Source organism: Streptomyces rugosispiralis, from assembly GCF_024505145.1.
GTDB lineage: Bacteria > Actinomycetota > Actinomycetes > Streptomycetales > Streptomycetaceae > Streptomyces > Streptomyces rugosispiralis.
Map to the genome: position 1 here is coordinate 1 of NZ_JANIAA010000050.1, position 57,671 is coordinate 57,671.

At 69.1% G+C, this 57,671-nt stretch carries 43 protein-coding genes and 1 pseudogene (1 of these 44 running past the window's edge); 11 read left to right on the top strand and 33 right to left on the bottom strand.

What is annotated here, in order from left to right:
- Nucleotides 1-250: 250 nt before the first annotated feature.
- The 3 genes from NP777_RS41400 to thyX form a co-directional block, all read right to left on the bottom strand.
- Nucleotides 251-1,936, bottom strand: coding sequence for a ribonuclease J (locus NP777_RS41400; protein ID WP_256655343.1), 1,686 nt, complete (start codon nt 1,934-1,936; stop codon nt 251-253).
- Between the two features lie 124 nt (nt 1,937-2,060).
- Nucleotides 2,061-2,960 (bottom strand): 4-hydroxy-tetrahydrodipicolinate synthase, encoded by a 900-nt coding sequence (gene dapA / locus NP777_RS41405; protein WP_256655344.1) that lies wholly within the window; start codon nt 2,958-2,960, stop codon nt 2,061-2,063.
- A gap of 206 nt (nt 2,961-3,166) precedes the next feature.
- Nucleotides 3,167-3,907 (bottom strand): FAD-dependent thymidylate synthase, encoded by a 741-nt coding sequence (thyX, locus tag NP777_RS41410; RefSeq protein ID WP_256655345.1) that lies wholly within the window; start codon nt 3,905-3,907, stop codon nt 3,167-3,169.
- 178 nt (nt 3,908-4,085) lie between these two features.
- Between thyX and NP777_RS41415 the strand changes: the two genes are divergently transcribed.
- Together NP777_RS41415 and NP777_RS41420 are read left to right on the top strand one after the other, a co-directional pair.
- Nucleotides 4,086-4,328 carry a hypothetical protein gene (locus NP777_RS41415; protein WP_216345251.1) on the top strand — a complete coding sequence of 81 codons (243 nt, stop codon included), beginning with the start codon at nt 4,086-4,088 and terminating at the stop codon, nt 4,326-4,328.
- Nucleotides 4,329-4,393: 65 nt separating this feature from the next.
- On the top strand, nt 4,394-4,945 hold the full coding sequence (locus NP777_RS41420; RefSeq protein WP_256655346.1) for a hypothetical protein: 552 nt from the start codon (nt 4,394-4,396) through the stop codon (nt 4,943-4,945).
- Nucleotides 4,946-5,038: 93 nt separating this feature from the next.
- Here the strand turns inward: NP777_RS41420 and NP777_RS41425 are convergent, their stop codons facing one another.
- From NP777_RS41425 to eccD, 10 genes are all read right to left on the bottom strand, one after another.
- Nucleotides 5,039-5,500 (bottom strand): tetratricopeptide repeat protein, encoded by a 462-nt coding sequence (locus NP777_RS41425; RefSeq protein WP_020868049.1) that lies wholly within the window; start codon nt 5,498-5,500, stop codon nt 5,039-5,041.
- 10 nt (nt 5,501-5,510) lie between these two features.
- Entirely contained in the window at nt 5,511-6,263 is a 753-nt protein-coding gene (dapB, locus tag NP777_RS41430) for a 4-hydroxy-tetrahydrodipicolinate reductase (RefSeq protein ID WP_256655347.1), read from the bottom strand.
- A 107-nt stretch (nt 6,264-6,370) separates the two neighbouring features.
- Nucleotides 6,371-7,750: a M16 family metallopeptidase gene (locus NP777_RS41435; protein ID WP_256655348.1), complete on the bottom strand. Its 1,380-nt coding sequence runs from the start codon at nt 7,748-7,750 to the stop codon at nt 6,371-6,373.
- Nucleotides 7,747-10,020, bottom strand: a complete 2,274-nt coding sequence (locus tag NP777_RS41440) for a polyribonucleotide nucleotidyltransferase (RefSeq protein WP_256655349.1) — start codon at nt 10,018-10,020, stop codon at nt 7,747-7,749. The genes NP777_RS41435 and NP777_RS41440 overlap by 4 nt, the downstream gene beginning before the upstream one ends.
- Before the next feature lie 404 nt (nt 10,021-10,424).
- Nucleotides 10,425-10,712 carry a 30S ribosomal protein S15 gene (gene rpsO, locus NP777_RS41445; protein ID WP_020868053.1) on the bottom strand — a complete coding sequence of 96 codons (288 nt, stop codon included), beginning with the start codon at nt 10,710-10,712 and terminating at the stop codon, nt 10,425-10,427.
- Between the two features lie 209 nt (nt 10,713-10,921).
- Nucleotides 10,922-12,976 carry a protein kinase domain-containing protein gene (locus tag NP777_RS41450; RefSeq protein WP_256655350.1) on the bottom strand — a complete coding sequence of 685 codons (2,055 nt, stop codon included), beginning with the start codon at nt 12,974-12,976 and terminating at the stop codon, nt 10,922-10,924.
- A gap of 69 nt (nt 12,977-13,045) precedes the next feature.
- Nucleotides 13,046-15,238 (bottom strand): protein kinase domain-containing protein, encoded by a 2,193-nt coding sequence (locus NP777_RS41455; protein ID WP_256655351.1) that lies wholly within the window; start codon nt 15,236-15,238, stop codon nt 13,046-13,048.
- 11 nt (nt 15,239-15,249) lie between these two features.
- Nucleotides 15,250-17,379 (bottom strand): outer membrane protein assembly factor BamB family protein, encoded by a 2,130-nt coding sequence (locus NP777_RS41460; protein ID WP_256655352.1) that lies wholly within the window; start codon nt 17,377-17,379, stop codon nt 15,250-15,252.
- A gap of 23 nt (nt 17,380-17,402) precedes the next feature.
- Nucleotides 17,403-19,913, bottom strand: a complete 2,511-nt coding sequence (locus NP777_RS41465) for an outer membrane protein assembly factor BamB family protein (RefSeq protein WP_256655353.1) — start codon at nt 19,911-19,913, stop codon at nt 17,403-17,405.
- A gap of 66 nt (nt 19,914-19,979) precedes the next feature.
- Nucleotides 19,980-21,437: a type VII secretion integral membrane protein EccD gene (gene eccD / locus NP777_RS41470; RefSeq protein WP_256655354.1), complete on the bottom strand. Its 1,458-nt coding sequence runs from the start codon at nt 21,435-21,437 to the stop codon at nt 19,980-19,982.
- A 174-nt stretch (nt 21,438-21,611) separates the two neighbouring features.
- On the opposite strand from eccD, the gene eccCa reads away from it, so the two are divergent.
- The 4 genes from eccCa to NP777_RS41490 all read left to right on the top strand — a co-directional run bounded on the left by eccCa (nt 21,612) and on the right by NP777_RS41490 (nt 30,144).
- Entirely contained in the window at nt 21,612-25,562 is a 3,951-nt protein-coding gene (gene eccCa, locus NP777_RS41475) for a type VII secretion protein EccCa (RefSeq protein ID WP_256655355.1), read from the top strand.
- Between the two features lie 95 nt (nt 25,563-25,657).
- Nucleotides 25,658-26,131, top strand: a complete 474-nt coding sequence (locus NP777_RS41480) for a hypothetical protein (protein WP_256655356.1) — start codon at nt 25,658-25,660, stop codon at nt 26,129-26,131.
- Between the two features lie 11 nt (nt 26,132-26,142).
- Nucleotides 26,143-28,425: a DUF6571 family protein gene (locus NP777_RS41485; RefSeq protein ID WP_256655357.1), complete on the top strand. Its 2,283-nt coding sequence runs from the start codon at nt 26,143-26,145 to the stop codon at nt 28,423-28,425.
- 1,053 nt (nt 28,426-29,478) lie between these two features.
- Nucleotides 29,479-30,144: a hypothetical protein gene (locus NP777_RS41490; protein WP_256655358.1), complete on the top strand. Its 666-nt coding sequence runs from the start codon at nt 29,479-29,481 to the stop codon at nt 30,142-30,144.
- Between the two features lie 67 nt (nt 30,145-30,211).
- Here NP777_RS41490 and NP777_RS41495 read toward each other — a convergent pair whose 3' ends face one another.
- From NP777_RS41495 to eccB, 10 genes are all read right to left on the bottom strand, one after another.
- Entirely contained in the window at nt 30,212-30,508 is a 297-nt protein-coding gene (locus NP777_RS41495; RefSeq protein ID WP_256655359.1) for a WXG100 family type VII secretion target, read from the bottom strand.
- A 113-nt stretch (nt 30,509-30,621) separates the two neighbouring features.
- Complete coding sequence (locus NP777_RS41500; RefSeq protein ID WP_256655360.1) at nt 30,622-30,996, bottom strand: WXG100 family type VII secretion target; 375 nt, start codon at nt 30,994-30,996, stop codon at nt 30,622-30,624.
- Nucleotides 30,997-31,128: 132 nt separating this feature from the next.
- Complete coding sequence (locus NP777_RS41505; protein ID WP_256655361.1) at nt 31,129-32,373, bottom strand: S8 family serine peptidase; 1,245 nt, start codon at nt 32,371-32,373, stop codon at nt 31,129-31,131.
- Nucleotides 32,374-32,414: 41 nt separating this feature from the next.
- Nucleotides 32,415-33,986 carry a WXG100 family type VII secretion target gene (locus tag NP777_RS41510; RefSeq protein WP_256655362.1) on the bottom strand — a complete coding sequence of 524 codons (1,572 nt, stop codon included), beginning with the start codon at nt 33,984-33,986 and terminating at the stop codon, nt 32,415-32,417.
- 14 nt (nt 33,987-34,000) lie between these two features.
- The gene (locus NP777_RS41515) at nt 34,001-34,459 is read right to left on the bottom strand and encodes a hypothetical protein (protein ID WP_256655363.1); all 459 of its coding nucleotides are present in this window, start codon (nt 34,457-34,459) and stop codon (nt 34,001-34,003) included.
- 691 nt (nt 34,460-35,150) lie between these two features.
- Nucleotides 35,151-35,639 carry a hypothetical protein gene (locus tag NP777_RS41520; RefSeq protein ID WP_256655364.1) on the bottom strand — a complete coding sequence of 163 codons (489 nt, stop codon included), beginning with the start codon at nt 35,637-35,639 and terminating at the stop codon, nt 35,151-35,153.
- Nucleotides 35,640-35,733: 94 nt separating this feature from the next.
- Nucleotides 35,734-37,608, bottom strand: a complete 1,875-nt coding sequence (locus NP777_RS41525) for an alpha/beta hydrolase (protein ID WP_256655365.1) — start codon at nt 37,606-37,608, stop codon at nt 35,734-35,736.
- Between the two features lie 9 nt (nt 37,609-37,617).
- Nucleotides 37,618-38,082, bottom strand: coding sequence for a hypothetical protein (locus NP777_RS41530; protein ID WP_256655366.1), 465 nt, complete (start codon nt 38,080-38,082; stop codon nt 37,618-37,620).
- A gap of 89 nt (nt 38,083-38,171) precedes the next feature.
- Nucleotides 38,172-39,431, bottom strand: coding sequence for a type VII secretion-associated serine protease mycosin (gene mycP / locus NP777_RS41535; protein ID WP_256655367.1), 1,260 nt, complete (start codon nt 39,429-39,431; stop codon nt 38,172-38,174).
- 21 nt (nt 39,432-39,452) lie between these two features.
- Nucleotides 39,453-41,015: a type VII secretion protein EccB gene (gene eccB / locus NP777_RS41540; RefSeq protein ID WP_256655368.1), complete on the bottom strand. Its 1,563-nt coding sequence runs from the start codon at nt 41,013-41,015 to the stop codon at nt 39,453-39,455.
- Between the two features lie 181 nt (nt 41,016-41,196).
- Here eccB and eccE point away from each other — a divergent pair, with 181 nt between their 5' ends.
- From eccE to NP777_RS41555, 3 genes are all read left to right on the top strand, one after another.
- Nucleotides 41,197-42,540, top strand: a complete 1,344-nt coding sequence (gene eccE, locus NP777_RS41545) for a type VII secretion protein EccE (RefSeq protein WP_256655369.1) — start codon at nt 41,197-41,199, stop codon at nt 42,538-42,540.
- The gene (locus NP777_RS41550) at nt 42,540-43,346 is read left to right on the top strand and encodes a hypothetical protein (protein ID WP_256655370.1); all 807 of its coding nucleotides are present in this window, start codon (nt 42,540-42,542) and stop codon (nt 43,344-43,346) included. Before eccE ends, NP777_RS41550 begins: the two co-directional genes overlap by 1 nt.
- Nucleotides 43,347-43,441: 95 nt before the next feature.
- Nucleotides 43,442-43,672, top strand: a complete 231-nt coding sequence (locus NP777_RS41555; RefSeq protein ID WP_037960661.1) for a DUF397 domain-containing protein — start codon at nt 43,442-43,444, stop codon at nt 43,670-43,672.
- Between the two features lie 71 nt (nt 43,673-43,743).
- Here the strand turns inward: NP777_RS41555 and NP777_RS41560 are convergent, their stop codons facing one another.
- The gene (locus NP777_RS41560; RefSeq protein ID WP_256655371.1) at nt 43,744-45,588 is read right to left on the bottom strand and encodes a PQQ-like beta-propeller repeat protein; all 1,845 of its coding nucleotides are present in this window, start codon (nt 45,586-45,588) and stop codon (nt 43,744-43,746) included.
- Nucleotides 45,589-45,988: 400 nt separating this feature from the next.
- Between NP777_RS41560 and NP777_RS48730 the strand changes: the two are divergent.
- Nucleotides 45,989-46,066 (top strand): annotated as a pseudogene (locus NP777_RS48730) (SCO5717 family growth-regulating ATPase); the annotation flags it as partial.
- Nucleotides 46,067-46,086: 20 nt separating this feature from the next.
- Here the strand turns inward: NP777_RS48730 and NP777_RS48735 are convergent.
- Complete coding sequence (locus NP777_RS48735) at nt 46,087-46,422, bottom strand: hypothetical protein (RefSeq protein ID WP_391858680.1); 336 nt, start codon at nt 46,420-46,422, stop codon at nt 46,087-46,089.
- Nucleotides 46,423-46,456: 34 nt separating this feature from the next.
- On the opposite strand from NP777_RS48735, the gene NP777_RS41565 reads away from it, so the two are divergent.
- On the top strand, nt 46,457-49,360 hold the full coding sequence (locus NP777_RS41565; RefSeq protein ID WP_391858679.1) for a MinD/ParA family ATP-binding protein: 2,904 nt from the start codon (nt 46,457-46,459) through the stop codon (nt 49,358-49,360).
- Between the two features lie 161 nt (nt 49,361-49,521).
- Here NP777_RS41565 and NP777_RS41570 read toward each other — a convergent pair whose 3' ends face one another.
- The 8 genes from NP777_RS41570 to rimP form a co-directional block, all read right to left on the bottom strand.
- Complete coding sequence (locus tag NP777_RS41570) at nt 49,522-50,475, bottom strand: bifunctional riboflavin kinase/FAD synthetase (protein WP_256655373.1); 954 nt, start codon at nt 50,473-50,475, stop codon at nt 49,522-49,524.
- A 258-nt stretch (nt 50,476-50,733) separates the two neighbouring features.
- Nucleotides 50,734-51,660 carry a tRNA pseudouridine(55) synthase TruB gene (truB, locus tag NP777_RS41575; RefSeq protein WP_256655374.1) on the bottom strand — a complete coding sequence of 309 codons (927 nt, stop codon included), beginning with the start codon at nt 51,658-51,660 and terminating at the stop codon, nt 50,734-50,736.
- The gene (gene rbfA / locus NP777_RS41580; RefSeq protein ID WP_256655375.1) at nt 51,657-52,145 is read right to left on the bottom strand and encodes a 30S ribosome-binding factor RbfA; all 489 of its coding nucleotides are present in this window, start codon (nt 52,143-52,145) and stop codon (nt 51,657-51,659) included. Before rbfA ends, truB begins: the two co-directional genes overlap by 4 nt.
- Nucleotides 52,146-52,217: 72 nt before the next feature.
- Nucleotides 52,218-52,514, bottom strand: a complete 297-nt coding sequence (locus NP777_RS41585; RefSeq protein WP_256655376.1) for a DUF503 domain-containing protein — start codon at nt 52,512-52,514, stop codon at nt 52,218-52,220.
- A gap of 122 nt (nt 52,515-52,636) precedes the next feature.
- Nucleotides 52,637-55,765 (bottom strand): translation initiation factor IF-2, encoded by a 3,129-nt coding sequence (gene infB / locus NP777_RS41590; RefSeq protein WP_256655377.1) that lies wholly within the window; start codon nt 55,763-55,765, stop codon nt 52,637-52,639.
- 144 nt (nt 55,766-55,909) lie between these two features.
- Nucleotides 55,910-56,203 carry a YlxR family protein gene (locus NP777_RS41595; RefSeq protein WP_256655378.1) on the bottom strand — a complete coding sequence of 98 codons (294 nt, stop codon included), beginning with the start codon at nt 56,201-56,203 and terminating at the stop codon, nt 55,910-55,912.
- 96 nt (nt 56,204-56,299) lie between these two features.
- Nucleotides 56,300-57,292 (bottom strand): transcription termination factor NusA, encoded by a 993-nt coding sequence (gene nusA / locus NP777_RS41600; protein WP_256655379.1) that lies wholly within the window; start codon nt 57,290-57,292, stop codon nt 56,300-56,302.
- Between the two features lie 2 nt (nt 57,293-57,294).
- Nucleotides 57,295-57,671 carry the 3' portion of a ribosome maturation factor RimP gene (rimP, locus tag NP777_RS41605; protein ID WP_256655380.1) on the bottom strand. 148 nt of this gene lie beyond the right edge of the window, so the window shows 377 of its 525 coding nt (coding positions 149-525); the start codon falls outside the window, past its right edge — the gene reads right to left on this strand; it ends in the stop codon at nt 57,295-57,297.

Here is a 57,671-nt window from a genome sequence, read left to right on the forward strand (position 1 = left end):
CGTTTCCGATCCGAATTCCGTTTCCGGTGGCCGTTGGAGGGCCTTGCCTTTCGGCTTCACCGACTTTATCAGAATTTCTCCGAGTCGATTTCCACCCCCGCCGGTGGGCTCCTCCGAAGACCGTTGAGTGCTCCGGGTTCCCCTCTGGCGGAGCCGTAAACGTACTGGAGCGGGGCTCCTCGATGCAAATCGAGGAGCCCCGCCGGGTGTTCAGCGCCGGTGTGGTGCTGAGGGGGTGTCAGGGGTGACGTCAGACCTCGACGACCACGGGAAGGATCATCGGACGACGGCGGTAGCTGTCGGAGACCCACTTGCCGATCGCGCGCCGTGCCAGTTGCTGGAGCTGGTGCGGGTCCACGACCCCGTCGGAGGCCGACTTGGCCAGGGCGTCCTCGATCTTCGGGATGACCGCGGAGAAGGCGGAGTCCTCGATACCGGAGCCCCTGGCCTGGATATGCGGACCGCCCACGATCTTGCCGGTCGTACTGTCGACGACCACGAAGATCGAGATGATGCCCTCCTCACCGAGGATGCGCCGGTCCTTGAGCGAGGTCTCCGTGACATCGCCGACCGAGAGGCCGTCCACGTACACGTATCCCGCCTGCACCTTGCCGACGATCTTGGCGATGCCGTCGACCAGGTCCACCACGACACCGTCCTCGGCGATGACGCAACGGTTCTTCGGAACCCCGGTCAACGCGCCCAGTTCGGCGTTGGCACGCAGATGGCGCCACTCGCCATGGACCGGCATCAGGTTCTTGGGCTTGCAGATGTTGTAGAAGTACAGCAGCTCGCCGGCCGAGGCATGGCCGGAGACATGGACCTTGGCGTTCCCCTTGTGGACGACCGTGGCGCCCCATCGCGTCAGTCCGTTGATGACGCGGTAGACCGCGTTCTCATTGCCGGGGATCAGCGAGGAGGCCAGGATCACCGTGTCGCCCTCGACGATCCGGATCTGGTGATCGCGGTTGGCCATCCGGGACAGCGCGGCCATCGGCTCGCCCTGGGAACCCGTGCAGACCAGCACCACCTCGTCGTCCCGGAGGTCGTCGAGGGTCTTCACATCCACCACGAGACCGCCCGGCACCCGCAGATAGCCGAGGTCACGGGCGATGCCCATGTTGCGGACCATCGAGCGGCCGACGAAGGCGACCTTGCGCCCGTACTCATGCGCCGCGTCGAGGATCTGCTGGATGCGGTGCACATGGCTGGCGAAGCTGGCGACGATGATGCGCTTCTGCGCGTTGCCGAAGACCTGGCGCAGCACACCGGAGATATCGCGCTCCGGCGGTACGAACCCGGGGACCTCGGCGTTGGTGGAGTCCACCAGGAGCAGATCGATGCCCTCCTCGCCGAGCTTGGCGAACGCGGGCAGATCCGTGAGCCGGCCGTCGAGCGGCAGCTGGTCCATCTTGAAGTCGCCGGTGTGCACGGCCATGCCGGCCGGGGTGCGGATGGCGACCGCGAGGGCGTCCGGGATGGAGTGGTTGACCGCGACGAACTCGCACTCGAAGGGGCCGATCCGCTCGCGGTGCCCCTCCTCGACCTCGAGGGTGTACGGACGGATCCGGTGCTCCTGGAGCTTCGCCTCGATCAGGGCGAGCGTCAGCTTGGAGCCGATCAGCGGGATGTCGGGCTTCTCGCGGAGCAGGAAGGGGACGCCGCCGATATGGTCCTCATGGCCATGAGTGAGGACGATGCCGTCGATGTCGTCGAGACGGTCCCGGATGGATGTGAAGTCCGGCAGGATCAGGTCGACTCCGGGCTGCTCCTCCTCGGGGAAGAGCACCCCGCAGTCGACGATCAGCAGCCGGCCGCCGTACTCGAAGACCGTCATGTTCCGGCCGATCTCACCGAGGCCGCCGAGCGGGGTGACGCGCAGACCGCCCTCGGGGAGCTTCGGCGGAGGGCCGAGCTCTGGATGCGGATGACTCAAAAGACTCTCCTCACCACGCACGCCACATGCCCCCTGGGCACATGGCGCGCGTGACATTCGTGCACTTGCTGATGTGTCTGTATGCAGTTGTGAAGTATGAAGGTGCGAGCAATCGCCTCTTTGCTTAGAGCTGTACCCCGCCGGCGGCGAGATCGCGCTTGAGCTGTTCGGTTTCCTCGGCGGTCAGTTCGACCAACGGCAGGCGCAGCGGCCCCGCGGGCTGGCCCTGGAGGGCGAGCGCGGCCTTGGTCGTGATCACACCCTGGGTGCGGAACATGCCGGTGAAGACCGGCAGCAGCTTCTGGTGGATCTCCGTTGCCTTCGCGACGTCGCCCGCGAGATGGGCCTCGAGCATGGACCGCAGCTCGGGGCTGACCAGATGGCCGACCACGGAGACGAAGCCGACCGCGCCGACCGACAGCAGCGGCAGGTTCAGCATGTCGTCGCCGGAGTACCAGGCGAGGCGGGAGCGGGCGATGGCCCAGCTGGCGCGTCCGAGGTCGCCCTTGGCGTCCTTGTTGGCGACGATGCGCGGGTGCTCGGCGAGCCGGACGATGGTCTCGGTGCCGATCGGGACACCGCTGCGGCCCGGGATGTCGTAGAGCATGACCGGCAGGCCGGTGGCGTCGGCGATGGCGGTGAAGTGCCGCAGGAGGCCCTCCTGCGGCGGCTTGCTGTAGTACGGCGTGACGGCCAGCAGCCCGTGGGCACCGGCCTGCTCGGCGGCGCGGGCGAGTTCCACGCTGTGCCGGGTGTCATTGGTGCCCGCTCCGGCAACGACGTGGGCGCGGTCGCCGACCGCCTCCACCACGGCACGTACGAGCTGGGCTTTCTCCGCATCGCTGGTGGTGGGGGACTCGCCGGTGGTGCCGTTGACGATCAGTCCGTCATTGCCGGCGTCCACCAGATGAGCAGCGAGTCGCTGGGCGCCGTCGAGGTCGAGCGCGCCGTCAGTGGTGAATGGCGTGACCATGGCGGTCAGCACCCGCCCGAAAGGGGTCTGCGATGTGGATGTCGGTGCCATGGGCTCCACGCTACTCGTAGCGCGACCCGCGGCGCTCGCTCGGGGCGGCGGACGGTGCGAAGAGATGGGACCCGGCACTGCCTGCTCGGGGGTTCAAGCAGTGCCGGGCCCGTTTGTTCAGCCTAGATGAACTTCTCGAAACGCCGCAATACGGACACTTCACCCGATGATCCGTCCGAGGCGCGGGCCCCGGGCCATGGGGGCGGCTACGGAGCCACTCGGCCGTTGGCGTTGAAGGCGGCGTGGGTGAGCGGCATCAGCCCCGCCCAGTGCGCCTCCATCCGCTCCCCCACCATCTCGATCTCCCGCTGCGGGAACGAGGCCACCGCGGCCTGCTCGTGCTGGGTGCGCAGCCCCAGAAAGTGCATCAGCGAGCGGGCGTTGCAGGTGGCGTACATCGAGGAGAACAGGCCGACCGGGAGCACGGCCCTGGCCACCTCGCGGGCCACTCCGGCGGCCAGCATCTCCTGGTACGCCTCGTAGGCGTGACGGTACGCGTCCTCCATGACCCGGCCGGTCAGCTCGTGCTGCGCCGGGGTGCCCTCGACGAACTCGTACTTCCCCGGGCGGCCCTGCTGGACCAGCTTGCGGGCCTCCCCCGGCACGTAGAACACCGGCTCCAGACGGCGGTAGCGACCGGACTCCTCGTTGTACGACCAGCCCACGCGGTGCCGCATGAACTCGCGGAAGACGAAGATCGGGGCGCTGATGAAGAAGGTCATCGAGTTGTGCTCGAACGGGCTGCCATGGCGGTCCCGCATCAGGAAGTTGATCAGGCCCTTGGAGCGCTCCGGGTCCTTGGTGATCTCCTCGAGGGACTGCTCACCCGCGGTGGACACCCGCGCGGCCCACAACACATCGGAGTCGGCAGCGCTGTGCTTGACCAGCTCGACGGTCACATCGCTGCGGAAACTGGCCTTCTCGATCTCGGCGGGGATCTCGGTCACCGGGCGGGTCCTTCCATGGTGCGTCGCTCAGGGCGGCGCCCAGCTTACGGGGCACCACCGACAGCCCCGCTCAGCAGAAATTTTTGACTTAAGTCGTCGGATCCGGGCACCCAATCGCTCATTCACACGTCCTACACAATGAAGTACTCACGTTCGAGGTTCCAAGGAGAGCCCGCAGATGTTCCGCCGGCGAGAGCCCGTGCCGTTCGCCTTCGTCGCCGAAGCCGACCGATTCCGCAGCAATGTCACTCCACCACCCCGCCCCCGCGCCACACCGTCCCAGATCGCCGGACGGACCTTGATCGGGCTCACGATCGTCGCGGGGTTCATCGGCTCGTTGATGTTCGGGATGCCCGCCCTCGACAGCCAGTCGCACCCCACCCACCAGATCCAGCAGCCAGAGGCGTCCGACGGACGCTGACCGGCCCTGGGATAGCCTCACCCAGCACAGGCCCATCCGGACATGTGTGTGAGTGAGGAACTCCCGTGCCCCTGCCCTTCCTGACCGCCGACCGCGCCCGTGACAACGACGCGGCGGCCGGAGCGGACCCGCTCGGCTACGAGGACCCGGACCGCTGGCGCCGTCCCTACCGGCCGGGGCCCTGGAGGGTCGGGGGCGCCGCTGTTCTGCTGCTGCTCGCCTCGTACGTGCTGTTCTCCGCCATGATCATCGCGATGGCGGGATCGGTGTCCGCGGCCGGGGTCTGCGTCGGTTTCGCGGCGCTGATGATCGTGACAGCCGTAAGGCTGGTACGCAGCGGTGTGGTGGTGAGCTCCCAGGGGCTGCGCCGGAACGGCTTCCTGCGCAGCACCACCGTGCGCCGGCAGGACATCGCCGCGATACGCACGGTCCAGCAGCCGGTCCGGTGGCTGGGCCTGCCGCGCACCGTCCAGGGGCAGGCGCTGCTGCTCCAGCCGGTGCGCGGTGGAGCGCCGGAAACCCTGATCACCAGCCATGACGCCGACTTCCTGGGCCAGGCGGAGAGCTTCGAGAGGGCCGCCGACGCGATCGAGAACTGGGCCGCCAGCCACAGCTGAGCCGCCCGCTGGGACGCTGCCCACCGCTGAGCCGTACGGCTGCGGAGGGACACCGCCCGGCCCCCTCATCCGTACCGCCGCGGGCGGCCGGGGTCAGCCGCCGGCCGCCCGCACCGGTTTGCCGTCGTGCAGGGCGATGGCGCGCTGCATCGCCTTACGGGCACGCGCGGTGTCCCGGGCGTCGTGGTACGCCACGGCGAGCCGGAACCAGGACCGCCAGTCGTCCGGCGACTGCTCGGTCTCGGCCCGGCGCTTGGCGAAGACGGCGTCCGCCGAGTCCCGGTCGATCCGCCCGCCGGGCGTCCGTACCAGCTCGTCGACCGGGAGCCCGCCCTCCGCCTCCAGTTCCCGGGCCAGCCGGTCCGCGCTCCGCGCGAACTGCGTGGTCTGCCACAGGAACCAGGCGCCGATGAGGGGCATCACCAGCACCGCCACGCCGAAGACGACCGTGACCGGGGTGCCCTCCCGGATCAGCAGCACCCCGCGGTCGCCGACCAGCACGAAGTAGACGACCAGGACGGCCGCGAGAACGAAATATGTGATCTTTGCGCGCACCGCTGTGCCCTCAGTCCAGATCGAGGAAGTGTTCCAGGCCGAAGGTCAGGCCGGGGGTGGTCACCACGCGGCGAACGCCGAGCAGGATGCCGGGCATGAAGCTGCTGTGGTGGGTGGAGTCATGGCGGAGGGTGAGCGTCTCGCCCTCGCCGCCCAGCAGGACCTCCTGATGGGCCAGGAGCCCGCGCAGCCGCACCGAGTGCACCGGCACCCCGTCCACGTCCGCGCCCCGCGCCCCGTCGAGCGCCGTGGCGGTGGCGTCCGGCTGCGGGGCGCAGCCGGCCTCCCGCCGGGCCTCGGCGATCAGCTGCGCGGTGCGCGCGGCGGTGCCGGAGGGGGCGTCCACCTTGTTGGGGTGGTGCAGCTCGATGACCTCGACCGATTCGAAGAACCTGGCGGCCTGGCGGGCGAACCGCATGGTCAGCACGGCACCGATGGAGAAGTTCGGCGCGATGAGCACACCGGTGGCCGGCGAGGCGTCGAGCCAGCCGCGCAGCCGCGTCAGGCGCTCGTCCGTCCAGCCGGTGGTGCCGACGACGCCATGGATGCCATGGCGGACGCAGAACTCGAGGTTGTCCATCACCGAGGCCGGTTCGGTCAGCTCGACCGCCACCTCGGCGCCCGCCTCGACCAGGGTCTCGGGCTTGTCGCCCCGCCCCAGCGCGGCGACCAGCTCCAGGTCCTCGGCGGCCTCCACGGCTCGTACGGCCTCGGAGCCGATCCGGCCCTTGGCGCCGAGGACGGCCACACGCAGCTTGCTCATCGATCCTGTTTCCTTCGATCCGGGAGGCTCTGGCACGGACTTGACCGGCGTACGGACTGAGCCGAGCGACGGACTGAACCGACGTACGGACCGGCCCGGCCGACGGGCTAGGCGACGGCCTCGTCGAGACGCGCCGCCTGCTTGTCCTTCAGCGGGCCGATGACGGACAGCGAAGGACGCCGTCCCAGTACATCGCGCGCCACCTCGCGCACCTCGTCCGGGGTGACCGCCGCGATCCGCTCGAGCATGTCGTCCACCGACATCTGCTCGCCCCAGCACAGCTCGCTCTTGCCGATCCGGTTCATCAGCGCGCCGGTGTCCTCCAGGCCCAGCACGGTGGAGCCGGAGAGCTGGCCGACCGCGCGCCGCAGCTCCTCGTCGCTCAGGCCGTTCTCGGCGACCTGGACGAGCTCGTCGCGGCAGATCTTGAGAACGTCGTGCACCTGGTTCGGGCGGCAGCCGGCGTAGACGCCGAAGAGCCCGCAGTCGGCGAAGCTTGAGGTGTAGGAGTAGACGCTGTAGGCGAGGCCGCGCTTCTCCCGGACCTCCTGGAAGAGCCGGGAGCTCATCCCGCCGCCGAGCGCGGTGTTGAGCACCCCGAGCGCCCAGCGGCGGTCGTCGGTGCGCGGGATGCCGGGCATGCCGAGGACGACATGGGCCTGCTCGGTCTTGCGGTTCAGCAGCCCGACCTTGCCCGCCGTACGGATCGCACGGGTGCCGGCGCGCGGGGCGACCGGGGCCGCGTCGGTGCGGGACAGGGCGCCCGCCCTGTCGAACGCGGCGTGCACCTGGCGTACGACGTCGTCGTGGTCCACGTTGCCCGCGGCGGCGACGACCAGGTGGGTGGGGTCGTAGTGCTTCCGGTAGAAGCGGGCGATCTGGTCGCGGCCCAGGGCGTTGACGGAGTCGACGGTGCCCAGGACCGGGCGGCCGAGCGGGGTGTCGCCGAGCATGGTGTGGGCGAACAGGTCGTGCACGCAGTCGCCCGGGTCGTCCTCGGTCATCGCGATCTCTTCGAGGACGACACCGCGCTCCGCGTCCACGTCCGCCGCGTTGATCACCGAGCCGGTCAGCATGTCGCAGACGACGTCGATGGCCAGCGGCAGATCGGTGTCGAGCACCCGCGCGTAGTAGCAGGTGTACTCCTTGGCGGTGAAGGCGTTCATCTCGCCGCCGACCGCGTCGATGGCCGCGGAGATGTCCAGCGCGGAGCGCCGCCGGGTGCCCTTGAAGAGCAGATGCTCCAGATAGTGGGTGGCTCCGCCGAGCGTACGGGTCTCGTCGCGCGAGCCGACGTGCGCCCAGATGCCGAAGGTGGCCGAGCGCACGGAGGGGAGGGTCTCGGTGACGACGCGCAGGCCCCCGGGGAGGGTCGTCCTGCGGACCGTGCCGATGCCGTTCTCGCCCTCGAGAAGCGTTTGGGTACGGGCGACGGCCCGCGCCTCCGAGGAGGTGCGGGCCGTCGTCACGGAATCGCGGGACGTCACTTGGCGCCCGCGGCGGAGCCGCTGTCGGACGCAGCGTCCTTCGTCTGGGGCTTGGCCTCGGCCTTCGCCTCGTCCGCCTCGGCGCCCTCCTCGTCCTCGATGACGGGGATGAGGGAGAGCTTGCCGCGCTGGTCGATCTCGGCGATCTCGACCTGGACCTTGGCGCCGACCTTCAGCACGTCCTCGACGTTCTCCACGCGCTTGCCACCGGCGAGCTTGCGGATCTGCGAGATGTGCAGCAGGCCGTCCTTGCCCGGGAGCAGGGAGACGAACGCACCGAAGGTGGTGGTCTTCACGACCGTGCCCAGGTAGCGCTCGCCGACCTCCGGCATGGTCGGGTTGGCGATGCCGTTGATGGTCGCGCGGGCGGCCTCGGCGGCCGGGCCGTCGGCGGCACCGATGTAGATGGTGCCGTCGTCCTCGATGGTGATGTCGGCGCCGGTGTCCTCCTGGATCTGGTTGATCATCTTGCCCTTGGGGCCGATGACCTCACCGATCTTGTCGACCGGGATCTTCACGGTGATGATCCGCGGCGCGTTGGGGGACATCTCGTCCGGGACGTCGATGGCCTCGTTCATCACATCGAGGATGTGCAGCCGGGCGTCGCGGGCCTGCTTGAGGGCCGCGGCCAGCACGGACGCCGGAATGCCGTCCAGCTTGGTGTCCAGCTGCAGCGCGGTGACGAACTGCTTGGTGCCGGCGACCTTGAAGTCCATGTCGCCGAACGCGTCCTCCGCACCGAGGATGTCGGTGAGGGTGACGTAGTGGGTCTCGCCGTCGATCTCCTGGGAGATCAGGCCCATGGCGATGCCCGCGACCGGGGCCTTCAGCGGCACACCGGCGTTGAGCAGCGACATCGTCGAGGCACAGACCGACCCCATGGAGGTCGAGCCGTTGGAGCCGAGCGCCTCGGAGACCTGGCGGATGGCGTACGGGAACTCCTCGCGCGTCGGCAGCACCGGCAGCAGCGCCCGCTCGGCCAGGGCGCCGTGGCCGATCTCGCGGCGCTTGGGGGAGCCGACGCGGCCGGTCTCACCGGTGGAGTACGGCGGGAAGTTGTAGTTGTGCATGTAGCGCTTGCGGGTCTCGGGCGCGAGGGTGTCCAGCTGCTGCTCCATACGGAGCATGTTCAGCGTGGTGACGCCCAGGATCTGGGTCTCGCCGCGCTCGAACAGCGCCGAGCCGTGGACCCGCGGAATCGCCTCGACCTCGGCGGCGAGCGTACGGATGTCCGTGACGCCGCGGCCGTCGATGCGCTTCTTCTCCTTGATGACGCGCTCGCGCACCACGGTCTTGGTCAGCGCGCGGTACGCGGCGGAGATCTCCTTCTCGCGCCCCTCGAACTGCGGCAGCAGCTTCTCGGCGGCCACGCCCTTGACGCGGTCCAGCTCGGTCTCGCGCTCCTGCTTGCCCGCGATGGTCAGCGCCTGGGCCAGCTCGTCGCGGACGGCGGCGGTGAGCGCCTCCAGGACGTCGTCCTGGTAGTCGAGGAAGATCGGGAACTCGGCGGTCGGCTTGGCGGCCTTGGCGGCGAGGTCGGCCTGCGCCTTGCACAGGACCTTGATGAAGGGCTTCGACGCCTCCAGGCCAGCGGCGACGATCTCCTCGGTGGGAGCCTCGGCACCGTCCTTGACCAGCTGGATGGTCTTGTCGGTGGCCTCGGCCTCGACCATCATGATCGCGACATCGCCGTCCTCGAGCGCCCGGCCGGCGACGACCATGTCGAAGACGGCCTCCTCCAGCTCGGAGTGGGTCGGGAAGGCCACCCACTGGCCCTTGATCAGGGCGACGCGGGTGCCACCGATGGGGCCCGAGAAGGGCAGTCCGGCGAGCTGGGTGGAGCAGGAGGCGGCGTTGATCGCGACCACGTCGTAGAGGTGGTCGGGGTTGAGCGCCATGACCGTCTCGACGACCTGGATCTCGTTGCGCAGGCCCTTCTTGAAGGACGGACGCAGCGGGCGGTCGATCAGACGGCAGGTGAGGATCGCGTCCTCGGAGGGGCGGCCCTCACGGCGGAAGAACGAGCCGGGGATGCGCCCCGCCGCGTACATCCGCTCCTCGACGTCGACCGTCAGCGGGAAGAAGTCGAGCTGGTCCTTGGGGTTCTTGGAAACGGTGGTGGCCGACAGCACCATGGTGTCGTCGTCCAGGTAGGCCACGGCCGAACCGGCGGCCTGACGGGCCAGGCGGCCCGTCTCGAAACGGATGGTGCGGGTGCCGAAGGTGCCGTTGTCGATGACCGCTTCGGCGTAGTGGGTCTCGTTCTCCACCAGGGAAATCTCCTCTTCTGCGTCCCTCGTCCGTGTGACGGTGGACGGTGGTGGAGCAGCGCCCCGGGCCTTACTGGCCGGCGGCCGGGCCGGTCTTCGATCGAAGCCACCGGAATTGCCAGTTCCGGGAGCCACTACCGAGGACCGGCTCCTGTGGCGCCGGTGCGGCGGGAATGAGGCGCTCCTCCTCGTTCGTTATGGCGTTGTTGGGACCAGACTACAAAGCTTCGGCCGTCATCACGACGGCTGTACTGTCCGTCCCCTACGGTACGTAGCGATGACACTACGCACCGGCGTGAAGACCGTACGGGTCACGGTCGGCCGACCTTTGGCTGAAACCGTACGGCGCCACCTATGGCAAAGGGAGCGGCCCCCGTCGCGGGAACCGCTCCCTCCTCGGCGTCCTACTTTGCGCCCGCCGCACCCCGGCGGATGCCCAGGCGCTCGACCAGCGCACGGAAGCGCGTGATGTCCTTCTTCGCCAGGTACTGCAGCAGGCGGCGGCGCTGGCCGACCAGGAGCAGCAGACCCCGGCGGGAGTGGTGGTCGTGCTTGTGGGTCTTGAGGTGCTCGGTGAGGTCGGAGATGCGGCGCGTGAGCAGCGCGACCTGGACCTCGGGGGAGCCGGTGTCGCCCTCCTTGGTGGCGAACTCGGTCATGATCTGCTTCTTGGTAGCGGCGTCGAGCGACACTCGGTACTCCTTGCTTTCGTCATCAGCCGCCGAGTGCCCCTGGTCGTTGTCTCAGGGGATCTTCCGTGACTCGGGAGGCGGGGTCCGCTGGGCGCTGTCTCCCGAGACTCGGAAGCCTCCGGGGACGCGTACGCAAACGGCCAGCACACAGGGTACCAGCGTCGGAGGCCGCCGGGGTCGTGGGTGCCCCGGTGGGGGTGTGAGCGGGGCTAGAAGACCGGCATCGCGGTGAGGGTGCCGGACTGCAGAGCGAACACCCGGTTCCCGGCCGCCGCGAGCCGCCAGCCTCCCTCGGCCCCCGGGGCGTACGGCCAGGCGGCGCTTCCGCTGCGGACGTCGACCGCCACCACGCCCTGGTCCCCGCGCTCGTCGAGGGCCGCCCACACACTGCCACCCTCGGCGACGGGAGCGTCAAGGGGGTGGTCGTCGGACGCGAACGGCAGCGTCCACATCTCCGCCCCGTCCCCCGCCCGCCGCGCCGAGAGGTCGGTGCCGTCCACGGCGTACACCACGCCCTTCCGCACGGCCGGTGCGGTCCAGCCGGTCCCGCCCTGACCGGCATGGGCCCACTTCTGCTCGCCGCTCGCCAGGGCAAGGGCTCTCAGGCTCTTCCCGCCGAGGTAGACGACGCCGTCCGCGACGGCGGGGGCGAGGGCCGCGGGGGACCCCTGCTCGCGGGGGCCCCAGGCGGTCCCGCCCGTACGGGTGTCGAGGGCGGCCACGCCGCCGTTCGATCCGTGGATCACCAGACGGCCGTCGGCGACCGCTGCCCGCGCGGGTGCCCTGGCGGATGTGGCCACGGGCGCCGGGACGGTCCACAGCGTGCGGTGCGAGGTGAGGTCCACGGCGCGTATCCGACCGCCGCGGGTGGCCAGGTAGGCCGCGCTCTCGTCGGCGCCCAGCAGCACCGCCGCGTCGGCACCCGGCACCGACCACCGCTTCCTGCCGTCCTTGGTGCCCAGCCCGAGCAGGGCCCCCTTGGCGTCGGCGGTAAGGATGACGTCGTCGGACTCGGCGAGCACCCGGGCGGTGGTGGCGGCCGTGGGCTCGGAGGTCCACCGCCGCTTCCCGTTCCGCACGTCGTACCCGCGCAGCGCGCCGCTGGGGGTCGCGACGACCACGAGGTCGTGGACGGGCAGCGGAGCGGGCAGATCGGTGCCGGAGCCCTCGGCGACGCGGACCGGACCCCACAGCGGCTGTGGCGCCGTTCCTTCGTCATAGCGCGACAGCGGCTCGGCCTCCCAGGGCCGCCCGCCGGCCTCCTCGTCGCCGCGCAGCAGCCACCACGCGACGCCTCCGCCACCCGCCGCGAGCACTGCGCCGCCCGCGGCGAGCGTGCCGATGAGCCGCCGCCGGGAGGGGCCCGTACGGTCGCCGGGCAGGGCGGCCATGCGCCGGGCGTCCGCCTCGCGCCGCGCGATGTCCTGCGCGAGCGGTCCGCTCCTCCAGACCCGGTCCGCGCCCCGGGGCGGCGCCAGCGCCTGACCGATCCGGTCAAGCCCGGGCCGGGCCCCGGCGTCCTTGGCCAGACAGGGCTCGACCAGGGACCGCAGCGCCCCCGGCACCGCGCCCAACTCCGGCTCGCCGTGCACCACCTGGTACTGCACGGCGGCCACATGGCCGCCCTCGTAGACCGGCCGCCCGCCCGCCGCGTAGGCGAGGACGACTCCGAGGGAGAACACATCGCCCGCTGGGCCGGTCCGCTGCCCCAGGACCTGCTCGGGCGGGGCGTAGCCGGGGGTGGCGACGGTCTGCCCGGTGGTGGTCAGCGTCAGCCCGTGCTCGGGCCGGGCGATCCCGAAGTCGATGACCCTGGGGCCGCGGGAGGTGAGCACGATGTTGGACGGTTTGAGGTCGCGGTGGACCAGCCCGGCACCGTGGATGTCGTGGAGCGTACGGACGAGCGCCGCTCCCAACGCCCTTACGGCGGGCTCCTCCAGGGCCCCGTACCGCTCCACGGCCTGGTCGAGCGTGGGCCCGGCGAGGAACTCCGTGGCGATCCACGGCCGCCCGCCCTCGGTCCGCGCCGCGAGCACCCGCGCCACCCCGTCGCCCCGCACGGCCTGGGCCGCGTGCGCCTCGCGCACGAAACGCTGGGCCATATGGGGGTCATGGGCCACCTCGGGCCGCAGTACCTTGATCGCCGCGATCCGGCCCTCGGAATCCCGCCCCAGGTAGACCTGGCCCATGCCGCCCGCGCCCAGAACGCCGATGAGGCGGTACGGGCCCAGGCGCAGCGGATCGCCGGTGCCAAGGGGTTTCATGGGAGAGGTCTCCTGGTCGATGAGGGGTTGATCGGGGCGGCGAGGCGGCGGTGCGGGCCAGGCGCCGGGTCATTCCAGCGGGATGGCGCACACGGTCTTGCCATTGGTGATGACGACCAGGCCCGCGTGGCGGTGTGCCCGCATCACGGAGGCGGACATGCCGTCCTTGTCACCGGAGGGCCCCTGGAAGGTCCACGCCGTGCGATGGGTGCGGAGGTCGACGGCCCTGGCCCAGCGATCCTTCTCCGGTGAGGCGTAGAAGTACTTCTCGCCGACGACCGGAGTGGATTCATAGGCTTCGGAGGAGGCCGCCTGGTGGGCCGCCCCCTTCTCCTGCCACAGCAGCCGCCCGCTCTTCGCGTCCAGCGCGACGAGGCCGCTCCTCCGCTCGACGCTGTAGACCACACCGTCCTTGACGACCGGCGGGCCGTAGTGCTCCATCCGCGGGTCGTAGCTCTCCCCGGTTGTGCGCTCCGCGCCGAACCGCCATGCGGTCGCGCCGTCGGTGGTGCGCAGCGCGATGAGCTCCCGGCCACCGGTGAACACATGCTCGTCGGCGGCGGCGAAGGCCCTGTCCAGGGAGATCACCGCGTCGGATCCGAGCGGAATCCGCTTCGACCAGCGCTGGGCCCCGCGGTGGGGGTCGATGGCGATGGCCTCCTCCCCCGAGAAGCGCAGGAGTGTCGCACCGGCGGATGCCGCGGCGACGGGGTCGCTGGTACCCGCGGCGATGGCACGGGCCCAGAGCCGCTTCCCCGTACGCAGGTTGACGGCCAGACGCTGCTCGCCGCCCTTGGCGTATGCCTCGGAGAACAAGGTGCCGTCCATCACGGCGAGGAGTTTCGGTTCGAGGCCCAAGGAGCGGGAGCGAGCGATCGGGGTCTTGAGATTGCCCGTCTCGAGGTCGACGGGAGCGATCGCGGTGGCGCCGCTCTCGTCGTCCGCCTCACAGGCGAGGAGCCGGTCCCCGTCGACGACGACGGGGAGGGTCCGGTCGCTCTCCCCGCGCTTCTCACCGGTCTCCGCGTCCACGCACAGGAACCCGTTGTCGTGGACGATGACGACATGGTCGCCGACGATCAGGGTCTCGAGGTCCGTGGTCGCCCCGGGGACGGACACCTTCCACACCAGACGCGGACCCACACCGGCAGGGCGGCGGGTGGAGCGGGGCGCCGCGTCCGTACCGCCGCTGGATTCCTCGGGGCCGAGCCAGGCCCACGCCCCGGCCGCCCCACCGGCGACGAGCGCGCCGCCGCCCACTGCCGCGATCAGCTTCCGCCGGGAGAGCGCTGCTCCCACCCGGCGCGGCCAAGCGGTTTCGGTGCGGTGCTCCGGCTCCCGGGGAGCCGGGAGCCTGCTGGGCGGGGCCTCCCATACGACCGTGCAGCGCCGGGCGATATCGGCGAGGACCACATCCGGCAACTGGTCCGCGAACCGCCGGAGGTCACCCGCGTGATGGGCGCCCGTACGAAGCCGCTCTCCCAGCTCCAGGGTGCCGGGCCGCTGCCGGGGATCCTTGGCGAAGCACGGCTCCAGTACGGTGCGCAATCCCCCCGGCAGCCCGGACAGGTCGGGGTCGGTGTACCGCACCCGGTAGAGCAGATCCGCGGGCTGTCCGCCGCCGAAGGGCGGGCGGCCGGTGGCCGCGAAGACGAGCACTCCGGCGAGGGCGAACACATCGCCAGCGGCGGTGTGTTCACCACCGGAGACCTGTTCCGGCGACATATAGGCGGGCGTTCCGGCCGCCGCGCCCGTACGGGTGAGCCGGTCGTCGCCCACCGCGCGGGCGATGCCGAAGTCGATGACCTTGGGGCCGAGCGCGGTCAGCAGGACGTTGGAGGGCTTGAGGTCGCGGTGGACCACATCGGACCTGTGCAGCTGGGCGAGCGCGTCGCACAGGCCGGCTCCCAGCGCCCGTACGGCCTGCTCGGGCAGCGGCCCGGCGAGGGCGACCGCGTCGTCGAGCGGCGGGCCGAGGACGTATTCGGTGGCCAGCCAGGGCGTTGGAGCCAGCGGATCGGCGTCGACGACCTGTGCGCCGTACTGTCCGCCGATGACGCGTGCCGCGTCGGTCTCCAGCCGGAACCGGGTGCGGAATTCGGCCTGCTCGGCGTAGTGCGTGTGCACGGTCTTCAGGGCGACCATCCGTCCCTTGGGCGAGCGGCCCAGATAGACCGTGCCCATTCCGCCCCCGCCGAGCCGGGCGAGAAGGGTGTACGAACCGAGGGCTCGCGGATCGTCGTGGGTGAGGGGAGAGACCATCGGTATCCGTATCAGTCCACTGGCAGGGCGTAGAGGATGGTGCCGTTCAGGACGAGGACGATTCCGGGCGCGACGCCGACGACCTGGCCCGGCACGGCGGCTCGTTGGCCCTTCCCGGCGAGCGCCGACCGCCATCGCGGCGAGCCGTCCGCCGCGTCCAGGGCCTCGATCTCCGCGTCGGTCACCTGGAGGACCGTGGCGCCCGAGTGGCTGACCGCGGTCTCGCCCCTCGTCCACGAGGACTCCAGGGGGACGGCACTGCGGCGCCGCCAACGCGTGCTGCCGGTGCGCACATCGACGGCATAGGTGGTGGCGCGGGAATCGGTGGCGTACACCGCCTGCCCATGAGCGGCCGGAGTGCCGGACACCCTTCCCCTGGTCGCGACCCGCCAGCGCGCCTTACCGTCGGCGAGGTGATACCCCCTCAGCATGTGCTCGTCGCAGGAGACCAGGAGACCTCCCGGAGCCACCAGACGCCGCTCGGCGCTCTCGTCCTTCATCTCGGCGAATTCTCGCGTCCACAGCTTCCGGCCGCTGCGGCGGTCGAGGGCCAGATACGAGGAGGTGCGCTCGCCGTCGTCCTCGTCCCCTTGGCTCGGCAGCAGGAGCCTGGAGCCGAGCAGAAGCGCGGTGGTGTTGCCGTCTCCCCGATACGGAGCGGGGAGCGGCGCACGCCATATCTCCTTGCGCCGCACGGAGTCGTAGCAGACCACCGCGTGGTCCTCGGTCCCCGTGCCCCCACTCGCGTACTTCCTGGTCAGGAACCAGCAGATGTCCTTGTCGGCCGCGAGGAATTGGTAGATCGCCGGGCCCTCCACTCCGTCGTACCGCCGCTCCACCCCCTTGATGCGGCCCGTGGCGAGTGAGACCACGGAGAAGGCCGAGGTGTCCGGGGAGACGAAGGTGCCGTTGCCGAGCAGGGTGAGGGCGGACATGGGATAGAGCTTGTCGCGCGACCAGATCTTCTTGCCGGTCCGGAGATTGAGCGCGGTCACGGAGTCGGCGGTCCAGACAAGGGCGGTTTTGCCACGCCAGAGCAGCGGTGTCTGCTGTGGCTCGCTCCCGAGGTCGTGGCGCCACAGCGGAGCGGGCGCGATCCCGCGCCGAGCGGACGTCTCCCCCGATCCCGTCCCCTCGCCGACCGCCCGCCAGCCGGCCGCTCCGCCCGCTCCGAGCACGAGGCCGACCGCTCCGGAGAGGCCACCGACGACCACGGCGCGCCGGGAGCGAACCTGCGGTGGGGTGGCAGCCGCCTCCTCGGTGAGCGCGTGGGCGGACATGGGAGCCCGCGGCGGATAGGCCGCGGCCTGCCGGGCAAGGGCGGTCGCCACGGCGTCGGGCAGACGGCCGACGGCTTCGGGGGCCGATGCCGCCCGGAGTTCCCGGGCTACCGTGCCCGGCCGGGGCCGCTGCCCGGGATCCTGGGCGAGACAGACCGCGAGCAGCTCTCTCAGCCCATCCGGCAGTGCCGCGCGCATCCCCTCGGCCACGTCCCGGCGGCCCGTCGCGGCGTAGCAGAGCACGGCGCCCAGCGCGTAGACATCTCCCGCCGGGCTGGGGCGTTCACCCGCTCGCTGCTCCGGCGGCAGGGAGCAGGCATCGACCCCGGGCGACGCCCCTTGGTCCGGGCCGTTCAGCGCCGCCGCTCGCGCCAGTCCGTACCCGGTCAGCCGGGGCCCGTCCGTCATGAGCAGTGTGGCCTGCGGCGAGATCCCGGCGTGTACGAGGCCACCCGCATGCCAGTTCGCGAGGGCGTGCGCGAGGACCGCACCGAGTGCGCGCACCGTGGGTTCGGGCAGCGGACCGTCGTACGCGGCCAGCGCCGCGGGAAGCGGCAGGGCGGGGAAGCAGGCGTAGGCGACCCAGGGGAGATCCGCGTCCGGCCCGGCGACGTCGATCACGGGGGCCGCCCAACCCCCGGTCAGGCGACGGGAGTTCTCGCCCTCCGACCGGAACCGCACCCGGTATCCGGGGTCGTCGGCGAGGGTTTCGTGCGGCAGCATCAGCACGGCCGCGCGGCCGGTGCGGTCGTCCCTGGCGATACGGCGGCGCGCGTCGTCGGCGTGCCCACCGGCGTCCAGCGTGCCGATGACGCGGTACGGGCCGAGCCGTGTCGGTTCGGCCGGTCGCTGCGGTTCCATTCGCTCCTCCGGACAGCCGTGGCTCAGCTCAACGGCAAGGCGTAGACGCTTCTCCCGCTGGTGACGACGGCCAGGCCGTCCGTCACGGCCATCCGCCGCCGCGATGCGACGGACCCCTTGTCCGCCGCGGCACCGAGGTCCATGAAGCGCCACCGCAGGGCGCCGTCCCCGGCGTCGAAGGCGTCGACCTCCACGTCATTCGCCATCAGCACCGTGCGCCCGGACGGATCCACGGCCGTGTCGGGTGTGCGCGCTCCGGACAGCGGCTTCATCGCGAAGGCGTAGGTGCGCTGCCATCGCACCTCTCCCGTGACCGTCGACAGCGCGTGGACCGCGTAGCCTCCGTCGGTGGCGTACACGACGTCGCCGTGCACGACCGGAGCGCCGAAGTCGGCGGTGTGCCCGGATCCGGCCTCGCCCTTGGCCTTGACGCTCCACGCGGAGCCGCCGCCGTCCGCCAGGCCGTATCCGCGCAGGGTGTTGGTGACAGCGGCGATGAGGGTGTCACGGCCGTCGGTGGTCACCGGCCGTCCGGCGGTCACGCCCTCATAGGACCGCCGCCACCGCCGCGTCCCCCGTTCCCGGTCGAAGGCCAGGAACATCTCGCCCCGCACGACGAGGGTGTCCTTCGTCAGATACCCCTCGTCGAAGCCGTCGGGCAGCGGGCCGCGCCAGAGCTCTTCCCGCCCGGCGAGGTCGTAGGCGATCACGAGACCGTCGTCGGCCGCGCCGGTCCCCCGGCGGCCCGCGGCGAGCCAGACGGTCCCACCTTCCGCCGCCAGCAGGGCGGCGTACGGGGTGCGTCCGCCCGGCCGGAAGCTCCTCGGCCACCACTGGATGTCGCCGGTTTCGGCGGACAGCGCGGCGAGCCCGTCGCCCGGGACCAGGATCGAATCCTTGCCGATGGCCAGAAGCCGTCCCCTGGGGCGGACGTCGTCCTGCGTCCAGAGGCGCTTGCCCGTACGGAGGTCGATTCCGGTGACGGCCGCGTCGTTCGCGACGACGGCGACCTTGTCCGACCAGATGAGCGGAGGGTGTGCCGGTGGCCCACCGGCGACGTCATGGCGCCACAACGGTGTGGGCGGAGCGCCGGTGAGCCGACGACGGGAGTGGTTGGCCGCTGCCAGGCGCTCGGCCGGGGTGGGCGGAGGGTCGTCCTCGGCGGTCGCCATCCACATCGCACCGCCGCCGAGCGCGAGACCGGCCGCACCAGAGGCCGCCCCGCTGAGCAGGGCTCGCCTGGAGGGGCGTACGGCGTCCTGCCGAGGCGGACTCCCGGCGAGGGTCGCACCGCCCGGCAGGCGGGTCGGCGCGTGCGGGGCGCCGGGCGGGTCTCCCCGGCGCACGGCGCCGGGTTGGGGCGCGCCGGATGCCTCTCCCGGGATCGGCGTGCCCTCCCTCAGCTTCACCGGCGCGCCGTCCTCAAGCGGCGCGCCCACCACCGCCTCCGCTTCCACCGGCCCGACTTCCGGCCCGACTTCCGGCCCGACTTCCGGCCCGGCTTCCGGCCCGGCTTCCGGCTCGACCTCCGCCGCCAGCGTCGCCGCGGACTGCTCGGCCAGCGCGACGACCACCGGTGCCGGCAGCCAGCCGGGACTCAGCAGCGCCGCCGCCCTGCCGAGACCCCCGTCCACCGCGGTCGAACCGGGCCCACCGGCAGACATCGCCGCGGGCGGTCCCGCGGACCCACTGTCGAGCACCGTCGGCGTGGGCCCCGAGGGTGCCGCCGTCAGACTCGCCGACAGCGGGAACCGCATACCCCGGGTCAGCCCGTCCACCAGTGCCACCGCCGTCGGCCGCTCCGCCGGGTCCGGAGCGAGACACGGGAGCACGACGCTCCTCAGCTCCTCCGGCAGATCGCCCGCGGCGGGCAGCCGCCGCCCGGTCGCCGCGTACGCCAGCACCGCGCCCAGCGCGTAGACGTCCCCCAGCGGCCGCGGGCGCCCGCCCGCGGCCTGCTCCGGGGGCAGGGCGTCGGCGGCCAGTCCGGAGAGCCCCACTCGACCCTGCCCGTCGGGTCCCGCTGCCCGTACCGCGCCGAAACCTCCCAGCCAGGGCCCGTCACCCGCCACGAACACGTTCCCGGGTGCGATCCCCGCGTGGGTGAGGCCCGCCTCGTGGATCTTCGCCAATGTCTCGGCCAGTGCCGCTCCCAGCGCACGTACGGTCCGGACCGGAAGCGGCCCTCCACACATCCGCAGCACACCCGGCAGCGGCAGCATCGGGCGGTACGGAAACGCACTCCACGGGGGTTCGGGCGCGCTGTCGGAGATCTCGACGGGGGCGAGCCGGGCAAGCGGCCAAGCGCCGCCGAGCCGTCGGGCGCTCTCCGCCTCCGTCAGAAAGCGGCTGCGGTACGCCGCGTCGTCGGCGAGCTCGGCGGACGGAGTGCTGATGAGCACCGTACGGACCCCACCGGCACTGCGAGCGAGTAAGAGGCGGGCGGCCGCCGGGTCTTCCTCACCGGGAGCCAGCCTGGCGACGATGTGATACGGCCCGAGCCGCCGCGGGTCGTCCCCGCTCAGCGGTTCCACCCGCGCCTCCCGAACTCCCCGGGCAGCCGTATGGAGGACGGCTCTCCCGGAGGAAGGGCCTGGCCCTCAGCCACTGGTCAGGCTCCGTGCCGAGCTGTAGACGTCCAGCACCGCGAGGCACAGGGGCACCAGGGCGAGCAGGAAGGCGCTCTCGGCCAGGTCGGACAGCCGTCCCCAGAAGGGCGACAAACCGTTCTTGGGAATGATCAGCGCGACGGCGATGATCAAGCCGGCCCCCATGGTCACGGCCGCGGCGAGCCAGATCGTACGGATGTCCAGCGGTCCGCGGTCGTTCTCGGTCAGGAGCTTGATGACCGCGTCGGCCGGCGGGTTCAGCGACAGGCCCAGGACGAGCAGGGCGAGGGCGAGCAGACCCGCGCCGAAGACGGCGGCGACCTGGGCGGTGTAGCGGAAGAGGCGGGCGCGCAGCAGCATCGCCAGACCGGCCGCGAGCGCGAGGAGCTGCGGCCACGCGCCATCGGAGAAGCCGAGGACCGCGGCGGCACCGACGACGACGGCCGAGCAGCCGCCCACCATGCCCAGCAGCATCTCGTGGCCGCGCCGGGTCTGGGCGGCGATGCGGTGGATGTCGAGGGGCTCGGCGTCCGGACCGGCGTCGAGCTCATCGGCCGAGGAGTGGGGCGCGGCGTATCCGATGGGCAGACGGGCGACTCGGGCCGACAGACCCGGCAGGAAGGCGATCACTCCGATCGCGACGACGGCGCACACGGCGGCCGTCTCGGTGGCCCCGGTATCGGTGACGATCTCGCAGAAGGTGGCGAGGGTCCCGACGCTCGCCGCGAACACGGCGGCGACGAAGGGAGCGTCGCCGCTGGGCATGACGACGACCAGGACGGCCGAGCCGACGAGCACGGTGACGCAGCCGAGCAGGAACTGGAGCCGTCCGACGCCCTCCCCCGCGTCCAGGGCCAGGATCCCCGATCCAGCGATCATGAGGTGGGGAAGGGCGGACAGGCCGAGGGCGATGGCGGAGGCGCGGTCCTCGTACACCCGCGCCCGCACCCCGGCGAGGGCGGTCAGCAACACGCCGACGGCGGCGGCGATGATCCCCGGCAGGCCGTGCATGTCGTGCTTGACCGGATCGGCGAACCAGAGCACGAAGCCCATGAGGATCAGCAGCAGCGCCCCGCCGAGCAGCCCGGCGGCACGCAGGAACCGGTCGTTCCACAGCGTGCGGTCGCGTGTGACCGCGGAGGCGATCGCATCGGACACATCGTCGTAGACGGCGGGGGGCAGCGACTCGGCGAAGGGCCGCAGGGCCAGCAGTTCCCCGTCCAGAACCTGCTGGGCCAGGAGGGAGCGGCCGCTGTCCAGCACGGTGCCGTCACGTCGCACCAGGTGGTAGCCGGTGGGAGCGCCGGCCGGCTGCGTCTGCCCCGTCAGGCGCAGGATCTCCGGGTAAACGTCGGCGACAGGGATGTCCTCCGGGAGGGCGACATCGATCCGGCTGTCGGGCGCGACGACGGTCACCCTGCAGAAACCGGTTGTTGCGGACGTACTCACGTGTAGGGCCCCCTGGTTCGGTCTGCGACATCGCCGGTGTCATGCGCGCGGCGGCCACCCTACCGGGGCTCAGAAGCTGATACGTCGATAGGATCGCTGACTCGCGGAGGGAGGCCGTCGCCACGGGGGTGCCGGACGAGAACTGTCCTTCCGTGCGGAGGGATGAGGGATCCGGTGAGCCAGGTCGTCGTCAAGCGCCAGCCACGGGCTCTGCCGCCCGAGGTGCCGACCGAGGAACTCCGCCTCGAGCCACCCCCGGAACTGCCGCGCGGGCAGCAAGAAGGCATGCTGATGCAGCTGCTGCCGACGCTTGGCATGGGCTCGTCGATGGTCTACTTCTTCATGCCGGGTGCCGCCCCGATGATGAAGATCATGGGCGTGATGATGATGCTCTCCACGCTCGCCATGACCATCGCCATGATCACGCGGCATCGGCAGGGCTCTCAGGGCCAGCGGGCGGACATGCGCCGCGACTACCTCAAGTACCTCGCGCAGACGCGCCGGACCGTACGGCGCACGGCCCGGCGGCAGCGCGACGCGCAGTTCTATCTGCACCCCGCTCCGGAGCAGCTGTGGGCGATCGTCGCCGAAGGCAGCCGGGTGTGGGAACGGCGGCTGACCGACGACGACTTCGTGCAGGTGCGGCTCGGACTGGGCACGCAGCAGCTCGCCACGCCCCTGATCGCCCCCGAGACCGCCACCGTGGACGAGCTGGAGCCGCTGACGGCAGGCGCGATGCAGCGCTTCCTCGCCACCCAGGGGTCGCTGGACAACCTGCCCATGGCGGTGTCGCTGCGCGCCTTCTACCACATGACCGTGTCCGGGGCTCCGGAGCAGGTGCACGGGATCGCCAGGGCACTGATCGCCCAACTGGCCACCCTGCACTCGCCGGAGGACCTCGTCATCGCGACGGTCGCCTCCCGCGGCGCGGCGGAGGAGTGGGAGTGGACGAAGTGGCTCCCCCACGCCCAGGTGCCGGGGTCCTTCGACGGCGCCGGCTCGCGGCGGCTGTTCGGCGACTCCCTCGCCGAGGTGGAGGAACTGCTGAGGGGGCGGCTGGACGGCCGTACCCGCTTCAGCAGGGAGGGACAGCCGCTCCTCGACCAGCCGCATCTGGTGCTCGTGCTCGACGGGGCGATGGTGCCGCCGGACTCGGCGTTCGCGGCGCCCGAGGGTCTGCAGGGCGTCACCGTCATCGAGGTCCTGACGGGCGAACTCGACGAGCCGCGCGGCGGTCTGTCGATTGTCGTACGGCCGGGCAGGCTGCAGCTGGAGTCGCAGGTCGCCGGGTACGACGGCATCCCCGACGCACTGTCCGTGGAAGCGGCGGAGGCGCTCGCGCGGCAGCTCGCGCCGCTGCGCATGGGCGGGGACGACGACGATGAGCCGCTGCTCGCCAACCTCGACTTCACCGAGCTGCTGGGGCTGGGCGACGCCGGTTCGGTGGATGTCTCCCGCACCTGGCGGCCGCGCTCGCTGGCCGAGCGGCTGCGGGTGCCGATCGGCGTCTCGGAGGACGGCTCCCCGGTCATGCTGGACCTCAAGGAGGCGGCCCAGGACGGTATGGGCCCGCACGGCCTCTGCGTCGGCGCGACGGGTTCGGGCAAGTCGGAGCTGCTGCGGACCCTGGTGCTGGGGCTGGCGGTCACGCATTCGTCCGAGACCCTCAACTTCGTCCTCGCGGACTTCAAGGGCGGCGCCACCTTCGCGGGCATGTCGGAACTGCCTCATGTGGCCGCGGTCATCACCAACCTCGCCGACGACCTCACACTGGTCGACCGCATGCGCGACTCGATCACCGGTGAGCTGCAGCGCCGTCAGGAGCTGCTGCGTGCGGCGGGCAACTACGCGAACATGCACGACTACGAGAAGGCGCGGGCGGCCGGGGCCCCACTTGAGCCCCTGGCATCACTCGTTCTGGTGATCGACGAGTTCAGCGAGCTGTTGACGGCGAAGCCGGACTTCATCGAGATGTTCATCCAGATCGGCCGTATCGGCCGATCGCTGGGTGTGCATCTGCTGCTCGCCTCGCAGCGGCTGGAGGAGGGCCGTCTGCGCGGACTGGAGACGTACCTCTCCTACCGCATCGGTCTGCGCACCTTCTCCGCCGCCGAGTCCCGTACGGCCCTGGGCGTGCCGGACGCCTACCACCTCCCCCCGGTGCCCGGCTCCGGCTATCTGAAGTTCGGCACGGACGAGATGACCCGCTTCAAGGCGGCGTACGTCTCCGGCACGTATCGCACGGGCCCCGCGCAATTCGACAGCGCGTCCCTGCCCATCGAGCGCCGTCCGGTGCTCTTCACGGCCGCCCCGGTTCCGGTGACGTACGCCGCCCTGGACCCGGAGCGGCTGACCGCCCCGGCTCGGCCCGAGGACGACGCGCTGGCGGAGACGGTCCTGGACGTCATCGTGAGCCGTCTGGAGGGCCAGGGTCAGCCCGCCCACCAGGTCTGGCTGCCTCCCCTGGACGAGGCACCTTCGATGGACGAGCTGCTGCCGCCGCTGGCCCCCACACAGGAGCGGGGTCTGCAGTCGGCGGACTACGCCAGGCCGGGCGGTCTCGTCGTTCCCCTGGGCCTCATCGACAAGCCCTTCGAGCAACGGCGCGACATCCTCTACCGCGACTTCTCCGGCGCCGCGGGCCACATGCTGGTCGTGGGCGGCCCGCAGTCCGGCAAGTCCACCCTGATGCGCACGTTGATCACGGGCTTCGCCCTCACCCACACCCCCGCCGAGGTGCAGTTCTACGGACTCGACTTCGGTGGTGGCGGTATGAGCGCCATCGCGGACCTTCCGCATGTGGGCGGGGTCGCCTCCCGTCTGGACCCCGAGAAGGTGCGGCGGACCATCGCCGAGGTCTCCGGTGTGCTGGCCCGGCGCGAGGAGTACTTCCGCGCCAAGAACATCGATTCCATCGGCACCTACCGACGCCAGCGAGCGGCCGGGCAACACGCCGACCAGGGCTGGGGCGATGTCTTTCTCGTCATCGACGGCTGGGGCAACTTCAAGGCCGAGTACGACATGCTGGATGGCGTCGTCACCGATATCGCCGGCCGAGGGCTCGGCTACGGCGTCCACGTCGTCATCACCGCCTCCCGCAACATGGAGGTCCGCGCGTCGCTGAAGGACCAGCTGCTCAACCGGCTGGAGCTGCGTCTCGGTGACACGATGGACTCGGAGTTCGACCGTAAGGTCGCCGCGAACGTCCCGGTCGGTGTCCCCGGCCGCGGTCAGCTCCCGGAAAAGCTCCACTTCATGGGCGCTCAGCCGCGTATCGACAAGGGCAACGACCCCGACACCATGACGGATGCGACGACCGAACTGGTCCGCGCGGTCAGCGCGGCCTGGTCCGGCCCGCCCGCCCCGCGCGTGCGGCTGCTCCCGCGCAAGCTCCGCGCGGACGAGCTGCCCAAGGGCTTCGAATACCCGCAGCACGGCATTGCGATCGGTATCGACGAGACAAACCTGGAACCGGTGTTCATCGATTTCGAGACGGACCCGTTCTTCGTCATCTTCGGTGAAAGCGAATCCGGCAAGACATCGCTCATCCGCCTGATCGCCAAGCAGATCATCGAGCGGTACGGCCCGGACGAAGCGAAGATCGTGGTCGGCGACTACCGCCGCTCCCTGCTCGGCGTCATCCCGGACAGCCATCTCCTCGAGTACGCCCCGATCGCGTCCGCCCTGGAACTCCACGCCAATGCCCTGAACGGGCTGATGGAACGGCGCGCCCCCAAGCCGGACATCACCCCGCAGCAACTCCGCGACCGCAGTTGGTGGACCGGCCCCCAGTTCTTCGTCATCATCGACGACTACGAACTGGTTTCCACCAGCAGCGGCAATCCACTGGCAGTTCTCACCGAGAACCTGCCCTTCGCCCGCGACGTCGGCATGCGCTTCATCATCGCCCGCAATTCCGCGGGCGCCTCCCGTTCGATGTTCGAAACCTTCATGCAGCGAGTGAAGGAACTCGGCGCCCAGGGCATGGTGCTCTCCGGCGACCCCGGCGAAGGCGACGTCTTCGGCGGAGTCCGCCCCCGCCCCATGCCGCCCGGCCGCGGTTTCTTTGTCTCCCGAAAGCGCGGGGTACCGCTGACCCAGGTGGGGTGGCTGCCGGAGCAGTAGGAGTGAACACGGTGGGCGAGGCCCCACCCAGTTGCTAGCTTTTGACGCACAACTGCCGTGCGGGCCAAGCGGCTTCATACATTTTGGGGGAAAGTATGACGTTCGACGACGAGTGGTCCCAGCTCCGGGCCGCAGCCGCAGACAAGCAGTCGACGCATATGCGCCTCAACCGCGCGGACGGTGGAGGCACGACCGGTACACCCTCTCAAGGCGATCTGGTCGTGAACCAGGACGACCTGGGCCGGGTCGGCCACGAGGCGTACATGCTGCACGGCCGCCTCAAGAAAGCCGGCGACATCACCCGCGGCGCCAAGGATGACGGATCGACCGCCAAGGCGGCGACTGTGCTCTCCTCACACCACTTCACCATGGGCGATGCCCTGACCACGACAGCGATGATGTGGAACGATCAACTCAAGACGCTCCTACAGGCATGCGCTCATATCTCGAACCATCTCGACTACACAAAAAAGTCGCATTCCAATGAGGATGCGAAGATCGCCGCGTCCATGGCACGGAGGGACGGCGGCGCCATGCCGGTCTCCGAAATCTCCAAGTACTACAAGTAAGGGGACTCGCCATGGCCCGCCTGACCTTCGACGACATCTATCACGTCTCTTTCAGCAGTCTCGGAGCCGCGGCCGACGACTGGAAGGAGATGGTCGACCAGCTCGATACCCTGGCCACCGACGCCGTTGACGGCATGGTGAAGCAGGCCGACGCCGCCCGCTGGGCAGGCGTCAATTCCGACGTCACCAGACCGTTCGTACGCAAGGCGGCCAAGGAGATCCGCGACGCCCACACTGAAGCCAAGGGCGTTTGGAGCATGCTCCGGGACGCGCACTCGGACCTCGTCTCGGTGCAGTCGGACCTCAAGAAGCTCGTGGATGTGGAGGCCAAGAACAAGAACGTCCGCGTCACAGGCTTGGACGACGGCACGGTGTACTGCGTCTATCTGCATCAGCGCGGAGACAGCGACCAGCGCACACAGAAGCAACTCGACTATCTGGACGACCTCGCGAGCCGGATCAGCAACCTGATCGCCAAGGCGGACGAGATCGACAACTCTGTGGCCGGCGCCCTGAAGAAGATCCACGGCAACGACAGCCACAACTTCGGCCATGCGAAATACGATTCCCTGGACGACGTCCAAGCCGAGCGCGCGGTCCAGCTGGCGCGGAAGAGCCTCACCAAGTACAAGCACGGCGAAGAGCTGAGCACCAAGGAACTCACGGAGCTCAAGCAACTCCTGTCGGACAACGCCAAGGACCGCGAGTTCACGGTCGACTTCTACAAGGCTCTGGGGCCCAAGGACGCGCTCCGCTTCGAGGCGCAAATCGCCATCGACGCCTCGGCGGAGGGAGACAAGACACAGCTCAAGCTGGCGCACAGCATTCAAACAAGCATGGGTGTGGCCCTGGCGACCGCGACCGATCCGCCCTCCGGGAAGGACAACCCCGACACCGCCTTCCGGGAGAACAAGGACTACCTCGGCAAGGCGTGGCAGTCAGAGCTCAAACGAGTCGGCCGAAACAAACTCGAGTTGGGCATCGGGTTCGACCACGCCGAGCCCGTTGGCTATCAGGCCCTCTCGTCCTTGCTGCGGCACGGAAACTACGACAAAAGCTTCCTCGTCCCCGTCGCCGAGGACATGGTCACCATCGAACGAAAAGGTGGCGGCTGGCCCATTCCGGACCAGTTCAACGGCGAGAATGACTTCGGCCTCAACCTCGACAAAAAGGGCGGCCCCGGCTGGGACCCGATGACCGGAGTCCTCGAGGCCTTCGGCCACAGCCCCGAGGCATCGACCGCCTTTTTCAACGGATCCACGGGCGAAGGCGCGCATGACGACCTCAAGAAGCTGAGCAATCTCGATTACTTCCTGGGCGATAAAGACGGGGAGAACGGTCGAGAATGGCCTTCAGACAAGACAAGCGGATACATTCTGCCGGACGAAAAGAGCAAGACGTACGGGAAGGATGCACTCGGACATGCTCTCGAGTCCGCCACGACCGGCCGGGCGTATGACAGCGACGGTCCTTCGGTAAAGCACACCCAGGAACGGGCGGATCTTTTTACGACAATTGTCGACAAACTCGGCGCGAACCCTGGGCTGATCAAGACGGACGGCGAACTGGCGCCGATCGCCGACAGTCTCGGCAATATGTCAGCCGAGTACATGCATGACATCCAACGATCGATTGCCGGCGGCGACGAAAGTGGCTATATCGGCCATTTCGGCGCCGATGCCTACCTACAGGATGTCGAGAAGGGACATCTGAAGCAATTCCTGCGCGCTACCGCATGGGACCCCGACGCCTATGCCTCCATTACACACGCCAGTCAGGCGGTGACCACGGAAATGATGCGCGATGCGCTGGCCGACCCCGGGGGCGAGCCCCCCGCGAGTGTCGCCGCTCGGGCAACCACTCCCGGATCAACCATCGCCGGCATCACAGCCGTCGGCCAGGCTGACGCGATAGCCGCCGCAGATGACAGCGTGGAAAAGATCAATCAGTACAACGAGAAGCTGGAGACAGGAAACAAATGGGTATCCCGCATTGTTGAAATGGGGGTTGGCAAAATTCCCGTGGCCGGCGATGCGGTCGGCTGGGTAGCCGAAGACATCCAGGAGTCCGTGGTCAGTCACTACACCAAGGACCCGACAGAAGCAGCCCAGCAGATCACAGAAAACCGAGAGGATTACCTGGATGGCGAACGCGAGGAGACCGGGCAGTCCATGAAGCAAGCCGCACGCACTGCGGCGCAACAAGCCGGCCTCCCCGACGGCAAGATCAGCGGCGTGGTTGACGATGTATACAGTGCATCTAATGTGGCGTTCTCCGACGGAAAGGCCAGGTAAACAGAGTGCCCCCCGCTTCGATGTCACCCAAGGTACTGAGGTCGAGACCGGGCAAAATCATCGTCGCCGCACTCGCTCTGGCTCTCCTCAGCGCGGGGGCATGGTGGGTGTCGACTGATCGACGCTCGGATGACGACGCGCTAGAGATCCCGTCCCGAGTCTGCCTCGAACGTATCCCAGGCAAAAGCGTGGCACCTCTGCTTCCCGCCAAAGGACCGAAACTTGAGGAAGATACTTCCGGCTTTTCAAAGCCGACCCCTGGGTTCAATGGGGAGTGCGTCTTGAAGGTCGGGGACGAGGAGGTGGGGGTCGGATTTACTCGGATACCGGGTAATAAATACACACGCAGCCACGTCCAGAGCCGAGGAACACCAGTCTCCCTCGGTGATGCATACGGCACCATGACTGACAAGAATAGAATCAGGCTCTACGTACCCTGCCCATCTGCCCAATATCCGGAAGATCGACTGATTATCTCAACAAATGCCGACGCCGCAGAGCAGGCAGACAGCTTCAGTCGAACAACTCATAAGTTGACGACGGCAGATAATGCATACCTCGCATTCACGGCAGACGTGGCTCGCACCTTGTCTCGAGAATGGTTCAAGTGTCCAGGTGCCGCCGAGTTGCAGGGCGGGCCGGTAGCAGTCCAGTGGAATGACTCTCAATCCACTGGGTCCCATTGACGGGAATTTCTTCCTTTGAAGCCATTCGCGCCACCGACCTCAAAGCACATCAATTCACTAGCCTCATCACCGTTGGCGCCAGCGTGGTCGAACAGGCCAAGGAATCACATCGACTGAATGAGTCGGGCAAGGAAATTCGTGCCCTTGCTGCTTTTGCTGGACAGACCGCACGGGACATGTCCCAAGGCTGGTTCAAATGCCCCGGTTCCGAAAGGCTTCCAGACGGGCCCGTAGCCATCCATTGGCATCAGTAGCTGGCCCTGTAGCCAACCAGACGCGGCCCAGCACGACTTCATGACAAACGCTCTCAAGGCTCACCCGTACGCGGACGGGTCTCTCGCAGTCAATGGAGCCGACAGGAGAGATCGTGGTAAGCAATTTTCGTCTGACTCTTGGGCGGCTGGCGGCCCTCGCCTGCACGTCCGTCATCGCCGTCACGGGCTGCGGCGGTGGCGACGACGAATCAGGGTCTCCGAAGCCGACCGCGGCGAAGCCGACCGCCGGTGCCGGGCTCATACCTGTGGCCCAAGCCTGCGGCGGTCTGTTCGACGCGGCCATCGCCAAGGAGGCTCGGGAGCCGAACGGCCCCAGCAAGGTCTATCCGGTCAAGACCGAGGGCACCGACCAAGTCGCGAAGGTGCTGGAGGATGAGTCGGCCAGGAGAAGCACGCCAGAGGACCTCTGCACCTTGACGGACAAGGCTGACGGCAAGGAACTGCTCGCCATCACCGTGGCGTGGACCCCCCACTCGCCCCCGTCGGGTCGGTCGGTGCACTACACGACCACCGTCGGTCCGGAGGATGCCGGCAGGCTTCTCGTCACGTGCGATATCGGCAGCGGTGGCGAAAAGGGATCGGCAGAGCGTTCCCTGGAGTTCGCCATGCGCGACTACTTCACCATCAGCGACCACTCGCATGCCAAGCTGCTCATCGCCTCGGCGAAACAGATAACGTCGACGTTGGACTGCCGGGAAGATCCCCAATATCCGGATGCGAAGGTTGTCGCACCGCCGCCGAAACGGGGACTCCGGTAGAACGTGAACATGGGGGTGGGCAACCGCTGAAGCGGTTGCCCACCCCCATGTTCTTGCGACCGCACCCTCAGAAGGTGATGTCCTGGAACAGCTGGGCCGACTTCTTGTCGGTCGCGTGGTAGTCCATGCTGCCGGTCCTGACCTTGGTCGCCACCTCTTTGAGCGTGGTCTCGATGTGGTTGGCGCGCGTCTTGAACTGCCTCTCGGCGGCGAGCATCATCTGGTGAGCCTCGCCCTCCCAACCGTCGGTGACGGCCTTGACCGCGGCGATGATGGTCTCGATCTGCTGGCTCACCACCCTGGCGCCGCGCTCGAGGTCACCGGCGGTGTCCTCGAGCGAGTTGTATGTGACCTTGATGTCCATCCCGTCACCGGACACTTGTGTTCCACCCCTCGTGGTGTCTTGATGGTTGTCGATCGTTACTGCCGTAAGGGCCAGCCCTCGCAAAGACCTGTCGCGATGGCGCCCTCAGCCGACTAGAACTGGTCGACCTTGCTGTGGGCCAGGCCATCCGCACCACTGCCGAGGTGCCCGCCCGCCGCGCTGCCATTGACGTCAACGCTGCGGAGCTGCGATGCGATCTCGGTGTCGTTGGCACCGCCGGAACGGTGCGTGAGCTGCACCGCCTCGTGAATGTTGACGATCAGCTGACGCAGGGCCTCATGATCCTCGTTGAGGCTCATCTGCGCCCTTCGGAACGCGCTTCCGCCCTGACCGGTCCACGCCGCCTCCACCGTGTCAATGGCGTTGATCAGCGTGCGCAGGTTCTGCGAGAGGTCCTCGCTGACGCGGCCGAGGTCGCCCTCGAACTTCTTGAAATGTGCGTCGCTAATCCGCTGCGAGCCCGACATCTTTCCACCTTCCCCCATGATGTGTTGGCGAGCCGAGCTGGGGTTTCTTTCGTCAGCTCACCACTCTGTGGAGTTTCCTACCCGACATGGCAGGAAGCGTATAGCTGTAGTTGGTGCTGGTGCTGGTGCTGGTTACGGCCTGGCCATCGTGCCACCACGACGCCGTACGACGGTGAAGGCGACCGCGGCCCCGACGACCACGACAACACCCGCACCCAAGGCGACCCAAAGCGTCGTATTGCCGCCGTCGTCGCTCGCTTTGGCCTCCGCTGCGGGTTTCTTGGCGGCTTGCTCATCCGATGCGGGGGGTTGTGAGGCGTCCCCCGCCGACTCAGACGCCGACTCGGAAGGCTTTGGTTTCGTCGCTCCCTCACGAGCGAGCAACGGATTGGTGTTGGCCGGCCCCGGGTCCCCCTCGCCATCGAGGAGCACCTTGCGAGGCCGAACCGAGCCATACCCGAGGTAACTGCTCGGGATGTCACCGGCCTTGGGCTTCGCGGCGGTCTGCATCATGACGCGGAGAACCTGGTTGTTGGTCCACTCGGGGTGCTTGGACCAGATCAGGGCGGCGGAGGCGGAGGTGATGGCGGTGGCTTGGCTGGTGCCACGAGACGTGCAGACATTATTCCCGCAGCGTATGGGGATCTCATCCCCGATTGCGACCAGCCCTACCTGATCGCCTGAGTTCGACCACTTCGTTGCCTTGCCTTCACGGTCGATCGCACCCACACCCACGACACCTGGAAATCCAGCAGGATAGGCCACTTCATTGGCCTTGTCACCGACATTTCCTACGGAAGCAAAAATCAGACTGCCTTTTTTGATGGCATATTTGACAGCTGAGAGCGTCCGTGGGAGCTGACTGCTTACGGCATCTGACCCTTGCGAGACATTGATGACTTGTGCCCCATGGTCCGCCGCGTACCGAATGGCCCGGCCCACGTTCCCGTCCGCAGAGTCGACCCTTGCGTCCAGCACATCCTTTACAGGAAGGATCTTGGCTTCAGGAGCCAGTCCTTGAATGCCACCGCCAGCTCCGGTGCCAGCGATCAGAGCGGCGATGTTTGTTCCGTGACCGTCCGTGTCTTTATGCGCACCCGTTGGGTTATGCGACATATCCGCGCCTTCGAGCACTTGCCCCTGGAGCTCGGGCAACGATGCCTTAACGCCCGTGTCGACAACGGCGACGGTGACCCCCTTGCCCTTACTCACCTTCCACATGTCGTCGGCCTGCATGTCCTTCAGGTACCACTGCTGAGAGCTGATGTCCTGTGCAGCTGCCGCGGGCGCGATACCACCCACCGCCATGAGTCCGGCTCCGAGCGCTGCCAGACCCGACAGGGAGCGCCGCCGCGCTCCGTACTTCTGAAGTGGCATAGATGAGTGCTCTCCTCGGCATTGCACAGGGATCTGTCGATCTACTCGATGACCGGCGGGACCGTGTCACGCCGTCCGCCCGACCAGCTCTCTTCGTCTTCCTGAAGGTAATCGGGCCTGGAGCCAGAGGGTTCCGAGCCGTTCGGGGCTGCCCTGCCAGACCGCGGCATCGACTCGGACTTCCCCTGGTCGCCCCGCACAAGCCCGGATCCCCCGGAGGTGAACTCGGACTGCGCTCCGCGCCCAGAACGCGTACCGCTGACGGGACCTCCCGACTCCGATGCGAGCCGCCGACCCTGGCCACCGTTGCTCCCGGGCGCGTGCGTACCCCCATCAGCGGGCACGCCGCCCGTGCCCAGGGGACCACGCCTGGGAGGGATGCCGTGTTCGTCTCCGACGACCGTGCCCTTCGGCAAACGCTGCCCATTCGCGTTGTTCGGTCCTCGTGGACTGTCCACGGTCCCACCCGGCTCTGAGGCGAGCCGTCGGCCCGGCCCGCCGTTCGCAGGCGAAGGCGTGCCTTTGAAGCCGTGCGTGGCGGGTCCCATCGGCCCACGCCTCATGAGTCCTTGTTCTTCGCCGATAACCCTGCCCCGGGGAATCCGCGGAGTGTTGGTTTGCCCCGGTGGGCGAGCCTGTTGCCCGCCGTGAATACCGTCAGGCAACCCAGTTCGAGGAAGTCCTGTCGGCCGAGGCTGCTTTGCCACGCCTTGGTAAGGAGGGAGGGGCTCGCGTACGGGGTTGCCCCCACCGCGCATAGGCGGCGGGGCGCTTGGCAGGAACGGCCTGGGTCCGTTTGGCACCACAGGATTCACATGCTGCTCGGGCGCATTCTGCGGTGGCGAAGCAGGAAGCCTGCTTCGGTCGATGACGTCAGGCGAGGGTAGCGTGTTCGTGGAGTCAATGCTGGTCCTGACATCTGGCACAACATCCGGCAGCCCCTCCACGCCCAAGTTGCCGTGTCCTGTGGAGGCCACTCCTGGGTGCTGGACTAGGCCCGGCCCATCAGTGGAATCAGAACGAGCTGCGAACGGCACAGCGGAAGCTGTGCTTTGCCCAACTGTGTTTCCGTTCGCGGACGGCGATGCACCCGAGAGCCCGGGATTACCTTCGAAGTAGTTCCCGAACTCAGCAGGAAGCGGCGGAAAATTCGGCTCCTCGAGATTGTTGATCTCCGTGTAAGCCGTCTCGTAATACGAGTCCAGCCTGTCCATCTGCTGGAGCGCTTCCAGGTGGTGCTTATCCGCGACCACCTTTTCCGCATCGGTCTTGTGCTTCTTGTCATCGGCCGCCGTCGGGGCCGGCATCGCTGCCTTGACCTCGGTCAGGCCCTGGCCCGCGGCAGTCATGTGTATGCCGACGAGCAGGGTGTAGTCGGCCATCATGTAGGTCTGCTTGGCCACCTCACGACCCCACTCGCGGAAGGCGTCGGCGCCCTCGCCCTCCCAGTGCACCCGCTCGGCGTGTGCCTTGAGCTCCTCCGCGATGGCACTGATGTCGTCGAAGGCAGCCGACAGAGCGGCCCCGACGTCGGTCAGTGCGTCGGGCTTCGCGGTCGCGACCATGTTGTAGAGCTCGTCGTGCGACCGATCCTCGAACTTCCCTCCGGCCATCTACCTTCTCCCCCTCACAGCGCGTCGCCCCCGACCTCTTTGCCGCCGTGATTCCCAGTCTGACCCGCGTGCTTCTCGGGCTCGCGGTAGTACTTCCGGGTACGTGTCTGGATCTCCCGCATTCGACGGGCCTGTTCGGCGTCCATGCCGTCGAAGCCGCGCTCGGCGACGATCGCCATGAGGCCCATGGCCTCGATCTGGTCGCCGAAGGACTTGGACAGGGTCTCCAGTCGCGCGTGGACCTTCTCGTAGAGGTTGGCCAGGTCGTCAGCGGAGGTGAACCCAGTGCCCGAGCCGTACGCGTCCCGGGTGATGAACTGTTCCGAGATCGTCTTGCGCGATGCCGGGGACTTATCAAGGTCAGTCAGGACCTTGTCCAGGCGCGTCTTGAACTTGGCAAGCGTCTCGGCTTCCTTGACCAGCTTCTTGCCGAACGGCGTCTGTGGCTCAGACCCCGGCTCTATGGGCCTCACGCTGTCCCTCCCCGTATGACACCAACGATGTCCTAAGCCACTCTATCCACCAGCGTTGGACACCCCAACTGCCCCGCAGCCGTGGGCCGTCGACGGTTCAGTAACGGTCTGCTCCCCCAAACGATGCATACGAGGCATACGTCACACCCGATGACACTAACGACTTCATCACAGACGCACATGAGTACGCATACCTATTTCGCAGGACGACGGCACAGGTATGCGGACTGACACGACCGTCCCTGACCTCGCCGACCCCAGCAGTTGTGCGGCTGTGCGCGACTGGAGGCGGCTCGGAGTGCCAAGGTCAGGTCCCGCGTGTCCGGACCCACACCATGAGCGGCCCGCCGACCATTGATCGTTAGGCTTGTAAACCTTATCGACGGAGTAGGGCGATGCCAACGAGACCGAGATGCTGTCGCACGTCTTCTTCTCCCAATTCGATGGGTTCGGGTAGGCGGAAGGAAAACTCAGCTCGGTCGTGGCGTTTGGTACTCCTTCTTGTCCTCTACCTCGAATCGAAGCTGACGTGCCTTCGAGTGGGCCTCTCCATAGCGATAGAGCTTCCAGCCATGCTTCGGAAGTTCCCGATGAAGCCCGTCCATGGCCTCCTTCAGAGCGTCCACGGAAGGGCCCACCCCTGACTGTTCCAGGGCCATACGCCATGGCATGTGGTCCAGACCGTCGCCGTCTAAAGATCAGTGCCCTTGGGAGCACGGTAACAGCGTGAGTCAACGTCCACGCTGATCAGCTCTTCAAGATTCCCTGACCGTTCCCTGGCCCACTCGATCTGCACCCAATGGTGCGTCCGGCGATTGACTGCCACGATCTCCGGGTTCCGTGCCTGCGACTTGGTTTCACCGTCTTTCGTGATATCCCAGCCATGCTTCGGCAACCGCTCACGGAGATTCTGCATCGCAGTCTCGAACGTTCCTTTGCTCAGTTTGTAGACCGACCAGGGATGATGAATTGCGTAGTACTTCGTCAGGTCGGGATCGATCGCCTCACAGACACTGACCGCAGCACCCGACTCAGTGGCTTTGCCCTCGACTCCCATCCAGTCCAGAAGGCTGCTGGAGATGGCATTGACCTCTTGTTTTGTTTCCTCAACAGCGCGAACTTCCGGCTTGTAACCGAGCTTGCCCTCTGCATTTCCATTGGTTTCGGAGTTATCATTCATTGATGAGCATCCCATCAGAACCAACGGAGCCGCCGCCACGGCACAAACCAACCATGAGAACTTTCGGGACCCTCGCAACGGTCCAGAGCACGGCTCACTCAAGTGTCACACCCTTATAGTCGCCTACAATAACCCGTGCCTGATTTTTCAAACTGACGGATGGCTTTTGGTGATCGTCTACATTCCAATACCCACCATGGTCGCCAGAATCTGATTCCATGATATGCCCACCGAACTCCCTGTCGGTGGGAATTACCCCGTTACCCCCAAGGCCGACGCGCCGCCCACCTTCTCGGACGAACCAGTCGTCGCTTCCCGTACCTCCGGCTTTCATGGCCCACATATGGTCGGGATCTATGCCGAGATCAGCCGCATGTTCGGCCTGCATGCCAGGGCTCCCTGCCGCGATCACGTCGTCGGCGGGCAATGGGTCGCTCCATGTGTCCGCGTAGTCGCTACGGTATTTAGCCGCATCTCCTATAACCGTGCTGCCGTAACTGTGGCCGATAACGGTGGTGTGGGCAGTGCTACCAGTGGCCGCCTCGTGCGCCGCCTTATTGCCGTCAAGGAACTCACGCAGGGCAGGAGCGGCCTTTTCTGCGTACTTATCACTGGTAGCGTTGGGGATCTGATTCGGAGCATCGTAGTCGAACCAGGTAATTGTCGAGATCTTGTCGCCGGGTGAAAGCGCCTGACTCTCCCGCCACAGCGTCACGCCACGGTTCAGGTCACCGTCAATGCTGCCTAGATGCGTTTTCGTCCCCGGTACATATAATGCGGTGTGGTCTGCTGCATCCGGATTCCCATTGGCCAGGACCACTCGCCCGTCGTCATTGGGATCGAATCCGAGGAGATATGCCTCGGGAAGACCGTCTTCACCTGTTCTGTCGAAACGCCGTTGGATGGCTTTCATGCCTTCCAAAGCGGACTTCAGATGCTCTCTCTTGCCTTCATACTTTTGGTGCCATTCAAGCCATTCGTCACTGTATCTCATTGTCCTGCCACCAGGGACATATTTCGGCTTGGGCTCCTCGGGTATGCTCTTGTATTGGGTTTGGTACTCCGCCCGTTTCTCCTCGAATACGGCACGATTCGCCTCGTCGCGGACGTCCGCCGGAAGACCATTCAGCTTGCCGATGCTGTCAGGGTACATGGAAGCGTAGTCGGCCTTCTCCTGCGCGGAGAGCCCCTTCCACCAGTCCGCATTCGATTTTGGATCGCCATCTTTGGGCGGAGGTTTGATCTCGTTCAAGTACTCCTTCGCACCACTGCGGACACCCCCCGTGTCCTTCTTGGCGTCGATCCAGTCCTCCGCAGCGACGGTCAGATCGTCGTCGGCCTTCAGCTTGCGTAGCTTGGGGGCCCACTTCTCATCCGCCTGCGTGGCGTCATAGACGGCCTGGGCGATGCGGTTGGCAATGGCCACGGCTCGGCCGAAGTTCGGATTGGGGTGGATGTTCGCCGCCTGGCGATCCAGGGCGTCGGCGGCGTCATTCGCGTCGCCGGTCGGGTCGATCGGCTGGTTCGTCGGCTTGCCCTTCGCGCTGCCCGTGACCGTGCCGCCCTCCGGCACTTTGCCGTCGACCTTGTCGCCGGCCGCCGGGTAGCTCACCGAGCCATCAGAGCCCACCGTGAACTTCTCTGCCTCGGCATCCTCCACGGCGGCGTCGAGCTTGTCCTTGGCCGCTCGCAGTTCGTAGGCCAGAGAGTTGAGAGCGGTGGTGATGAGAGCGCATTCGACCTGGGTGTAGTGGAAGTTCGTCGCCAGCTTGCGGAGTTGCACCACAGCGGCGTCAGCGGCATAGCCTTCGAGAACGTCCTGACCCTTCGCGGCTTTCCGCATGCCCGCGATGATCCGGTTCTCGACGTCATCCTTGGCCTGACTGGCCATGTCACCGACGGTCTTATAGCCGCCTGCGGCGTCTTCGAATTCCGTCGGCTTCAGAGATTTGAGAGTCGCGTAATCCACTGGTCCGCGTCACCGACCCCGACTCTCGCCACCGACGGGCTTCGTGTCCTTGTACAGGACATCCAGCCCGTCGAACGCACACTTGGTTGCCTCATCGTTCTTGTACTGGTGATCCCCGGCCCGCTCAAGCCGGTCCTGAATCGCCCCGCACTTCCCGCTCACGCCCTTCAGGTAACGCTTCCAGGAGTTGTAGAGCTGCCGCTGAGCGGCCGCACTCTCGATGCCGCCCCCGCTCTTACTGCCCGCGCCCAGGCCGGTCTGCTCCTCCTCCAGCTTGGTCAGCGCGGTCTTGATGTCCCCCCGGAGTTTGCCGACACTCCGACCTGCTGCCGTCCAGGCGCTCTTGCTGGACTTCACCCCGCCTGATCCGCCTTGTTGCCATCCTGGCTCGTTGTCGGCACTAGCGAGACTCATCCCGGCGTCACCGGACGCCTCGCGCTTCATCTGCGCCCATTCCGCCTCGAACGTCGACATACTCTCCCGTTCCCCCCGGCCTCATGCCACTTATAGTTACGCCAAATAGCTCAGTGTAGATGACGCTTCATAGGTGTCTATGAGTACTTCTACTCAGCCGTGCCGGAGCGCCGGCGCCTCCGTTCGTTGAGAACCGCCGCCAGGCCCGCGATGCCCGCCACCGCGATGACAGCGGCACCGACGGAGTACGTCGCCAGGCGTTCCTTGCGCTCCTGAGCGGTCTCGCCCAAGGGCATCGGAGCCGGGTCGGGCGCGGCGACGTCGTGGGCCGCGCCCTTGTCCAGGGTGACGTGGTCGATACGGGTTTCGTCGTCGGTGAGAGCGCGGACTGGGTCGACGACGCCCCAACCGATGAAGCGGTCATGGTGGTTGACGGCGCGCTCGGCGGTCTGCTCGATCTGGGCGACCACCTCGTCCTGGCGCCACTCCGGGTGCTTGGCGCGGATCAGGGCGGCGACGCCGGCGACGTAGGGCGCGGAGAAGCTGGTGCCGTTGTCCACGCACTGGCCGCCCTTGGGGACGGTGGAGACCATTTCGACGCCGGGAGCGGCGACATCGACGAAGTCGCCGGACTGGGAGAAGGGGGCGCGTTCGTTGTTGCGGTCCGAGGCGCCGACGGCGAGGACGCCGTCGTAAGCGGCCGGGTAGGTCTTCTTGACCTTGCCGTCGAGACCGTCGTTGCCCGCGGAGGCGACCACGACGACATCGGCTTGCAGTGCGTTCTCTACGGCTTGCTGCAGCGTGCTGTTTGCCTGGAGCGGCTTGACGGTGTCCTGGGAGATGTTGATGACGCGGGCTCCCGCCTCGACCGCCCAGTTGATGGCCGTGGCCATGGTGTCGGTGGTGCCGGAGCCCTTTTCATCGTTCTGCCGGATCGGGATGATCTCGGCTTTGGGTGCGATGCCGACGAATCCCGTGCCCGAGTGCGGACGGGCGGCGATGATGCCGGCGACCTTGGTGCCGTGGCCGACCGAGTCGTCCGTCCCGTCGCCCTTCTTCCCCTTGGACAGACTCTTCTTGCCGCCCTTACGGACCTCCTTGCCCTTGCTGGTGTCGACGGCGTCCTTGAGCTGAGGATTGGTGTTGTCGACGCCGGTGTCGATGACGGCGACTTTGACCGGACGCCCCTTCGAGTCCAGCCCCTTGGTGTCCTGCCACAGCTGGTCGAGCATGACGCGCTGAAGGGACCAGGGGGTGCCCTTTATCTGTTTGGCGGGGTAGGTGCATTCACCGCTGCCCGCCAGGGACAGATCCGGCGCCGCGGAGGCCGATATCGGTCCGGCGGCCGCGGTCAGTGCCGTGAGGCCGGTCGCCGCCGCCAGGGCGAAGGGTTTCATGGTGCGCCGCATGTGTTCGGGCTTCCTCATGTCCTATGAACCCTGGGGCTGCTTGGCGCTGTTGGCGTCGAGGCGTGGACCGGTGGGCAGGAATTCGGACCAGTCCGCGGGCACCGGGGTCGGCTTGACGTCCTGGTACCCGAGGCTGCGCTGGGCCTTGTTGACGTCCTGCTGGGTCTGGGCGGCCTTGTCCTTGTCGGAGCCCTCGTCGCCGATTTTCGCATTGCCGGAATCGCTGTCGTTGTTGGACTGGACCGAGTAGCGAAGGCCGGTGTCGGTCACCAGGAAGACGGGACCGTTCTTGATCTGCCGGCCGCTCACCTGGCGGTAGAGCACTCCCGATCCCGGGGTGACGTAGGCGCTGGTGGCGCCGTCCGGGATGGTGGCCGGGAAGTCCTTGCCAGCCCAAGTGGACACCTTGGCACCGCCCTTGGCGGTCACCCCGGCCAAGATGCTGCAACTGGTGTCCCGGGCTCCGCTGCCCAGCGCGGGATCAACGGAGTTGGCCTGGCTCGGGATTTCGCTGGGCCAGCGGTACTGCCCGTAGAAATCGTTCTCCGTGTCCGGGTTGAACGACTGGGCCGCCACTCGCTTGGCCATACTCGCCTCGTTGATGGAGGTCTTGCTCCTGAGCAGAAGCTTGGCCACGAACTCCGAAACGCGCTGGACCTTTCCCCGCAGCACCACGTACTTCTGGGTGCCGGCTCCGGTGGGCGCTTCGAGCACCATGCCGACCCGGTTCGCCTCGCCGAGGCTCGGGACCCCGGCGTCATCGCCGATCTGGCCCGGGACCCGCGGAAAGTCGATCGGTGCCCCGTCTCTGAAGGTCGCCAGCCAGTCCCTGGTGACCCGCTGCGGCTTGGCACCGTCGTGGAAGATCGAGCGCAGCAGAAGATTGGTGTCCTCGGCGGACTTGGCCTTCCAGTCCGGGCCGCCGATCAAATACTTCACGCCCCGCGGATCGACGAGATAGCGAGCGTCGTCCTGGCCCCGCACATAGAGGGCCTGGCCGCCGCGGAGCGCCTGGGATCCGCGGAGCTTCTTGAGCTTCGAGTCCCGGTCGGAAAAGAGGAAGACGGCCTTCTGGGTGGTGTTCCCATTGCCGCCCGGCTGCTCACAGACCGCCCACGTCATGCGCTTTTTCGCCTCGTCCGCACTGGGGATGCGGTCCGGTGCGTAGGGAATGCCGATCGTGGGGCCACGCGGGATGTGGCCGTTGTCCAGCTCCGACTCCTTCACCTTGATGACGCTGGACTTATCGGGGTCGAGAAGGAGCTTGGCGGAGGCGAGGTTCAGCACGGGGTGGAGTTGGGGCTTGCCGCCGGTCTTCAGGATGACGTACCGAGTGGTGGAGTCACTGCCGACGATCACATGCGATTCCGGTGTGTCCCACCCCTTGGGGGCGACGGGTTTGAACATGCCCCAGGCACCGAAACCGGCGAGGATCAGGGCCCCGACGACGACTCCGGGAAGGACCGCGCGCAGTGGACGCGGCGCACCCTCCTCCGTGCCACTTGGCGTGGGTTGCAAAAAGGCGGCGACTGTCCGCTTCTTCGCATAGATATAGGCGTTGAGTTCATCCCGCCGTGATGCCATTTTTAGCCGCTTCTCCCCGCTTTTCGGCCTCGGTAGTCAGGTGGCCTGCCTCGGTCCTGGCGTCGTACCGACCCTCTACTATGCCGGTAGTGAACTGGCTCATGCCGCCCGGGGACACTCACCGGCGGCGACGACGACCGGGCCGTTCGGGCCGGTTTCGGACATTAGGGGGCTGACGGGGATGGCTGCCGCAACGCGCGCACGTTCCGCGAGGAGCGCGTCCGGCCGAGGAACACCGAGCGGATCCCGTCCGCCCGCACCCGCTGACGCGCCGCCGACAGCGGCCCCCATCGCCTCCGCCACACCGCGCACGACGTCCCGGCCCGGCAGCATCGGCCCCCTGCGGCTGCAGCAATTCGTGCTGATCGAGGTGGCCGCGGCGATAGTGCTGGCCGCAGGAGTGGTCGACAAACTCCTGCTGGTGCCCGCCGGGATCGTGGGCGTCGTCCTGGTGCTGCTGGCCGTGGTCACCCGTCATCAGCAGCCGATACCGGAATGGCTGAGCACCGCGCTCGCACTGCGCAGGCGCCAGCGGCAGGCGGCGAAGCCGCTCGACGCGGGCACGGACCCCGGTTTCACACCGGCCCTGGAGTGCGAACCGGCCCTGCGCACCTATACGTTCACCGATCGCGAGCGGCGCATGGTCGGCTTGGTGGGTGACGGCACCTTTCTGACCGCGATCCTGCAGGTGGACGCGACGGACTCACCGCTGCGCCCGCAGCGTACGCAGCGTCCGCTGCCGCTCTCGCTGCTGCGCGACGCCATGGACGTCGACGGAATCGTGCTGGAGTCCGTGCAGGTGGTGCAGCATGCGTTGCCGGCGCCCGCACCCCATCTGTCGGCACAGACGGTGCCCGTGCGCAACTACGGGCCGCTTCAGGAGCAGACGGGGGCGCCCGCGGTCCGACTGACGTGGGTGGCGTTGAAGTTCGACCCGGAGCTCTGCCCGGAGGCCGTCGCGGCCCGGGGCGGGGGCCTCGAAGGCGCGCAGCGGTGTGTGCTGCGGGCGGCGGACCAGTTGTCGAGCAGGCTCCAGGGCGCAGGGTTCGGCGTGACGCTCCTGCCGGAGGAAGGCGTGACGGCGGCGATCGCCACCGCCGCGAGCGTCAACCCGCGGGCGACGGCGCAGGCCCGGCAGACCAATACGCTCAGTCGACGCACGGTCGAGAGCACTCGGGCCTGGCGCTGCGACGACCGGTGGCACACCACCTACTGGGTGAGCAGGTGGCCGCAGCTGGGACCGGGAGCCACGCCTCTTCCCCAACTGGCCGCCCTGCTGACCTCACTGCCCGCGCTCGCGACGACGCTCAGCCTCACCCTGCGGCGGGGCGGGACGCAGAGCGGCCGGCCCGCGCCCACGGTGAGCGGGTATGTGCGGATCACGGGTCATAGCGCTGACGACCTGGTCGCGATGAGGCGAGAGCTCCAGCGCACCGCCCGTGGGGTGCGGGTGGGGCTCGCGCGGCTGGACCGCGAGCAGGTACCCGGCGTACTCGCCACTCTGCCTCTGGGAGGGACCCGCTGATGGCCACGCCGACGACCGTCTCAGGCGGCCCTTCTTACGCTCCGGCCGCCACACCTGGTCATATGCCCGGTCAGCCGGACGGGCCGATGGCTCCCGCCCCGCGCAGGTTGCGACGGGGATTCGGGCTGATCGGACCCCGGCGTCAGCCGCACGAGCTCTCCCCGGAGCAGTTCGACGCACTGGCGCTGCCGACCGGCGACGACGGGGTGGTGATCGGTGTCGGCGCGCGGGACCAACCCGCCGTGCTGGGCCTGCACCGTCCCACGCCCTTCAACGTGGTCCTGGTCGGCGGGCTGTGGACGGCGCAGGTGATCGGGTTGCGAGCGGTGGCCACGGGCGCGCGGGTCACCGTGGAGACGGGCCGTCAGCAGATGTGGGCGTCATTGGCGCAGGCCGCGAACGGCGGGTATCAGAGCATGACGCTCCACGACGTGGGACGTGTACCGCCGCAGGGGCCCTCGATCGGCAGTCCCGTCCTGGTGATCCGTGACGCGGGCATGCGACCGCCGCGCGGGCGGGTGACCTCGGCGCCGTGGCAGTCCGTGCTGACGCTTCTGCCCTACCTGAGCCCCGTCGCCCCCCGGCTCATGGAGAACGCGGACCTGGTGGGCGTCCAGCGGGTGTCTCCCGAGGAGGCCGCCCAGGTCGGGCGGATCATGGGACTGCCGTCCACGGATGTCGAATCACTGTCCACGCTTCCGGACGGGGTCACTCTTTGGTGTGATCGTCAGTCGCGGCTCTATGTGGCGACGCATCCGACTGACATCGAATCCGGCCTGCTGGGCGGGGCTCGCCGCATGGACTGACGGTGTTCGATTGCCGCCGCGCACACGGTGGATGAGACTGTCAGCCAAGCACCAGGCGGGCTTGTTTCCGCGGTACCCGAAGGGATTCTCCACCGATGGCCGACGCCAAAGAGAAGGAAGAGCTGTACGCCCTCGACATCTCCGGTGTCGAGTGGCTCAGCGCACCTGGCAGCAGTTCCGAGGACCGGGTGGAGATCGCCTACCTGCCGAACGGGGCGGTGGCCATGCGGAATTCCACCGACCCCGAGACCGTGCTGCGCTACACGGAGGCCGAATGGCGTGCCTTCGTCCTGGGCGCGAGGGACGGCGAATTCGATCTGAGCTGAGGAGCTCGGGCGCGGGGGCGGACGCCGGTCGGTGTCCGCCCCCGCGGTCGTGTCCCACCGCTCGGCCGCGCTCAGTGGCCGAAGGCCATCAGGAGGTTTTCGGTGGTGGTGCCGGTGCCGGTGATGCGGTTGGTGGCGATGTAGAAGTTGCCGTCGCGGTAGGTGTGGGTGGCCGAGTAGAAGGCGCGCTCCGCTTTCTGGGTGGCCCGGGGGAGGCGCAGGAGGGTTTTGGGCTTGCCGCCGTCGGGGCCGATGCGGACGATTTGGCCGGGGGCGGTGTATGAGGGCCTTTCGTAGGAGATGAGGTTCTTGCCGTCCATGTTCAGCGGGAGCAGGAGCCGTTCGGCCACCTTGACCGCCCATTTCCGCTTGCCGGTGGTGAGGTCGAAGGCGTGGATCTCGCTGGTCGAGCCCAGGCCGTGGTCCTGGGTCATCTCGGTCGGCAGGTAGAAGGTGTCGGCGGAGACGGCGACGCCTTCGCAGTTGCCCATGTTGGTGCCGAAGATGTCCGTACCGCATTCCGGCTGGTAGGACTGCTTGCCCAGCGCGAGGGTCGAGCGTTCCTTGCCCTTGTCGGAGAGGGCCAGGATGCCGCCGGAGCTTCGGTCCTGGTCGATGAGGGCCACTACGGCGGGGCTGCTGGAGAAGATGTTGCTGACCTTGAGGCCCTTACGGATGGTGTAGGTCCACTTGATCGAGCCGCCGGCGGTGAGCTGCTGCAGCTTGGCGGTGCCATTGGTGCAGGAGTAGGCGCGCAGCAGGACCTTGCCGCCCGCGTAGCCGTCAATGGAGCAGCCCGCGCTCGGCTTTTCGGGTGAGACTTCCTTGCCGTCGCTGACCTTGATGACGGCGGAGCCGCCGAACCAGGCCATGCCGACGAGGTTGCCGCTCTGGGCCATGCCCACATTCGTGTAGCCGCCGCCCATGGCGTCACTCTCGGGGGCGGGGTGGTCCCAGAGCTTGACGCCCTTGTTGAGGTCGATCAGGGCGAGTTGGCTGCAGGAATCCCTTCCATGGCCCTCGTAGGCGACCACGACCTTGCCATCGGTCGTGGAGGTGGGAGCGGCGCAGACCGCCTTGCGGAGCGAGAGGGTCCATTTGCTGCCCCCTTCGTCCTTGTACGCGGTGATCTTGTTCTCGACCGCCTTGACGACATAGCCCTTCATCGCCCAGAAGCCGGGCACTTCGAGGTTGCTCTTGCTGACCTCGGGCGCGGGCTTCTGGTAGAGGACCTTGGCCTCGCCCGCCCGGCGCTGGTCGTTGGGGTCGCTTTCACCGCTGCCGCGGCCGCCGGTGCTGTCGCCGTCACCGGTCGTCGGCTCCGGCGTCGGGTCCTGTGTCCTGGGGTGGCCCGGGGTGGTCTTCGTGGGGCTCGCGGTGGGGTCCTTACCGCCGTCATCGCCGCCCACCGCCGCGTACACCCCACCACCCGCCGCGAGCAGTACCGCCACCGCCGCGCCGATGATGACGGCCTTCCGCTTCGGGGCTCGGCCGCCGCCGGTGGGCGGAGGCGTGCCGGGCGGCCCACCGGGCGGTGGGGTGTACGGGCCGCCGTACTCCGGCCGACGTGCGTACGGGTCCGCGGCGTACGGGTTCTGGGCGTACGGGTTCTGGGCGTACGGGTTCGGCGGGTCCGGGGCCGGAGGCGCGCCGGGCGGTGGTGGTGGCGGGCTCGCCGGGAGGGCGCCGGTGTCCCATATCTGGGGCGGGGTGTGGCCCCTCGACGGAGGCGATGAGGGGCTCTCGGGCGCGGCGGGCGGCGTGGTGGGCGGCGTGGGTGGTGTCGGGGGTCTGCGCCGCGGGCCGAAGCCGTCCCGGCCGGGCTCCTGGGGGTGCTCGGGCTCCTGGGGTTCTGGGGGCGGCGGGCCGAAGCCGCCGGAGGGCGGCTGGTTGGGTGGCTGGGGCGGCTGCGGCATCTGCGCCTACCTCTCACACGAGTCCACCGACCGGTCCGCCTCCTCCCCGCGATCCGGTCGGCGGCACCGGCCGGAAAGGGGCGACATGGTCGCAGGTCCCACTGTGCAACGGCATTCGAGCGGGGATTCTTTGTACCACCGGACGCTTGGACTTCTCCCCGCGGTTGCCGGGTACGTACCGCCGTAAGGCACGGTGAGGTCTCGGACAGCCTCGAGTGCGCGGATGGGCCTGCCCCCGCGGCGCTCATGGTGATTAGTCTTGGGGTACCCGGTGGAGCGCCCGTTCAGGGTCCCCGGCGTCACAAAAGGGGAAAGCCGAACGGTCGGACGACAGTAGCGATCGGCAACAGATCGGCCTCGCCAAGAATTTCAAGGGTGTTCGACCACACCAGGAGGCATTGTGAGCAGCGATCGGGACGAGATCCGCACGGGCGGAAACACACCCGGCGATGATCGGTCCGACGCGGAGACCGAGCACACGGGCGAGTTCACCATCGACTACACCCCACCCGCCTGGTACACGCAGAACGCTTCGTCGTCGTCCTCGCCGTCCTCCTCGGCCCCCACGTCGACCGGCGGTTCCGGGGGAACCGGAACGGGCGCCGGTGCGGGGATGCCGGGTCCGCCGCCTCCGCCGCCCACCGGCAGTCCGGTGCCCGTGCCGGGCGTGCCGGAGCCGAGCGGTTTTCCGGGTCCCTGGCCGCCGCCCGCCCAGGCGCCCTCCTCCGATGTCGCGTCTGTCACGTCGGACGCCTCCGAGGTGGAGGAGGTCCCCGCGCAGAGGGAGGACGAGGCGCGGTCGGAACCGGAGAGCAGAGAGTCCGACTCGGGCATTCGGATGTCGTCTTTGTCTGACTCCGGGTCGGATTTGGCGGGCTCGACTGCGGGTGACAGCCTTACGGGTGGCGGCGGTTCGGACAGCGGTGCGTCCGAGCCCTCCTCCTACGAGTCCTCCGCTTCGGCTTCCGACGTCCAGGCCGAGGATTCGGCGCCGGCTTCCTCTTCCGCTTCCGCTCCCGTCGATGACGACTTCACGCTGGCGCCCGCCGCCGCTCCGCGGGACGACGACGCCTTCCGGCCGGACTCGGAGTACGCCTCCGCGGCGGGCTCCGACGAGGGTGAGAACGGCGATGTGGAAAGCCCCTCCACCGTGCGGTTCTCCACCGCCGCGCTGCGGCGCGAGATCACCGAGAGGCGGAGTGAGGACTCCGGCGTCGGGGGTGCCGACTCCGGTTCCGGTGCTCCTTCCGGCTTCGATTCCGGTTCCGGTTCCCCTTCCGGCTCCGATTCCGGGTCCGGTGCTCCTTCCGGCTTCGATTCCGGTTCCGGGTTCGCGTCCGGTCCGGGCACGGACTCCGATTCCGGCTCCTCGGACCCGGACGACCGTGCCGACGACGACGTGCGCAGCGAGGGCACCCTGCGCTTCTCCACCGCCGCGCTGCGGCGGGAGATGGAGGAGCTGAGGCAGGCGAGCGCCGAGCCGCAGGACGCGGTTCCCGAGGACGCGGTTCCCGAGGACGCCGTGCCGCCGAGCGCGCCGTCGCCCGAGCAGCCCCCGGCCACCACCTGGGCCCCGCCGCCCGTTCCGCAGTCGGGGCTGCCGCCCCTGCCGCCGGACTTCCAGCCCGCGGCGCCCGAGGACCCCCCGCCGGCTCCGGGTCCCGCTTCGGTTCCGGAACAACGTACGGATGGGCCCGCCACCCCTGGTGCCGGAGTGCCGCTCCCGCCGCAGGACACCTCCTGGGCGCCTCCCCCGCCCCAGGCGCACGGCAGCCCCGGGCAGCCCGCCGCCGGGCCGGGGCCGCAAGCCGGATACGGCTATCCGCGTCCCGGTGAGGGCGCTCCCGGTGCGATTCCCGGCCAGCCCGGTCCGGTCCCGCTGCCGGACCAGGCCCAGGGGGCGCGGCCGCCGACGGGCAACGTGCCCGGCCCGCAGGGCGGTTACCAGCAGCCCGGTCCGGGCGTGCCGGGTCCCGGTCCGCAGGGTGCCCCGGCTCCGCAGGGGCCCCACTACGGCTACCCCCACCCGGGGGGCCAGCCCGGTCCTGGCGGTCCGGGACAGGGCCAGGGGCCGACGCCCGTCCCGGGCGGCTACGGCTTCCCTCAGCCGCCCGCCCCGGACCAGCAGGGCCAGGGCCCGTACCAGCAGCCCCCCGCCCAGCCCTACCCCACGGCCCAGCCGGGGCAGCCCGAGCACCCCGGACAGCCCGGCCAGCCGATGTACCCGGGCCAGCCCGGCCAGCCCGGCCAGCCCGGCCAGCCCGGACCGTACGCGCCGAACGGCCCCGCCCAGGGCCAGCCGCCGCATGAACCCCAGGGTCAGCAGTTCCCCGGGCAGCAGGGTCCGGGCGGGCAGGGTGGCTATGGCTTCCCGCGGCCCGGCGACGGCGTTCCCGGGCCCGGACCGCAGGTGCAGGCGCAGCCACAGCCGCATGACGGCTACGGCTATCCGCGCCCGGACGCCCAGGCCGCCCAGGCCGCCCCGGCGGGCCCCGCCGACCCCCGTACCGGCGGCTGGCCGACCGTGACGCCCGACCAGCGGCGCCAGGCCGGAAGCGCGGGCGCGCCGCTCGGGTACACCGCCGCGGTCGAGCTCTCCTCGGACCGGCTGATCAAGGGCAAGCAGAAGCCGAAGAAGAACACCCCCGGCCCCTCCCGCTTCAAGCTCGGCGGCAAGAAGGAGGAGGCGGAGCGGCAGCGCAAGCTGGAGCTGATCCGCACGCCGGTGCTCTCCTGCTACCGCATCGCGGTGATCAGCCTCAAGGGCGGTGTCGGCAAGACCACGACGACCACCGCCCTCGGCGCCACCCTGGCCATCGAGCGCCAGGACAAGGTCATCGCGATCGACGCCAACCCGGACGCGGGCACCCTCGGGCGACGGGTCCGCCGGGAGACCGGTGCGACCATTCGCGACCTGGTCACCGCGATCCCGTACCTCAACAGCTACATGGACATCCGGCGGTTCACCTCACAGGCGCCGTCGGGGCTGGAGATCCTCGCCAACGACGTGGACCCGGCGGTCTCGACGACGTTCAACGACGACGACTACCGCCGCGTCATCGACGTCCTGGGCAAGCAGTACCCGATCATCCTCACCGACTCGGGCACGGGCCTGCTCTACAGCGCCATGCGCGGCGTCCTCGACCTCGCCGACCAGCTGATCATCATCTCCACGCCCTCCGTGGACGGTGCCAGCAGCGCCAGCACCACCCTGGACTGGCTGTCCGCGCACGGCTACGCGGATCTGGTCTCGCGGAGCATCACGGTGATCTCCGGGGTCCGGGAGACCGGCAAGATGATCAAGGTTGAGGACATCGTGTCCCACTTCGAGACCCGCTGCCGCGGGGTGATCGTCGTGCCGTTCGACGAGCATCTGTCGGCGGGCGCCGAGGTGGACCTGGACATGCTGCGGCCCAAGACCCGTGAGGCGTACTTCAACCTCTCGGCCATGGTCGCGGAGGACTTCACCCGCGCCCAGCAGGAGCAGGGTCTGTGGACGGGCGACGGAGGGGCCCAGCCGCCGCAGGTGGCCCCGCCGATGCCCGGACAGGCCCAGCAGCAGCCCTACCCGGGCGGCTACGCGCCTCAGCAGGCCCAGCAGCCGCAGTACCCCGGGTACCCGCAGCAAGGCGGCCAGCAGGGCTGGCAGCAGTCCTACGAGCAGGGGCAGCAGCCGCAGCCCGGACAGCCGTGGCAGCAGGCCCAGCCGGGGCAGCCCGGCCAGCCCGCGCAACCGGGGCAGCCCTGGCAGCAGCAGCCCCCGCAGCGGTAGCGGGCGAAGAAGCGGAAGCGCCCCGTGGGCCGGTGATCCGGTCCACGGGGCGCATTCGCGTTCATCCGTTCACCACGCGGCGCGCGGCGTCTCGGCGCCCGCCCATGCGGTCGCCCGCAACGACTCCCGTACGCGTGAGCAGTCAGCAGCAGCCGCACGCGTCAGCGGCTCCCGTGCTCCTCCACGAGCTCCCGCGCCCGCTTCACATCGGCCGCCATGCGCTCCAGCAGCGCCTCGATCGAGTCGAACTTCTCCTGGCCCCGCAGATAGGCGAGGAAGTCGACCTCGACATGGAGCCCGTACAGATCCAGTCCGACCCGGTCGATCGCATACGCCTCGACCGTCCGCTCGGTCCCGTCGAACTGCGGATTGGTGCCGACCGAGATCGCCGCGGGCATCGCCTCGCCCTGCGCCGTCAGCCAGCCCGCGTAGACGCCGTCGGCCGGGATCGCGGTGTGCGGCGGGGTCTCCAGGTTGGCCGTCGGGAAGCCCAGCTCACGGCCGCGCTGCGCACCGCGCACCACCACACCCTCGACCCGGTGCGGGCGCCCGAGGACCTCCATCGCGCCCGTGACATCGCCCTCCGCGACCAGGCGGCGCGTCAGCGTGGAGGAGAACGGCTCGCCGCCGCCCGCCGCGCCGCGCTCGTACAGGTCGATGACCTCGACCTCGTAGTCGTAGGTGGTGCCGAGCTCGCGCAGGAAGGCCACGTTCCCGGCGGCCTTGTGGCCGAAGCGGAAGTTGGGGCCCTCCACCACGACCCGGGCGTGCAACTTGTCCACCAGCACCTTCACCACGAAGTCGGCGGGGGTGAGCCGCGAGAACTCCGCCGTGAACGGCAGGATCAGCACCGCGTCCACACCCAGCCCGGCCATCAGCTCCGCGCGCCGCTGGTGCGTGGCGAGCAGCGGTGGATGGCTGCCGGGCCGCACGACCTCGCTCGGATGCGGGTCGAAGGTGACCACGACCGCCGGTACCCCCAGCTCACGCGCCCGTGCCACGGCACGGCCGATGATCAGCTGGTGCCCTCGGTGCACCCCGTCGTAGGAACCGATGGTGACGACGCTGCGCCCCCAGTCCTCGGGGATGTCCTCCAAGCCACGCCAGCGCTGCACTTTGCCCGCTCCTCGCCCGAACCTTTGTCTGTCGACTTCGCAGGTCTAAGACTGCCATGTCCCGGGCGCCGGCCTCGCATCGGTGGCCGTCTCGAGCACCCGGACCGGCCGGAAAGCCACGGTAGGCGGCCGGTCCCGGCGTATGCAACGCGGCCCGGAGTCGGCAACGACACACCGGCGCCGGGTCGGCCGGGCCGGGCGGCGCCGCCGCGGGCGCCCGTATGGCGCCGTCGGCGCCCGCGGCGGGCGCCGACGGCGTCATACGAAGACGGCCAGGCTCTTCGCCTTGCCCTTCGACTCCTCCACCAGGGCCAGAAAGCGCCCCTCCGGCCCGAAGACCGCGACCGGCCCCGGACCCTTCTCCCCCGACACGTCCGACGGCATGTCGATCCGCACCCCGTTGCCCAGCAGCCGGGCCCGGCGCTCGTCCACGTCCCAGCGCGGGAACGCGGCGGCCGCCGCCTCCGCGATGGGCAGGATCTCCAGCGACTCCTCCAGCCGCTCCAGCGTCCTGGCCGCCTCCAGCCCGTACGGACCGACCCGGGTCCGGCGCAGGGCCGTGAGATGGCCGCCCACGCCGAGTCCGGCACCCAGGTCGCGCGCCAGGGCCCGGATGTAGGTGCCGGAGGAGCACACCACCGTGACGTCCAGGTCGAGGACGGTGGTGCCGTCCTCCGCCTTGGCCTCGCGGCGATCGTGGAGGACGAAGGAGGAGACGGTCACCGGCCGCGCCGGGATCGCGAACTCCTCGCCCTCCCGCGCCCGTGCGTAGGAGCGCTTGCCGTCGATCTTGATGGCGCTGACCTTCGAGGGGACCTGCTGGATGTCCCCGGTCAGCTCCTCGATCCCGGCCCGGACGGCGCCCGGGTCGACCCCGGCGGCGCCCTCCGAGGCGGTGATCTCGCCCTCCGCGTCGTCGGTGACCGTGGTCTGGCCGAGCCGGATGGTGGCCCGGTACTCCTTCTCGGTCAGCGCCAGATGGCCCAGCAGCCGGGTGGCCTTCTCCACGCCGACCACGAGCACGCCCGTGGCCATCGGATCCAGCGTCCCGGCGTGGCCGACCCGCCGGGTGCCGGCGAAGCGGCGCATCTTGGCGACGACGTCGTGCGAGGTGAAACCGGCCGGTTTGTCGACGATCACCAGGCCGTCCGGTGCCCCGGAACCGGCCCTGCCCTTGCGCGTCATGCGTCCGCTGAACCCTTACCGTCCGCTGAACCCTTACCGTCGATGCCGGGCTCCTCGTCGTCCTCCTGGCCGGGCTTGCGGTACGGGTCCGCCTCGCCCGCGTAGCTGGCTCCCGAGGACGCCTCGCGCACCTGGGCGTCCGCCTCCCTGGCCTTGGCGAGCAGATCGTCGATGGTGCGGGCGTTCTCCGGCAGAGCGTCCGGGACGAACGTCAGGGTCGGGGTGAAGCGCACCCCCGTCTGGCGCCCGACCTCCGACCGCAGCACGCCCTTGGCGCTCTCCAGGGCCGCGGCGGAGGCCGCCCTCTCCTCGTCGTCGCCGAAGACCGTGTAGAAGACGGTCGCCTCCCGCAGATCACCGGTGATCCGGGTGTCGGTGATGGTCACATAACCCAGCCGCGGGTCCTTGATCCGCCGCTGCAGGGTCTCCGCGACCACGACCCGGATGCGGTCCGCCAGCTTGCGTGCCCGCGCGGTGTCGCTCATGCGTCTTCTTCTCTCTTCTTCGCGTCAGTCATCGATGGCCGGGGGCGCGGTCTGCGACCACCGGTCCGGCCCTCATTCATCATCGCCACCGTGGAACCGCCGTCGCACGGCCAGCAGCTCCACTTCCGGCCGCGCCGCCACCAGCCGCTCGCAGCGGTCGAGCACCTCCGTGAGGTGGCCCGCGTCCCCGGAGACCATCGCCAGGGCGATCTGGGCCCTGCGGTAGAGGTCCTGGTCGCCGACCTCCGCCACGCTCACCGCGAATTTGCGGTGCAGCTCGGCGACGATCGGGCGGACGACGGAGCGCTTCTCCTTCAACGACCGTACGTCGCCGAGAAGCAGGTCAAAGGACAACGTCCCTACATACATGCGGTCCGGGTCAAGCCACCCGTGGGGCCTTTGTGATTGCGGGCTTCTCGCACCGTACACGCAAGGGCCGGGGCCGATCGACGGAAATTCCTCCGCCGATCGGCCCCGGCCGCCGCCGCTTGTCAGCCGCGCGGCTTCTCGCGCATCTCGTACGTCGCGATGACGTCGTCGACCTTGATGTCGTTGTAGCTGCCGAGGTTGATACCGCCCTCGAAGCCCTCGCGAATCTCGGTGACGTCGTCCTTGAAGCGACGCAGACCCTCGATGTTGAGGTTCTCCGCCACGACCTTGCCGTCGCGGATGAGGCGGGCCTTGGTGTTCCGCCGGACCTCGCCGGAGCGGATGAGCACACCCGCGATGTTGCCCAGCTTGGACGAGCGGAAGATCTCGCGGATCTCCGCCGTACCGAGCTCGACCTCTTCGTACTCCGGCTTGAGCATGCCCTTCAGGGCCGCCTCGATCTCCTCGATCACCTGGTAGATGACCGAGTAGTAGCGGACGTCCACGCCCTCGCGCTCGGCCATCTGCGTGGCACGCCCGTCGGCGCGCACGTTGAAGCCGATGACGATGGCGTCCGAGCCCGTCGCCAGGTCGATGTCGGTCTCGGTGACCGCACCCACACCGCGGTGCAGCACCCGCAGGTCCACCTCTTCGCCGACGTCGAGCTGGAGCAGCGAGGACTCGAGGGCCTCCACCGAACCGGACGCGTCGCCCTTGATGATGAGGTTGAGCTGCTGGACCTGACCGGCCTTGAGCACCTTGTCCAGGTCCTCCAGGGAGACCCGGCGGGTGCGCTTGGCGAACGCCGCGTTCCGCTCGCGGGCGGCGCGCTTCTCGGCGATCTGGCGGGCGGTGCGGTCCTCGTCCACGACGAGGAAGTTGTCACCCGCACCGGGCACGTTGGTCAGACCGAGCACCAGGACCGGGGTCGCCGGGCCGGCCTCCACCACGTTGTTCCCATTGTCGTCGAGCATCGCCCGGACGCGGCCGTACGCGTCGCCGACAACCATCGTGTCGCCGACCCGCAGGGTGCCGCGCTGGACCAGCACGGTGGCCACGGCGCCGCGGCCGCGGTCGAGGTGGGCCTCGATCGCGATGCCCTGCGCGTCCTGCTCCGAGTTGGCCCGCAGGTCGAGCGAGGCGTCGGCGGTGAGGACGACGGCCTCCAGCAGGCTGTCGATGTGCAGACCCTGCTTGGCGGAGATGTCGACGAACATGGTGTCGCCGCCGTACTCCTCGGCCACCAGGCCGTACTCGGTCAGCTGACCGCGCACCTTGGTCGGGTCCGCGCCCTCGACGTCGATCTTGTTGACCGCGACCACGATCGGCACATCGGCCGCCTTGGCGTGGTTCAGCGCCTCGATCGTCTGGGGCATCACACCGTCGTTGGCCGCCACCACGAGGATCGCGATGTCGGTCGACTTGGCACCACGGGCACGCATGGCGGTGAACGCCTCGTGACCCGGGGTGTCGATGAAGGTGATCCTGCGCTCTTCGTCGTTGACCTCGGTCGAGACCTGGTAGGCACCGATGTGCTGGGTGATGCCGCCGGCCTCGCCCGCGACCACGTTGGTCTTGCGGATCGCGTCCAGCAGCCGGGTCTTACCGTGGTCGACGTGACCCATGACGGTCACCACGGGCGGACGCGCGGAGAGCATCTCCTCGCCGCCCTCGTCCTCGCCGAACTCGATGTCGAAGGACTCGAGAAGCTCGCGGTCCTCCTCCTCCGGGCTGACGATCTCGACGTTGTAGTTCATCTCGTCGGCGAGAAGCTGAAGCGTCTCGTCGGAGACGGACTGCGTCGCGGTGACCATCTCGCCCAGGTTGAACATCACCTGGACCAGGGACGCCGGGTTGGCGTTGATCTTCTCCGCGAAGTCGGTCAGCGAGGCACCCCGCGACAGCCGGACCGTCTGGCCGTTGCCGCGCGGCAGCATCACACCGCCGATGGACGGGGCCTGCATGGCCTCGTACTCCTGGCGCCTCTGCCGCTTCGACTTACGTCCACGACGCGCCGGACCGCCGGGACGGCCGAAGGCGCCCTGCGTGCCACCGCGGCCACCGGGACCGCCGGGACGGCCACCGAAGCCGGGACGGCCACCGCCGCCACCGAAGCCGCCACCGCCGCCGGGACCACCCGGACGGCCGGCGAAACCGCCGCCACCACCGGGACGACCGCCGCCGCCACCGCCGGGACGGCCGGCGAAGCCGCCGCCGCCACCGGGACGACCGCCACCGGGACGACCGCCGCCACCGGGACCGCGACCGCCACCGCCGCCGGGGCCCGGACGCGGGCCCGCGGCCGGACGCTGCGGCATCATGCCCGGGTTCGGCCGCGCGCCGCCGGGACCCGGACGCGGGCCGCCACCCTGGGCGCCCTGCGGACGGGGCATCTGGCCCGGAGTGGGCCGGGGACCGCCGGGACCGCCCTGGCCGCGGCCCGGACCGCCCTGACCGCCGCCCTGCGGGCGCGGACCGCCGCCGCCGGGCTGGCCGCCGGGACGCGGGGCGCCGCCGGGACGGGGCGCCTGCGGGCGCGCCATACCGGTGGAGCCACCGGAGGTGAAGGGGTTGTTACCGGGACGGGGACCGGCGGGGCGGGGACCACCCGGACGCGGACGCTCCTGACCCGGACGCGGGCCGCCACGGCCACCCTGACCGCCCTGGCCCTGGCCCTGGCCCTGGCCGCCCTGGCCCTGGCCGCCCTGGCCCTGGCCGCCCGGACGGCCGCCGGGGCGCGGACCGGGAGTGGCACCCGGCTTGGCGGGCGCGCCCGGCTTGGCCGCGGCGGGCTTGGGGGCGGGGGCGGGGGCCGGCGGCGCGGTGAACTCGGGCTGCGCCGGAGCCGCGGGCGCGGCGGGGCCCGGCTTGGGGCCGGGGGTCGGACGGGCAGCCGGCGTGGGACGCGGGCCCGGAGTGGGCGCCGCGCCGGGGGTGCCGCGCTGACCCTCGGGGGCACCACCCGGCTTGGGGCCGGGCGCCGGGGGCTTGGGGGCGGCCGGACGGGCCGCCGCCGCCGGACCCGGGGTCGGCGGCTTGGGCGTCGCCTTGCGCGGCGCCGAGGGCTTACCAGCGGCGCGGCCGGAGCCGTTGCCACCCTGGAAAGCGTCAGTCAACTTGCGCACAACCGGCGCCTCGATCGTCGAGGACGCCGAACGTACAAATTCACCGAGTTCCTGGAGCTTGGCCATGACGACCTTGCTCTCAACTCCGAACTCCTTGGCGAGTTCGTATACCCGGACCTTAGCCACTTCGCTCCTTTTAGGTCCGGGTTGTCGCCGGACCGTCGCTACTTCATGGGCGTACTCATCGCGTACTCATCGAGTGCTCATCGCAATCTCGACCTACTTCCGACTCGCGAGGTACCTGACCGCACGGTGGCCCGTGCCGTTCTTTCAACTACTCGGGTGCGCCTGATCACCCTGCTCGACAAACCGGCGGAGCGCCGTGGTGTCGAGCGCTCCCGGCCCCCTGAAGGCCCGGGAAAAGGCCCGGCGGCGAACCGCCAGGTCAAGGCAGACCCGTGTGGGGTGAACATAAGCACCCCGACCGGGGAGCGTACCGCGCCGGTCGGGGACACAAACACCCTCGACCAGCACGATGCGCAGCAGGTCGTTCTTGGCCGCCCGATCCCGGCATCCCACACAGGTTCTCTCAGGGCAGGCACCAGCTCGTGTGCGGCCAGACACTGATGAAGTCTACCTCCCCGTACCGACCTCACCCCTTGGGGGGAGTGATCGAACCGTCACTCGATTTGGACCGGATCCCGGGGAATCCGGCCTGAATCAGCCTTGATCACCCGACTGCTCGGTGTCCGGCCGGATGTCGATCCGCCAGCCGGTCAGCCGCGCCGCCAGCCGGGCGTTCTGCCCCTCCTTGCCGATGGCCAGCGAGAGCTGGTAGTCCGGCACGGTGACCCGGGCCGAGCGGGCCGCCAGATCGACCACCTCGACCTTGCTCACCCGCGCGGGTGACAGCGCGTTCGCCACCAGCTCAGCGGGGTCGTCCGACCAGTCGACGATGTCGATCTTCTCGCCGTGCAGCTCGGCCATCACACTGCGCACCCGCCCGCCCATCGGGCCGATGCACGCGCCCTTGGCGTTCAGCCCCGTGCGGGTGGACCGGACCGCGATCTTGGTGCGGTGACCCGCCTCGCGGGCGATCGCCGCGATCTCCACCGAGCCGTCCGCGATCTCCGGCACCTCGAGCGCGAAGAGCTTCTTGACCAGATTGGGATGCGTACGCGAAAGGGTCACCGACGGTCCGCGCACGCCCTTGACGACTCGTACGACATACGTACGCAGCCGGGTGCCGTGGGCGTAGTCCTCGCCCGGGACCTGCTCCTGCACCGGCAGGATCGCCTCGAGACGGCCGATGTCCACCAGCACGTTCTTGGGGTCCTTGCCCTGCTGGACGACGCCGGCGACGACATCGCCCTCCCGCCCCGCGTACTCGCCGAAGGTGATCTCCTCCTCGGCGTCCCGCAGCCGCTGCAGGATGACCTGCTTCGCGGTCATGGCGGCGATCCGGCCGAAGCCGGAGGGGGTGTCGTCGAACTCCTGGGGCTCCTGCCCCTCCGTCAGGTCCTCGGCGTCCTCGCGGGCCCACACGGTCACATGGCCGGTGTCGCGGTTGAGCTCCACACGGGCCCGGCGGCGGCTTCCCTCGGTGCGGTGATAGGCGATGAGGAGGGCCGATTCGATCGCCTCGACCAGCAGGTCGAAGGAGATCTCCTTCTCTCGCACCAGACCCCGCAGGGCACTCATGTCGATGTCCACGGCTACGCCTCCTCCTTGCTCTCGTCGTCCTCGCCCGCGGCCTTGTCCGCGGGCTTGCGGTTGAACTCGATCTCCACCCGGGCCTTGGAGATCTCCTCGAAGGCCAGCCGCCTGGCGGTGGGCTTGCGCCCCTTCACACCGGGGACCTCCAGATCGAGGCCCTCCTCGTCCACCGAGACGATCCGGGCCACCAGCTCGCCGCCGTCGGCGAGGCGCGCTCTCATGAGGCGGCCGGCGGCACGGTGGTAGTGGCGCGGCTCGGTCAGGGGGCGCTCGGCGCCGGGAGAGGTGACCTCGAGGACGTACGCGGTCCGGCCCATGGCGTCCGTGTCGTCGAGAGTCTGGGAGATGTCCCGGCTCAGCTCCGCACACGTGTCCA

Bases quoted from the DNA above. Each gene is read 5' to 3' on its own strand.
- NP777_RS41510 (WP_256655362.1), bottom strand. From the start codon at position 33,986: ATGGCCGGAGGGAAGTTCGAGGATCGGTCGCACGACGAGCTCTACAAC.
- truB (WP_256655374.1), bottom strand. From the start codon at position 51,660: ATGACGCGCAAGGGCAGGGCCGGTTCCGGGGCACCGGACGGCCTGGTG.
- NP777_RS41530 (WP_256655366.1), bottom strand. From the start codon at position 38,082: ATGTCGACGTTCGAGGCGGAATGGGCGCAGATGAAGCGCGAGGCGTCC.
- NP777_RS41560 (WP_256655371.1), bottom strand. From the start codon at position 45,588: ATGCCGCAGCCGCCCCAGCCACCCAACCAGCCGCCCTCCGGCGGCTTC.
- eccB (WP_256655368.1), bottom strand. From the start codon at position 41,015: ATGGCATCACGGCGGGATGAACTCAACGCCTATATCTATGCGAAGAAG.
- NP777_RS41415 (WP_216345251.1), top strand. From the start codon at position 4,086: ATGTTCCGCCGGCGAGAGCCCGTGCCGTTCGCCTTCGTCGCCGAAGCC.
- NP777_RS41505 (WP_256655361.1), bottom strand. From the start codon at position 32,373: ATGCCACTTCAGAAGTACGGAGCGCGGCGGCGCTCCCTGTCGGGTCTG.
- NP777_RS48735 (WP_391858680.1), bottom strand. From the start codon at position 46,422: ATGCCCGAGTCGGACTCTCTGCTCTCCGGTTCCGACCGCGCCTCGTCC.
- NP777_RS41520 (WP_256655364.1), bottom strand. From the start codon at position 35,639: ATGAATGATAACTCCGAAACCAATGGAAATGCAGAGGGCAAGCTCGGT.
- NP777_RS41495 (WP_256655359.1), bottom strand. From the start codon at position 30,508: ATGGACATCAAGGTCACATACAACTCGCTCGAGGACACCGCCGGTGAC.
- mycP (WP_256655367.1), bottom strand. From the start codon at position 39,431: ATGCGGCGCACCATGAAACCCTTCGCCCTGGCGGCGGCGACCGGCCTC.
- dapA (WP_256655344.1), bottom strand. From the start codon at position 2,960: ATGGCACCGACATCCACATCGCAGACCCCTTTCGGGCGGGTGCTGACC.
- NP777_RS41480 (WP_256655356.1), top strand. From the start codon at position 25,658: ATGACGTTCGACGACGAGTGGTCCCAGCTCCGGGCCGCAGCCGCAGAC.
- NP777_RS41450 (WP_256655350.1), bottom strand. From the start codon at position 12,976: ATGAAACCCCTTGGCACCGGCGATCCGCTGCGCCTGGGCCCGTACCGC.
- NP777_RS41555 (WP_037960661.1), top strand. From the start codon at position 43,442: ATGGCCGACGCCAAAGAGAAGGAAGAGCTGTACGCCCTCGACATCTCC.
- NP777_RS41585 (WP_256655376.1), bottom strand. From the start codon at position 52,514: ATGTATGTAGGGACGTTGTCCTTTGACCTGCTTCTCGGCGACGTACGG.
- NP777_RS41460 (WP_256655352.1), bottom strand. From the start codon at position 17,379: ATGGAACCGCAGCGACCGGCCGAACCGACACGGCTCGGCCCGTACCGC.
- rbfA (WP_256655375.1), bottom strand. From the start codon at position 52,145: ATGAGCGACACCGCGCGGGCACGCAAGCTGGCGGACCGCATCCGGGTC.
- eccE (WP_256655369.1), top strand. From the start codon at position 41,197: ATGGCTGCCGCAACGCGCGCACGTTCCGCGAGGAGCGCGTCCGGCCGA.
- NP777_RS41500 (WP_256655360.1), bottom strand. From the start codon at position 30,996: ATGTCGGGCTCGCAGCGGATTAGCGACGCACATTTCAAGAAGTTCGAG.
- dapB (WP_256655347.1), bottom strand. From the start codon at position 6,263: ATGAGCAAGCTGCGTGTGGCCGTCCTCGGCGCCAAGGGCCGGATCGGC.
- NP777_RS41550 (WP_256655370.1), top strand. From the start codon at position 42,540: ATGGCCACGCCGACGACCGTCTCAGGCGGCCCTTCTTACGCTCCGGCC.
- NP777_RS41485 (WP_256655357.1), top strand. From the start codon at position 26,143: ATGGCCCGCCTGACCTTCGACGACATCTATCACGTCTCTTTCAGCAGT.
- NP777_RS41455 (WP_256655351.1), bottom strand. From the start codon at position 15,238: ATGGTCTCTCCCCTCACCCACGACGATCCGCGAGCCCTCGGTTCGTAC.